Source organism: Agrobacterium tumefaciens (assembly GCF_013337285.1).
In the GTDB taxonomy this organism is placed as follows: Bacteria; Pseudomonadota; Alphaproteobacteria; order Rhizobiales; family Rhizobiaceae; genus Agrobacterium; species Agrobacterium burrii.
In genome coordinates, this window is the sequence record NZ_SUPW01000001.1 from 1 (window position 1) to 56617 (window position 56617).

54 protein-coding genes, 1 tRNA gene and 1 riboswitch (1 of these 56 cut by a window edge) are annotated in these 56617 nt (G+C 59.6%); of the genes, 28 read left to right on the forward strand and 27 right to left on the reverse strand.

All coding sequences use genetic code 11. From position 1 onward, the window contains the following. The first annotated feature begins 109 nt into the window (after window positions 1-109). From nagZ to FCH38_RS00050, 10 genes are all read left to right on the forward strand, one after another. Window positions 110-1126: a beta-N-acetylhexosaminidase gene (gene nagZ, locus FCH38_RS00005; protein ID WP_174372482.1), complete on the forward strand. Its 1017-nt coding sequence runs from the start codon at window positions 110-112 to the stop codon at window positions 1124-1126. Window positions 1127-1184: 58 nt separating this feature from the next. Next, complete coding sequence (locus tag FCH38_RS00010; RefSeq protein ID WP_153513856.1) at window positions 1185-2033, forward strand: segregation and condensation protein A; 849 nt, start codon at window positions 1185-1187, stop codon at window positions 2031-2033. Continuing rightward, a complete protein-coding gene (gene scpB / locus FCH38_RS00015; protein WP_149897463.1) occupies window positions 2023-2757 on the forward strand; it encodes an SMC-Scp complex subunit ScpB in 735 nt (244 codons plus the stop codon). The genes FCH38_RS00010 and scpB overlap by 11 nt, the downstream gene beginning before the upstream one ends. A gap of 129 nt (window positions 2758-2886) precedes the next feature. Beyond that, window positions 2887-3105, forward strand: a complete 219-nt coding sequence (locus FCH38_RS00020; protein WP_149897464.1) for a twin-arginine translocase TatA/TatE family subunit — start codon at window positions 2887-2889, stop codon at window positions 3103-3105. A 54-nt stretch (window positions 3106-3159) separates the two neighbouring features. Further along, the gene (gene tatB / locus FCH38_RS00025; protein WP_174372483.1) at window positions 3160-3900 is read left to right on the forward strand and encodes a Sec-independent protein translocase protein TatB; all 741 of its coding nucleotides are present in this window, start codon (window positions 3160-3162) and stop codon (window positions 3898-3900) included. Next, window positions 3897-4700 carry a twin-arginine translocase subunit TatC gene (gene tatC, locus FCH38_RS00030; protein WP_149897466.1) on the forward strand — a complete coding sequence of 268 codons (804 nt, stop codon included), beginning with the start codon at window positions 3897-3899 and terminating at the stop codon, window positions 4698-4700. Before tatB ends, tatC begins: the two co-directional genes overlap by 4 nt. Before the next feature lie 96 nt (window positions 4701-4796). Beyond that, a complete protein-coding gene (serS, locus tag FCH38_RS00035; protein WP_174372484.1) occupies window positions 4797-6080 on the forward strand; it encodes a serine--tRNA ligase in 1284 nt (427 codons plus the stop codon). A 174-nt stretch (window positions 6081-6254) separates the two neighbouring features. Next, the gene (gene surE, locus FCH38_RS00040) at window positions 6255-7025 is read left to right on the forward strand and encodes a 5'/3'-nucleotidase SurE (RefSeq protein ID WP_149897468.1); all 771 of its coding nucleotides are present in this window, start codon (window positions 6255-6257) and stop codon (window positions 7023-7025) included. Further along, window positions 7022-7675: a protein-L-isoaspartate(D-aspartate) O-methyltransferase gene (locus tag FCH38_RS00045; RefSeq protein WP_174372485.1), complete on the forward strand. Its 654-nt coding sequence runs from the start codon at window positions 7022-7024 to the stop codon at window positions 7673-7675. The genes surE and FCH38_RS00045 overlap by 4 nt, the downstream gene beginning before the upstream one ends. A 345-nt stretch (window positions 7676-8020) precedes the next feature. Next, window positions 8021-9589, forward strand: a complete 1569-nt coding sequence (locus tag FCH38_RS00050; RefSeq protein WP_174372486.1) for a peptidoglycan DD-metalloendopeptidase family protein — start codon at window positions 8021-8023, stop codon at window positions 9587-9589. Between the two features lie 200 nt (window positions 9590-9789). On the opposite strand, the gene mobB is transcribed toward FCH38_RS00050, so the two are convergent. The 5 genes from mobB to moaA all read right to left on the reverse strand — a co-directional run bounded on the left by mobB (window position 9790) and on the right by moaA (window position 14352). After that, window positions 9790-10305: a molybdopterin-guanine dinucleotide biosynthesis protein B gene (mobB, locus tag FCH38_RS00055; RefSeq protein WP_174372487.1), complete on the reverse strand. Its 516-nt coding sequence runs from the start codon at window positions 10303-10305 to the stop codon at window positions 9790-9792. A 36-nt stretch (window positions 10306-10341) separates the two neighbouring features. Continuing rightward, window positions 10342-10974 carry a molybdenum cofactor guanylyltransferase MobA gene (gene mobA, locus FCH38_RS00060; protein ID WP_174372488.1) on the reverse strand — a complete coding sequence of 211 codons (633 nt, stop codon included), beginning with the start codon at window positions 10972-10974 and terminating at the stop codon, window positions 10342-10344. After that, window positions 10971-12170, reverse strand: coding sequence for a multidrug effflux MFS transporter (locus FCH38_RS00065; protein WP_153513850.1), 1200 nt, complete (start codon window positions 12168-12170; stop codon window positions 10971-10973). Before FCH38_RS00065 ends, mobA begins: the two co-directional genes overlap by 4 nt. Before the next feature lies 1 nt (window position 12171). Further along, window positions 12172-13140, reverse strand: coding sequence for a DMT family transporter (locus FCH38_RS00070; RefSeq protein ID WP_174372489.1), 969 nt, complete (start codon window positions 13138-13140; stop codon window positions 12172-12174). Window positions 13141-13302: 162 nt separating this feature from the next. Then, window positions 13303-14352 (reverse strand): GTP 3',8-cyclase MoaA, encoded by a 1050-nt coding sequence (moaA, locus tag FCH38_RS00075; protein WP_174372490.1) that lies wholly within the window; start codon window positions 14350-14352, stop codon window positions 13303-13305. 107 nt (window positions 14353-14459) lie between these two features. Between moaA and FCH38_RS00080 the strand changes: the two genes are divergently transcribed. From FCH38_RS00080 to FCH38_RS00090, 3 genes are read left to right on the forward strand one after another with little or no spacing between them, the layout of a single operon-like run. Beyond that, window positions 14460-14828 (forward strand): gamma-butyrobetaine hydroxylase-like domain-containing protein, encoded by a 369-nt coding sequence (locus FCH38_RS00080; protein WP_174372491.1) that lies wholly within the window; start codon window positions 14460-14462, stop codon window positions 14826-14828. Window positions 14829-14879: 51 nt separating this feature from the next. Next, entirely contained in the window at window positions 14880-16691 is a 1812-nt protein-coding gene (locus FCH38_RS00085) for a monovalent cation:proton antiporter-2 (CPA2) family protein (protein WP_174372492.1), read from the forward strand. Window positions 16692-16733: 42 nt separating this feature from the next. Continuing rightward, complete coding sequence (locus FCH38_RS00090; protein ID WP_149897477.1) at window positions 16734-17342, forward strand: pyridoxamine 5'-phosphate oxidase family protein; 609 nt, start codon at window positions 16734-16736, stop codon at window positions 17340-17342. 226 nt (window positions 17343-17568) lie between these two features. On the opposite strand, the gene FCH38_RS00095 is transcribed toward FCH38_RS00090, so the two are convergent. From FCH38_RS00095 to FCH38_RS00125, 8 genes are all read right to left on the reverse strand, one after another. Then, window positions 17569-18639: a GGDEF domain-containing protein gene (locus FCH38_RS00095; RefSeq protein ID WP_149897478.1), complete on the reverse strand. Its 1071-nt coding sequence runs from the start codon at window positions 18637-18639 to the stop codon at window positions 17569-17571. Window positions 18640-19128: 489 nt separating this feature from the next. Further along, complete coding sequence (gene glp, locus FCH38_RS00100) at window positions 19129-20346, reverse strand: gephyrin-like molybdotransferase Glp (protein WP_174372493.1); 1218 nt, start codon at window positions 20344-20346, stop codon at window positions 19129-19131. Next, complete coding sequence (gene moaC / locus FCH38_RS00105; protein ID WP_153513845.1) at window positions 20347-20838, reverse strand: cyclic pyranopterin monophosphate synthase MoaC; 492 nt, start codon at window positions 20836-20838, stop codon at window positions 20347-20349. Window positions 20839-20845: 7 nt separating this feature from the next. Continuing rightward, the gene (gene trpC, locus FCH38_RS00110) at window positions 20846-21661 is read right to left on the reverse strand and encodes an indole-3-glycerol phosphate synthase TrpC (RefSeq protein ID WP_174372494.1); all 816 of its coding nucleotides are present in this window, start codon (window positions 21659-21661) and stop codon (window positions 20846-20848) included. Between the two features lie 10 nt (window positions 21662-21671). Then, window positions 21672-22715 (reverse strand): anthranilate phosphoribosyltransferase, encoded by a 1044-nt coding sequence (gene trpD / locus FCH38_RS00115; RefSeq protein ID WP_174372495.1) that lies wholly within the window; start codon window positions 22713-22715, stop codon window positions 21672-21674. Between the two features lie 16 nt (window positions 22716-22731). Next, window positions 22732-24624, reverse strand: coding sequence for a peptidyl-prolyl cis-trans isomerase (locus FCH38_RS00120; protein ID WP_153513842.1), 1893 nt, complete (start codon window positions 24622-24624; stop codon window positions 22732-22734). A gap of 271 nt (window positions 24625-24895) precedes the next feature. Next, entirely contained in the window at window positions 24896-25030 is a 135-nt protein-coding gene (locus tag FCH38_RS23530; protein ID WP_256367998.1) for a hypothetical protein, read from the reverse strand. Window positions 25031-25070: 40 nt separating this feature from the next. Then, window positions 25071-25250, reverse strand: coding sequence for a hypothetical protein (locus FCH38_RS00125; RefSeq protein ID WP_046798466.1), 180 nt, complete (start codon window positions 25248-25250; stop codon window positions 25071-25073). 435 nt (window positions 25251-25685) lie between these two features. Between FCH38_RS00125 and coaD the strand changes: the two genes are divergently transcribed. The 6 genes from coaD to FCH38_RS00155 all read left to right on the forward strand — a co-directional run bounded on the left by coaD (window position 25686) and on the right by FCH38_RS00155 (window position 30984). Next, window positions 25686-26180: a pantetheine-phosphate adenylyltransferase gene (gene coaD, locus FCH38_RS00130; protein WP_142839995.1), complete on the forward strand. Its 495-nt coding sequence runs from the start codon at window positions 25686-25688 to the stop codon at window positions 26178-26180. 29 nt (window positions 26181-26209) lie between these two features. After that, window positions 26210-26779 carry a peptidylprolyl isomerase gene (locus FCH38_RS00135; protein WP_174372496.1) on the forward strand — a complete coding sequence of 190 codons (570 nt, stop codon included), beginning with the start codon at window positions 26210-26212 and terminating at the stop codon, window positions 26777-26779. A 36-nt stretch (window positions 26780-26815) separates the two neighbouring features. Beyond that, a complete protein-coding gene (locus FCH38_RS00140) occupies window positions 26816-27325 on the forward strand; it encodes a peptidylprolyl isomerase (RefSeq protein ID WP_149897486.1) in 510 nt (169 codons plus the stop codon). A gap of 252 nt (window positions 27326-27577) precedes the next feature. Further along, window positions 27578-28660 carry a tRNA preQ1(34) S-adenosylmethionine ribosyltransferase-isomerase QueA gene (queA, locus tag FCH38_RS00145; protein ID WP_174372497.1) on the forward strand — a complete coding sequence of 361 codons (1083 nt, stop codon included), beginning with the start codon at window positions 27578-27580 and terminating at the stop codon, window positions 28658-28660. Continuing rightward, entirely contained in the window at window positions 28660-29790 is a 1131-nt protein-coding gene (tgt, locus tag FCH38_RS00150; RefSeq protein ID WP_153513838.1) for a tRNA guanosine(34) transglycosylase Tgt, read from the forward strand. The genes queA and tgt overlap by 1 nt, the downstream gene beginning before the upstream one ends. Before the next feature lie 36 nt (window positions 29791-29826). Continuing rightward, window positions 29827-30984: an aminodeoxychorismate synthase component I gene (locus FCH38_RS00155; protein ID WP_174372498.1), complete on the forward strand. Its 1158-nt coding sequence runs from the start codon at window positions 29827-29829 to the stop codon at window positions 30982-30984. On the opposite strand, the gene FCH38_RS00160 is transcribed toward FCH38_RS00155, so the two are convergent. From FCH38_RS00160 to FCH38_RS00180, 5 genes are all read right to left on the reverse strand, one after another. Beyond that, a complete protein-coding gene (locus FCH38_RS00160) occupies window positions 30985-32262 on the reverse strand; it encodes a type III PLP-dependent enzyme (RefSeq protein WP_174372499.1) in 1278 nt (425 codons plus the stop codon). It abuts the gene before it with no gap. Then, window positions 32246-33775, reverse strand: coding sequence for an AMP-binding protein (locus FCH38_RS00165; protein WP_174372500.1), 1530 nt, complete (start codon window positions 33773-33775; stop codon window positions 32246-32248). The genes FCH38_RS00160 and FCH38_RS00165 overlap by 17 nt, the downstream gene beginning before the upstream one ends. Further along, window positions 33772-34032 carry an acyl carrier protein gene (locus FCH38_RS00170; RefSeq protein ID WP_149897491.1) on the reverse strand — a complete coding sequence of 87 codons (261 nt, stop codon included), beginning with the start codon at window positions 34030-34032 and terminating at the stop codon, window positions 33772-33774. Before FCH38_RS00170 ends, FCH38_RS00165 begins: the two co-directional genes overlap by 4 nt. Window positions 34033-34139: 107 nt before the next feature. Next, the gene (locus tag FCH38_RS00175) at window positions 34140-34880 is read right to left on the reverse strand and encodes a hypothetical protein (protein ID WP_174373099.1); all 741 of its coding nucleotides are present in this window, start codon (window positions 34878-34880) and stop codon (window positions 34140-34142) included. Between the two features lie 286 nt (window positions 34881-35166). Continuing rightward, on the reverse strand, window positions 35167-36294 hold the full coding sequence (locus FCH38_RS00180) for an S-(hydroxymethyl)glutathione dehydrogenase/class III alcohol dehydrogenase (protein WP_174372501.1): 1128 nt from the start codon (window positions 36292-36294) through the stop codon (window positions 35167-35169). A gap of 432 nt (window positions 36295-36726) precedes the next feature. On the opposite strand from FCH38_RS00180, the gene FCH38_RS00185 reads away from it, so the two are divergent. From FCH38_RS00185 to FCH38_RS00195, 3 genes are read left to right on the forward strand one after another with little or no spacing between them, the layout of a single operon-like run. After that, on the forward strand, window positions 36727-38094 hold the full coding sequence (locus FCH38_RS00185; RefSeq protein WP_336510783.1) for a TadE/TadG family type IV pilus assembly protein: 1368 nt from the start codon (window positions 36727-36729) through the stop codon (window positions 38092-38094). Beyond that, on the forward strand, window positions 38075-38617 hold the full coding sequence (locus tag FCH38_RS00190) for a TadE family protein (RefSeq protein WP_174372502.1): 543 nt from the start codon (window positions 38075-38077) through the stop codon (window positions 38615-38617). The genes FCH38_RS00185 and FCH38_RS00190 overlap by 20 nt, the downstream gene beginning before the upstream one ends. After that, on the forward strand, window positions 38614-39192 hold the full coding sequence (locus FCH38_RS00195; protein WP_149897495.1) for a TadE/TadG family type IV pilus assembly protein: 579 nt from the start codon (window positions 38614-38616) through the stop codon (window positions 39190-39192). Before FCH38_RS00190 ends, FCH38_RS00195 begins: the two co-directional genes overlap by 4 nt. A gap of 39 nt (window positions 39193-39231) precedes the next feature. Here FCH38_RS00195 and trmFO read toward each other — a convergent pair whose 3' ends face one another. From trmFO to FCH38_RS00210, 3 genes are all read right to left on the reverse strand, one after another. After that, the gene (gene trmFO, locus FCH38_RS00200) at window positions 39232-40689 is read right to left on the reverse strand and encodes a methylenetetrahydrofolate--tRNA-(uracil(54)-C(5))-methyltransferase (FADH(2)-oxidizing) TrmFO (protein WP_174372503.1); all 1458 of its coding nucleotides are present in this window, start codon (window positions 40687-40689) and stop codon (window positions 39232-39234) included. A 535-nt stretch (window positions 40690-41224) separates the two neighbouring features. Then, entirely contained in the window at window positions 41225-41368 is a 144-nt protein-coding gene (locus FCH38_RS00205; RefSeq protein WP_003515516.1) for a DUF1127 domain-containing protein, read from the reverse strand. A gap of 474 nt (window positions 41369-41842) precedes the next feature. After that, window positions 41843-41989, reverse strand: coding sequence for a DUF1127 domain-containing protein (locus tag FCH38_RS00210; protein WP_013636249.1), 147 nt, complete (start codon window positions 41987-41989; stop codon window positions 41843-41845). A gap of 659 nt (window positions 41990-42648) precedes the next feature. Between FCH38_RS00210 and FCH38_RS00215 the strand changes: the two genes are divergently transcribed. Then, window positions 42649-42731 (forward strand) — tRNA-Leu (locus FCH38_RS00215). 240 nt (window positions 42732-42971) lie between these two features. Beyond that, complete coding sequence (gene tig, locus FCH38_RS00220; RefSeq protein ID WP_174372504.1) at window positions 42972-44450, forward strand: trigger factor; 1479 nt, start codon at window positions 42972-42974, stop codon at window positions 44448-44450. Window positions 44451-44587: 137 nt separating this feature from the next. On the opposite strand, the gene FCH38_RS00225 is transcribed toward tig, so the two are convergent. Continuing rightward, a complete protein-coding gene (locus FCH38_RS00225) occupies window positions 44588-45577 on the reverse strand; it encodes a carbon-nitrogen hydrolase family protein (protein WP_236776527.1) in 990 nt (329 codons plus the stop codon). 440 nt (window positions 45578-46017) lie between these two features. Here FCH38_RS00225 and FCH38_RS00230 point away from each other — a divergent pair, with 440 nt between their 5' ends. Next, window positions 46018-46662, forward strand: coding sequence for a hypothetical protein (locus FCH38_RS00230; RefSeq protein ID WP_149897499.1), 645 nt, complete (start codon window positions 46018-46020; stop codon window positions 46660-46662). Window positions 46663-46935: 273 nt separating this feature from the next. On the opposite strand, the gene sthA is transcribed toward FCH38_RS00230, so the two are convergent. The 3 genes from sthA to FCH38_RS00245 form a co-directional block, all read right to left on the reverse strand. Further along, entirely contained in the window at window positions 46936-48339 is a 1404-nt protein-coding gene (sthA, locus tag FCH38_RS00235) for a Si-specific NAD(P)(+) transhydrogenase (RefSeq protein ID WP_149897500.1), read from the reverse strand. Window positions 48340-49076: 737 nt separating this feature from the next. Then, window positions 49077-49610, reverse strand: a complete 534-nt coding sequence (locus FCH38_RS00240; protein WP_174372506.1) for a DUF1003 domain-containing protein — start codon at window positions 49608-49610, stop codon at window positions 49077-49079. A 116-nt stretch (window positions 49611-49726) separates the two neighbouring features. Further along, a complete protein-coding gene (locus tag FCH38_RS00245; protein ID WP_174372507.1) occupies window positions 49727-51667 on the reverse strand; it encodes an LTA synthase family protein in 1941 nt (646 codons plus the stop codon). 225 nt (window positions 51668-51892) lie between these two features. Between FCH38_RS00245 and FCH38_RS00250 the strand changes: the two genes are divergently transcribed. Next, entirely contained in the window at window positions 51893-53572 is a 1680-nt protein-coding gene (locus FCH38_RS00250; RefSeq protein ID WP_174372508.1) for an NAD+ synthase, read from the forward strand. Window positions 53573-53873: 301 nt separating this feature from the next. Here the strand turns inward: FCH38_RS00250 and FCH38_RS00255 are convergent, their stop codons facing one another. Beyond that, on the reverse strand, window positions 53874-54251 hold the full coding sequence (locus FCH38_RS00255) for a glyoxalase superfamily protein (protein ID WP_174372509.1): 378 nt from the start codon (window positions 54249-54251) through the stop codon (window positions 53874-53876). 191 nt (window positions 54252-54442) lie between these two features. Here FCH38_RS00255 and FCH38_RS00260 point away from each other — a divergent pair, with 191 nt between their 5' ends. Together FCH38_RS00260 and bluB are read left to right on the forward strand one after the other, a co-directional pair. Next, window positions 54443-55273: a TolB family protein gene (locus tag FCH38_RS00260; RefSeq protein WP_174372510.1), complete on the forward strand. Its 831-nt coding sequence runs from the start codon at window positions 54443-54445 to the stop codon at window positions 55271-55273. 121 nt (window positions 55274-55394) lie between these two features. Then, window positions 55395-55576, forward strand: a riboswitch (cobalamin riboswitch). A 97-nt stretch (window positions 55577-55673) separates the two neighbouring features. After that, entirely contained in the window at window positions 55674-56390 is a 717-nt protein-coding gene (gene bluB / locus FCH38_RS00265; protein WP_174372511.1) for a 5,6-dimethylbenzimidazole synthase, read from the forward strand. A 194-nt stretch (window positions 56391-56584) separates the two neighbouring features. On the opposite strand, the gene FCH38_RS00270 is transcribed toward bluB, so the two are convergent. Next, window positions 56585-56617, reverse strand: the 3' portion of a protein-coding gene (locus FCH38_RS00270; protein WP_174372512.1) for a DUF2865 domain-containing protein. Its footprint extends 1071 nt past the window's final position; only the last 33 of its 1104 coding nucleotides appear in the window; its start codon lies beyond the right edge, outside the window; it ends in the stop codon at window positions 56585-56587.

Below are 56617 nucleotides of genomic sequence, written 5' to 3' on the forward strand. Positions count from 1 at the left end.
TCGGGTCAAGCCCGAGGATGACGGCGGTGAGGTTGGCGGACCGTTGTCGTACGCCTGACGGCGCAGCCTCTTTTATCCTCCATCTCTTTCCCCTTGCGAGCGTGACACCATGACCGATTGCAAAGCTATGATCCTCGGATGCAGCGGGCTTTCGCTGACCGCCGACGAGATTGCCCTTTACCGTGACCAGCAGCCCTGGGGCTTCATCCTGTTCGGCCGCAACATCGGCGAACCGCAGCAGATCACCGATCTCGTCGCCTCGATGCGTGATGCCGTCGGGCGGCCGGAGGCTCCGGTGCTGATCGATCAGGAGGGCGGGCGCGTCCAGCGCATCAAGCCGCCGATCCTGCAAGCCTATCCGAATGCCCGCATTCTCGGCGAAATCTACGAGCGCGACCGCGAGGAAGGCCTGCGCGCCGCCTGGCTGATGTCGCGTCTGCATGCCTTTGACCTGATGAAATTCGGCATCAATGTCGATTGCCTGCCGGTGCTTGACGTGCCGGTGGAGGGCGCCAGCAACGTCATCGGCAACCGCGCCTATGGCTATTCGCCGACCATGGTTGCCGAGATGGGGCAGGCGGCGGCGGACGGCCTGAAAGCGGGCGGCATGTTGCCTGTCATGAAACACATGCCCGGCCACGGGCGCGGCATGGTGGATTCTCATCATGATCTACCGGTTGTCGATGTACCGCTCGACGAGCTGGACGCCCATGATTTCGTACCGTTCCGGGCGCTTAACCGCGAATTGATGGCGATGAGCGCACATCTGGTCTTCAACGCCGTCGACCGGGAGCAACCGGCGACCACGTCGCGAAAGGTGATCGGTGAGATCATTCGCGGCCGGATCGGCTTTGACGGGTTGCTGATGTCCGACGACAGCTCCATGAATGCGCTGAAGGGCACACTTGGCGAAAGGGCTGCGAATATTGTTGCGGGTGGTTGCGATATAGTCTTGCATTGCAATGGCGTGATGGGTGAAATGCTTGAGGTCGTGAAGGAAGTTCCCGTTCTTTCCGGCCGTTCGCTGGAGCGGGTGCGGGCCGTGGAGGCGGGTTTCCCCGCTGCCGACACCGCCGACGAAGCTGAACTGAGAGCTGAATTCAACGCCATGTGGGCCGTTTCCTGACGATCGGGCGGCGGTCGCCCACTCGGGATCACAGGCCGGACGCCCGGCGGATGGAACAATGGCCGCAGACAAGTCTCGCAATTTACCGCCGATGGACAAGCTCTGGCAGGATGTGACGCCGGAGCGGCTGACGGGCGAGGCCGGGCTGGTCATCGATGTTGCGGGTTTCGAAGGCCCGCTCGATCTTCTCCTGCACCTTGCCCGCACGCAGAAGGTCGATCTGTCGCGCATTTCGGTGCTGGCGCTTGCCGAGCAATATCTGCAATTCGTGGAAAGCGCACGCCGCGTGCGCATCGAGCTGGCCGCCGATTATCTGGTCATGGCGGCGTGGCTCGCCTTCCTCAAATCCAAGCTGCTCATTCCGCAACAGGCGAAGGATGACGGCCCCTCAGGTGAGGAAATGGCGGCAACGCTGGCCTTCCGCCTCAAACGCCTGGAAGCGATGCGCGAGGCGGCCGAAAGGCTGGTCAACCGCGCCCAGCTTGGCCGCGATGTTTTTGCCCGTGGGGCGCCGGAGCATATTCCGCATATCAACCGTTCGGCCTACGAGGCGAACCTCTACGATCTTCTGAGCGCCTATGCCAATCTGCGGCAGAGGCAGGCCATCACCCAGGTCACCATCGAAAAGCGGCAGGTCTGGTCGCTGGTGGAGGCGCGCGAGCTTCTCAACAGTCTCCTCGGCGATGTCGGCGAATGGACGGTGCTCGATCAATATCTGCTGCAATATGTGCCCGATCCCGCCATGCGGGTAACGGCCATCGCCAGCGCCTTTGCCGCCTCGCTGGAGCTGGTGCGCGAGGGATCGTTACAAATCCGGCAGGACGGTGCGTTTCAGCCGATCTATATGCGCAGGGGCGAAAGAGACGATCGCGCGGTGAATGCCGAAAGGACCAATGATGACGAATGATGACGAGGCCGGCGAGGTATTGATCGTGACAGATGGGGTGGAGCCCGAACCCACGATATTTTCCGAGCGTCAGCTGAAGGAGGCTGAGCGCATCACCGAGGCGCTGATTTTCGCCTCGGCCGAGCCGGTTTCCATCGGCTTCATCGCCGAGCGTCTGCCGCGCGGCATGGATGTCGTCACCATTCTGCACCAGCTGAAGGCCGCCTATGGCGACCGGGGTGTCAATCTCGTGCAGGTGGGCGGGCAATGGGCCTTCCGCACGGCGGGCGACCTTTCCTTCGTCATCCGCACAGAGGAGAAGGAACCGAAGAAGCTGTCGCGCGCGGCGCTGGAAGTTCTGGCGATCATAGCGTATCATCAGCCGGTGACACGCGCCGAAATCGAGGAAATCCGCGGCGTGCAGACCTCACGCGGTACGCTCGACGTGCTGATGGAGGCGGGCTGGGTGCGTTTCCGCGGTCGCAGGCGCACACCGGGCAGGCCGGTGACGATCGGCACCACGGTGGAGTTTCTCGATCATTTCGGCCTTGAGGAGCTACGGGATCTGCCGGGCCTTGAGGAGCTGAAAGGCGCGGGGCTGCTTTCCGGTCGTATCCCGTCCAATTTCGGCATTCCCCTGCCGATGATGAGCGACGAATTGCGTGAAGACGAAGACCCGATCACGCAGCTCGATCTGGAGGAGCTGGGCCTGCTTGCGCCGGGCGGCGGCGATGGTGATGATTGATATCGCCGTCAGCGGATGACAGGACGCAAAAACTTTATGCTCACACCTTGTTGACGCGACAATTTGTTGTTTGAAAAAGCCTTTCAAACGTCTTACATCGTCTGAAAGCGAAATTCAGGAGTTGCAGTTATGGGTTCTTTTAGTGTGTGGCATTGGCTCATCGTGCTGGTGATTGTTCTCGTCCTCTTCGGACGTGGCAAGATCCCGGAATTGATGGGTGATGTCGCGAAGGGCATCAAGAGCTTCAAGAAGGGCATTGCTGACGAAGACCAGACGCCGCCTCCGGCCGATGCAAACTCTCCTGCCAATGCGAAGACCGTCGACCACAAGGCTGACGAGATCAAGTAAGCGGCTTTGAAGCTGCTTGTTTTGAGACGGCGCTAGGGTCTCGGGAGCATATTGATGTTAGATATCGGCTGGAGTGAGCTTCTGGTGATTGCGGTCGTGTTGATCGTGGTTGTCGGGCCGAAAGACTTGCCGCCCATGATCCGCGCCTTCGGTAAAACGATGGCCGGCCTTCGCAAGATGGCGGGGGATTTCCGCACGCAGTTCGACGAGGCCTTGAAAGAGGCCGACATGGACGATGTGCGCCAGACCATTTCCGATGTCCGCAATCTCAACCCCACCAACTCGCTGCGCGATGCGATGAACCCGCTTCGCCAGCTGGGCAACGAGATCAAGTCCGATCTCCAGAAGGCGACGGCGGCGCCCGATGGCCTGTCGTCCACCCCGGCACCCGCGACGAGCGAGCCGGTTGCGCCGCTGGTCAGCGTGCCGGAACCGGAAATGAAACTTCCGGACACGCCGCCTTCAGTGGTTTCCACGCCTGCGGCCTCCGCGCCGGTTACTCCTGTTGCTGCTGCGGAGACGAAGCCGAAGCGCGCACGTGCGAAATCAATTGCGACGGTTGAGGCAGAGGCGGTTGCCGCCAAGCCGAAGCGTGCCGCCCGCAGCAAGGCGGACGCAGCACCGCAAGCCATTGCCTCTCCCGCAGCCGGCGAACCAGCCGTTTCGCAATCTTCCGTGAAGGCTGTCGCCAAAAAGGCAGCCGTCAAGAAAGCGGCAGCGGACAAGGCTGTTGTGGTGGCTGACGCCAAACCGGCAAGAACCAAGGCTGCAAAGCCGAAAAAGGATGAAGCATGAGCGGCGATACCGAAGATAAGCCACAGCCGCTTATCGAGCACCTCATGGAGTTGCGCACCCGGCTGATCTGGTCGCTCGGCGCATTCTTCATCGCCTTCATCGGCTGTTTTGCGGTGGCCAAGCACCTCTTCAACCTGCTTGTCATTCCCTATAAATGGGCAGTGCTCTGGGCCGGGCTCGATGTGACGAAATCGTCGCTGATCTATACCGCGCCGCAGGAATTTTTCTTCACGCAGATCAAGGTCGCCATGTTCGGCGCAATGGTCATCTCCTTTCCGGTGATCGCCTCGCAGCTTTATAAATTCGTCGCACCCGGTCTCTACAAGAACGAACGCGCCGCCTTCCTGCCGTTCCTCATCGCGTCGCCGATCCTTTTCCTCATCGGTGCTGCGCTCGTCTATTTCTTCTTCACGCCCATGGTCATGTGGTTCTTCCTCGCCATGCAGCAATTACCTGAAGATGGCGAGGTGGCGATTTCGCTGATGCCGAAGGTATCGGAATATCTGAGCCTCATCATGACGCTGGTGCTGTCTTTCGGTCTGGTGTTCCAGCTGCCGGTCGTCACCACGCTTCTGGCCCGCGTCGGCATTCTGACCAGCGACTGGCTGCGGGAAAAGCGCAAGTTCGCCATCGTGCTCGCCTTCGTGGTCGCCGCGGTGCTGACGCCGCCTGATCCCATGTCCCAGATCGGTCTTGCGCTGCCTGCGATCATTCTCTACGAGATTTCCATCTACATGGCTCGACTCGTGGAGAGGAAACGTGCGGCGGAATCCAAAAGCACGGAGCTGGAAGAGACCTGAGCCTTTGCGAAGGTTTCCCCCGCTCACAAATCTCTTCGCGCCGGGCCTTTGCCCGGCGTTTTGCTGAGGGCAATGCAACAACGGTCTGGAACGACGATGCACGACATTAAATGGATACGCGAAAACCCCGAAGCCTTCGATGCGGCTCTTGCACGCCGTGGCGTGGAGCCTGCCGCGAGCGGCCTGATCGCCCTTGATGAAAAGCGCCGTTCCGTTATCCAGTCCCTGCAGGACATGCAGTCCCGCCGCAATGCCGCCTCCAAGGAAATCGGTGCCGCCATGGCGCAGAAGAACATGGAGCTTGCGGAAAAACTGAAGGCAGAAGTCGCCGACATCAAGGAAAACATGCCGCGCGCCGAGGAGGAGGACCGCCAGGTCACCGCCGAGCTGAACGATGCTTTGTCGCGCCTGCCGAACATGCCTTTCGACGACGTGCCTGATGGCAAGGACGAGCACGACAATGTCGTTGCCCGCGTGGTCGGCCAGAAGCCCGGCTGGAACCATGCGGCGAAGGAGCATTTCGAGATCGGCGAAGCGCTCGGTTACATGGATTTCGAACGCGCCGCCAAGCTTTCTGGCTCGCGCTTCACCGTTCTGACCAGCCAGCTGGCGCGTCTGGAGCGGGCGCTTGGCCAGTTCATGATCGATCTGCACACCAGCGAACATGGCTATACCGAAGTATCCTCGCCGCTGATGGTGCGTGACGAGGCGATGTTCGGCACCGGCCAATTGCCGAAGTTTTCCGAGGACCTGTTCAAGACCACCGATGGCCGCTGGCTGATCCCAACGGCGGAAGTGACGCTGACCAACCTCGTGTCCGGCGAAATTCTCGATCAGGAAAAGCTGCCGCTGCGCTTCACCGCGCTGACCCCGTCCTTTCGTTCGGAAGCGGGTTCGGCCGGTCGCGACACGCGCGGCATGCTGCGCCAGCACCAGTTCTGGAAATGCGAGCTTGTCTCCATCACCGATGCGGAAAGTGCTGTCGCCGAGCACGAGCGCATGACGGCCTGCGCCGAAGAAGTGCTGAAGCGTCTCGGCTTACATTTCCGCACCATGACGCTGTGCACCGGCGACATGGGTTTTGGCGCACGCAAGACCTACGATCTGGAAGTGTGGCTGCCCGGCCAGAACACCTATCGTGAAATCTCGTCCTGCTCGGTCTGCGGCGATTTCCAGGGACGGCGCATGAATGCGCGTTATCGCGGCAAGGACGACAAGGCGACGAAGTTCGTGCACACGCTGAACGGCTCCGGTACGGCTGTCGGCCGCTGCCTCATCGCGGTTCTCGAAAATTATCTGAACGAGGACGGTTCCGTCACAATTCCAGACGTGCTGCTGCCCTATATGGGCGGTCTGACACGCATCGAGAAGGCGGCCTGAGTTCTGGTGTTTCCGTCATTCCGGCCCTGAACCGGAATCCAGCCAGCCCGAGTCCTTGGGCTGGAAGGGCTCTTCCCGAAGCGCGGACGCGCGTCGACTGGATGCCGGCTCAAGGCCGGGATGACGGTTGAGGGGGTGCTCTTACCTGAACCAAATGAATAGCGGAGAGAAAACATGCGGATTTTGCTGACGAATGACGACGGTATCCACGCCGAGGGTCTGGCCGTGCTGGAGCGTATCGCCCGCACGCTGTCCGACGATGTCTGGATCGTTGCGCCTGAGACCGACCAGAGCGGTCTTGCCCATTCGCTGACGCTTTCCGAACCGCTGCGTCTGCGCAAAATCTCCGACAAGCATTATGCGTTGCGCGGCACGCCGACCGATTGCGTCATCATGGGCATTCGCGAAGTTCTGCCGGAGAAGCCCGACCTCGTGCTGTCAGGCGTTAATGCCGGCGCCAACATGGCCGATGATGTGACCTATTCCGGCACCATTGCCGGCGCCATCGAAGGCACGCTACAGGGCGTGCGTTCCTTCGCGCTCAGCCAGGCCTTCAGCCATGCTGACGGCCGTGTCGTGCCCTGGGAAGTCGCCGAAACCTATGCGCCGGATCTTCTGCGCAAGCTGATGAATGTCGATCTGCCTGATGGCACCTTCCTCAATCTCAATTTCCCCAATTGCGCGCCCAAGGATGTGCAGGGCGTTTCCGTGACCGGGCAGGGCAAGCTCGATTTCGGCCTGACCGTGGAAGAACGACAGGACGGCCGCGGTTTCCCCTATTACTGGCTGCGCTTCGGCGAGCGCCTTGGTACCTTCCGCGAAGGCACCGATATCCATGCCCTGAAGCATGGCAAGATTTCGGTCACGCCGCTTAAGCTTGACCTGACGGATTACTCGGTGAAGGATCGGGTTGCGCAAGCACTTGGATTCGGAGTCGCCGATTGAAATCCGCCATGGTCGAAAAGGAAGGTTTTGCCGCTCTCGTTCTCCGCCTGCGGGGCGAGGGGATTTCCGACCTCGACCTGTTGACGGCGGTCGAGCAGACGCCACGTTCCAAATTCGTGCCGCCGCAATTTGCTGCTGACGCCTATTCCAGCCGCACGATCCCGATCGACTGCGGCGCCTTCATGGAAGGCGCCGACATGGCGGTGAAAATCCTTGCCCGCCTGCAGGTCAAGCCCGGCCAGCGGGTGCTGGAAATCGGCACCGGCAGCGGTTTCATGACGGCGATCATGGCCCGTCGGGTGGAGCGGGTGTTTTCGCTGGAGCGTTACAAGACGCTGGTGCAGCAGGCGCAGAACTGTCTGGACGATCTTTCCATCCGCAATGTCGTCATCCGTCAGGCGGATGGCAGCAATGGACTTGTGGGCGAAGGTACCTTCGACCGTATCGTCTCCACAGCCGCCTTCACCACCATGCCCCGTTTTTTCGCCGAACAGATCGTATCGGGCGGCATGATGATCGCGCCGATCATCGTTGAGGGTGATCGCTGCGTGATGACCCGCTTCTCCAAGACCGGCAGCCGCTTCGAAAAGGAAGAGCTGTTCGAGGCGCCTTATCTGCCGCTCAGCACCCATATTGCCCGGCATTTGTGACGAAATGAAAATTTTGAAGGCAATTCATTTTTGTCTTCTAATGTTCTGAATTGTCGCAACTATCTGATTTTCAATATCATTATTGTCTCAACATGAGGCATCCGGTTTTCGTCATGGTTATCGAAGTGTCAAAAAAGCACTGAGAGGCTTAACGTTTTAACGGCGTGGTAACACTAACGCGCTTTAATCATAAACATCGACGCATGGTTTTCCCCACCTCGGGAAATGGGCCTTGCAAGAAGTGAAATTTGTGCCGGATCGGTTTCGATGCGGCGGGTTGGCGTCAGTGTAGATCGAGTCATGCGTATGAGACATTCGTCTAAAATCGGAAAATCAGTCGCAAAAATGTTCGCAGCGGCATTGCTGGCAAGCGTCGCAACGGGCTGTAGCTCGGATGCAACGCGGTTCGGCGGCCTCTTTTCCAGTGGACCGGACAAGATGACCACGGCGTCAATTCCAGCCCGTCAGGGTGGTGGTGCTTATGCGCAGGCCCCGGTTCCGCAGGGCGACATGAACGGCGGTTATGCTTCCGCCGCGCCGCAGGGCGGTTACGCCAATCAGAACATGGCGGGCAATTCCTATCCGCAGTCCGGCGGTTACGGCGGCGGCGTCCAGCCGTCCACGGCCCGCTCGGCTTCGGCCTCTCCGGTGCAGCGCTCCGAACTGTCGGCACCGTCGGCAGTGGCAAGCCGCGATCCGGCGACGCGCAACGAAGCCATGGCTCAGCCTTTCCCGTCCGCACAGCGACAAGCCGCACCTTCTCTGGCAGCACCTGCCCGCCAGACAGCCGCGCCCGTCGCCGACAATCTGACAACCGCAACCGTCCGTTCCGACAAGAATGGCTGGCATACGGATGGCGCTTCCTCCGTGACCCTGCGTCCCGGCGAAAGCATCACCACCATTTCCAACCGCTACGGCGTCCCGGAAAAGGAACTGCTGCGGGTCAATGGCCTGAAGTCCGCGTCTTCGGCGCAGGCCGGACAGTCGATCCTCATTCCGAAATTCGGCCAGGTGCGCAACGCCGCCAAGGATGCGGCCGGCAATATCGCGCTGAACCGCAATGGCGACCAGCCGACCCCGCTGCGCAGCCCTGAGGGCAATGTTGCCGTGCTGCCGTCGCAGGCTGCCGCCCGTGACAAGATTTCCTCCGAGGCTGGCAAGCTGACGCCTCCCGGTGGCAAGCCACTGCCGCCGACCGGTGGTTACAAGGTTCAGCCGGGCGACAGCCTTGCGAAGATCGCCCGTGAAAACGGCGTCTCGGTTGCCGCGCTGAAGGCCGCCAACGGTCTTTCCAACGAAAGCATCCGTGTCGGCCAGACACTTTCCATGCCGGGCGCCGGCACTGACAACGTCAAGACAGCCTCGGTTCCCGCCAAGGAAGCGGCCAAGGCAGTCGAGACCGCATCCGCCAAGCCGGAACCCTACAAGGCCCCTGCCGCTGCTGCCGCGACTATTCCTGCCGCGCCGGCTGCCACGGCAAGTGTCAGCGACATCGAAAAGAAGTCCGACATGGCTTCTCTCGCTCCGGAATCCACCGGCATCGGCAAATATCGCTGGCCGGTTCGCGGCGCGGTCATCAACAATTTCGGTGACAATGTCGAAGGCAGCCGCAATGACGGCATCAACATCTCGGTTCCCGAGGGTACGCCGATCAAGGCCGCTGAAAACGGTGTGGTCATCTATGCCGGCAACGGTCTGAAGCAGCTCGGCAACACGGTGCTGGTGCGCCATGACGACGGCAAGGTCACTGTCTACGGCAACGCCGCCAATCTCGATGTCCAGCGCGGCCAGAAGGTCCAGCGTGGCCAGACCATCGCCACCTCAGGCATGACCGGCAGCGCCAAGCGTCCGCAGGTTCACTTCGAAGTTCGCAAGGATGCGACACCGGTGAACCCATCAGGTTTCCTTGAATAGGTATTGCGTCTCAAGGAATGATGAAGCCGGGTGAAGAGCCCGGCTTTTTCATTTTTGGGGTGATGCAAACGTCTCCACATATTCGACGTCATCTTCGGGCTCGACCCGAGGATCCATGGTGTGCGGGGTTCTGGATCCTCGGGTCAAGTCCGAGGAGAGAGTGCGGTCGAGCCTGAAACAGCCCCGTTTCCAACGCCGGCTTACCCTCTCACCAACCCGACCGTCTTCTCGATGAAATCTGCAATCGTTGCGGTATCGTCGAGATCGAAAACCGGTAGAGCCGTGTCCGCTACCTCATGATCGGCGGCAATTGCGATGATATGCGGATCGAGCGGCGCAAGCGGTTCGGTTTTCATCGCTTCCAGCCGGCGCGCCTCGATCTTCGGCACCGGCTCGTATTTATAACCTTCGATCAGCACGAGATCGCAGGGGGCGAGGCGGGAGAGGATGGCCTCGAAGGACGGCTCGGGTTCGCCGCGCAATTCATGCATGATGGCGAAACGGGTGCCGGAAACGATGGTGACCTCATGCGCGCCGGCCTGCCGGTGACGCCAGCTATCGGCACCCACCTTGTCGATATCGAAATCATGATGGGCGTGCTTGATGGTGGAGACGCGGTAGCCGCGCGCTGTCAACTCGGTGACGATGCGCACCGCAAGGCCGGTCTTACCCGAATTTTTCCAGCCGGCAATGCCAAAGACCTTTTGTGCCGTCATGGTTGCAGCTCCATCTCTTTGTTTCAACGCATTATCCTACTGGAAATGCTCTAGATGGCTACGCGCCAGCGCCAGCTCATCCGGGGTGTTGATGTTGAAGAATGGATCGAGGCTGCCCTTTGCCGTTTCCACCGGCGGGAAGGCCACACCGATGGTGACATGCCGGGCAAGATAAGCCCGGATACGGCGGTTCGCATCCTTCTTCAGCCACTCCTCGAGATCGTCGGCAAGCGCCACCGGCCACAGCGCGAAGACGGGATGAAGCTGGCCGCTCGAGGCAGCGATGACGATCGTATTGTCCGATATGTGTTCGCACAGCCGGGCGACGAGATCGTCGGGGAAAAACGGGCTGTCGGCAGGCGCGGTCAGGAAATGGCTGCCGGTGGCCTCGCGATTGCGGAAATGCCGCATGCCGGCCAGAACACCGGCGAGTGGCCCGGCATGGCCGTTCAGCGTATCGGGCAACAGCGGCAGGCCGAAAGTTTCCGCCCAGTCGCCCTTGTCTTTGATGGCGGCATTGATGGTGACATCAGAGACCTGTGGCGCAATGCGGCGCACGACGTGGGAAAGCAACGGCGCATCGCCCAGCATCACCATCGCCTTGTTGGTGCCCATGCGCCGCGACAGGCCACCGGCGAGCACGAGACCGGGTATCTGAAGGGCGCTCATTGCCGCTGTTCCTGCAGCCTTACGACATAGGTGGTGAGAAGGGCGACAAGGCCGGTCGCCAGCATCACCATGAGGAGCGGCCAGGTTCCATCTTCTTTTGAGAGGACCGATGAGGCAAGCACGGAAAGGGCGGCACCGCCGCCGATGGTCATCGCACCGCCAAGACCGGAGGCGGAACCGGCCAGATGCGGCTGGACGCTGACCATGCCGGCATTGGCGCTAGGCAGTGTCACGCCGTTGCCGACGCCGATCAGGGCAAGCGGCACGAAGAACGCATAGGCGCTTTCCGCCCCGCCGGTAATCAGTATGATAGTCGTGACGATGCCGGCAATGGCGATGACATTGCCCGACAGCATCATGCGGGTGATGCCGATCTGGCTGGCATAACGGCCGGAGACGAAATTGCCGAGCATGTAACCGCTGGCCATGAAGAAGAACTGCAGGCCGAGCATGGCCGGGGCAAGCCCATAAAGCACGCTGCCGACAAAGGGTGCGCCGCCGAGGAATGAAAAGAACATGCCCGACGAGAAGGTCGAGGTCAGCGCATAACCCCAGAACAGCGGCGAGCGCAGAAGTTCCGGCCAGGCGTGGAACTGCTGTGAAAAACTCGCCGATTTATTGTGGTTGGTTTCGCCGAGATCGAACCATGCGAGCGCCAGAATGCCGACGCCAAGCAGGGCAAGGAGTGCGAAGCTCGACTGCCAGCCGGAAATGTCGTTGAGCAACCCGCCGACAGTTGGGCCAACCATCGGCACCACCGACATGCCCATGGTTACATAGCCGATCATTGAGGCGGCCTGTTCCATTGGCACCATGTCGCGCACGATGGCGCGGGCCAGCACGAAGCCGGAAACGACGGCCGCCTGTGCGACGCGCCCGATCATGAAGACGGTGATATTCGGCGCCAGCATGCAGACCAGCGTGGCGGCGATCATGATCGCGATGCTGGCAAGCATGACCGGCCGGCGGCCGAAGAGATCGGAAAGCGGGCCGATGAGAAGTTGCAGACAGGCGGTGGCGGCAAGATATCCCGAAACCGCAAATTGCATCACCGCGTAATCGGTCTCGAAATAGAGCGCCATGGCCGCAAGCGAGGGTAGGAACACATTCATGCACAGCGCCGCGACGCCGGCGATGACGACCAGCGTGATGATGTGGGGTGGGGTGGTTCGATCGAGAAAACGGCCGCTTTTCATGTCATTCTCCCGCCTCTTCCGTAACGGCAGTTTTCGTTACGGAAGCCGGTCGCACCGTGGTCGCGGCCGTCGGTGTCGCGGCCGCGCGCTTGGCCATCTGCGAACGTTTACGCAGGCTTTCACGATAGAAAGTGTAGAGACCCGAACCGATGACGATCATCGCGCCGACGATCGTGAAAGTGTCGATTTTTTCGTTGAAGAAGAACACGCCAATCATGAAACCCCAGAGCAGGCCGGTATAACGGAAGGGCGCGACGAAGGAGATTTCGCCTGATCGCATGGCGAGAATGATCGCCTGATAACCGACCAGCACCAGAATGGCCGAAGCGGCCAGATGCGAGACGATCGTGACATTCATCGGCTGCCAGCCGCCGAAAGGCACGATCAGCAGGCCGCCCACCGCCATGTTGACGGTGGCGGTGATGACGGTAATCGCAAGCGAGGGCACATCGGCATACATTTTCCGGGTCAGGAGATCACGTGCGGCGGTGACGGCGAGCGATGCGACGACCAGCAGCGCGCCGGGGGTAAAACCTTCCGGGCCGGGCCGGATAATGACGAGCACGCCGATGAAACCGACGATGATGGCCACCCAGCGCCGCCAGCCGACCGGTTCGCGCAGGAACAATGCGGCCCCCAGCGTCACCACCAGCGGCAGGGACTGCAATATGGCCGATGCGTTGGAAAATTCGATGAGGCCCAGCGCGGTCAGATAAAGCACCGCGGCAGTCACTTCGCAGAGACAGCGCAGGATGATGATGGGCCGCAGCAGGGTTTTCAGTGGTCTCAGCGCGCCGAAATGCCGGGCGGCGATATAAATCAGCACCACGGTCATGATGCCGCGCACGAACATGATCTGGCCGGTGTTGATGTAGGGTGTGACGGATTTCGTCAGGGCGTCGTTGGCCGTGAAGCTTGCCATGGCGAGCGCCATGAAAAGCGCGCCGCGCGTATTGTCCGTCAATGCCATTCCATACGATCCCAGACCATGCGCAGTTTTACCCGGACCGACCTTTCAGACGGTTTCGGGCGGCCTCGCGGGCGCGACGACGCATTCCTCCATGTAAAGAGACGTGACACGGCCAAGCCGGCAATTCAACCGCTTATATAGATAGGTGACAAAGAAAGCGGCTCAGCCGCCCGTCACGCTCATATGGCGGGCGACGGCGGGGCGTTTGTGGGTGCGGTCGATGATGAAATCATGCCCCTTCGGCTTTCGCAGAAGGGCTTCATCGATGGCGCTGGACAGATAGACGTCGCTGTCGGAAGCGCGCAGCGCCGTGCGCAGATCGGCCGTATCGTCCTGGCCCAGACACATATAAAGCGTGCCGGTGCAGGTCAGGCGGACACGGTTGCAGCTTTCGCAGAAATTATGGGTCATCGGCGTAATGAAGCCGAGCCGGCCGCCGGTTTCCTCCACCGTTACGTAACGGGCGGGGCCGCCGGTCTGGTAATCGCTGTCGATGAGCGTGAAGCTCTTTTCCAGATCGGCGCGCAACTGCGACAGCGGCAGATAGCGGTCGGTGCGGTCTTCCTCGATCTCACCCATCGGCATGGTTTCGATGACAGTCAGGTCCATGCCGCGACCATGGGCAAAACGCATGATTTCAGGCATTTCGGTGTCGTTGAAATCCTTCAGCGCCACGGCGTTGAGCTTGACCTTGATGCCGGCGGCCTGCGCGGCATCCAGCCCTTCCATGACACGGTCGATATCACCCCAGCGGGTGATCTGGCGGAATTTATCGCGGTCGAGCGTGTCGAGCGAGACGTTGATGCGCTTGACACCGCAATCGGCCAGCTCATCGGCATATTTGGCAAGCTGCGAGCCATTGGTGGTCAGCGTCAGTTCGTCCAATGTGCCGTTGCGCACATGGCGGCCGAGATTCCGAACCAGCGACATGATGTTCTTGCGCACCAGCGGCTCGCCGCCGGTGAGCCTGAGCTTGCGCACGCCGCGCGTTATGAAGACGGAACAGAGCCGGTCGAGTTCTTCCAGCGTCAGAAGGTCCTTCTTCGGCAAGAAGGTCATGTGCTCGGACATGCAATAGGTGCAGCGGAAATCGCAGCGGTCGGTGACTGAAACGCGCAGATAGGTAATGGCGCGGCCGAAGGGATCCACCATCGGTGCGTTGTTTTCCGTCAGGAATTGCGCTTTTTCAAGCGATCCGGGGAAACTGTTCACGTCTCCATCCTCATTGCGCGATGCGCCTTTCAAATGATGTAGTGGCTTGCCTATCGTGAGGCAAGTCCGTAATTTTGACGCATATGATGAGCTTACGGAAGTGAAAAATGAGTGATGTCTGGCCGACCGAGCTGCTGGTGTCGAAAGACCGGCGGGAATTGACGGTTTCCTTTGACGATGGAAGCGTTTATCGGCTTCCCGCCGAGATGTTGCGGGTGCTTTCACCCTCGGCGGAAGTGCAGGGTCACGGGCCGGGACAAAAGGTCACGGTACCCGGCAAACGCAATGTCACCATCCGCTCGATGGTCGCGACCGGCAATTATGCGGTTCGCATCGTTTTCGACGACGGCCATGACAGCGGTATCTACACCTGGAAATATCTGAGGGAACTGGGCGAAACCGGCGACGCACTGTTTGACGATTATCAACGGCAGCTTGCTGAAAAGGGCTTGAGCAGGGAGCCGCTATCCCGGTAGAAAAAGACGGGGGACGAAGCCCTCGTCCTATCAATTGCAACGGGGTGACGTGTGGCTGTCGAAGCGAACGGAAATGATCTGGCCCAGGTGGTCGTGCTTTTGGCGGCAGGTGTCGTCGCCGCGCCGATTTTCAAGCGTATCGGCCTCGGTTCGGTGCTGGGTTATCTGGCTGCCGGCCTGGTGATCGGTCCTTACGGGTTTGGTTTTTTCTCAGATTCGCAGGCCATTCTCCATATTGCCGAACTGGGCGTAGTGATGTTCCTGTTCATCATCGGCCTTGAAATGCAGCCGTCGCGGCTGTGGTCGATGCGGCAGGATATTTTCGGGCTGGGCGCGCTGCAGGTGCTGGTGTGCATGGCGGGCCTGACGTTGATCGGTGTCGGTCTTGGCTTTCCGGTCATCATGTCCTTCGTCGCTGGCACGGGTTTCGTGCTGACCTCGACGGCGATCGTCATGCAGATGCTGCAGGAACGCAACAGCATGTCCAGCCTCAAGGGCCAGCGCATCATCGCCATCCTGCTGTTTGAGGATCTGGCCATCGTGCCGCTTCTGGCGCTTGTCGCCTTTCTCGGTTCGGGCGGCGAACATGTGACGCCCTCGGAGCGCTGGATTTCCGTGGGCATTGCGCTTGCCGCCGTTGGTGCGCTCATTCTTGCCGGGCGTTATCTGCTTAACCCGTTCTTCCGGCTGCTCGCCGCCTCCGGTGCGCGGGAGGTGATGACGGCTGCTGCGCTTCTCGTGGTGCTGGGATCTGCGCTGCTGATGCAGGTCAGCGGACTTTCCATGGCCATGGGCGCGTTTCTCGCCGGCGTGCTTTTGTCGGAATCTTCCTTCCGGCATCAGCTGGAAGCGGATATCGAGCCGTTTCGCGGTATTCTGCTCGGCCTGTTCTTCCTCGGCGTCGGCATGGCGATCGACCTTGCCGTCATCGGCTCCAACTGGCAGCTGGTGGTCGTCAGTGTGGCGGGCTACATGCTGCTCAAGGGTTTTCTGATCTATGGTGTGGCGCGGGCGCTCGGCACCACGCGCCGTGAGAGCCTGGAGCGGGCGGTGCTGATGGCGCAGGGCGGCGAATTCGCCTTCGTGCTTTATTCCGCCGCCGTTAGCGCCGGCATTCTCGACCGGGAGGCGAACGCCATCCTGACCGCGACCATCATCATCTCGATGGTGTTGACGCCGCTGATGGTCATTCTGCATGACCGGCTGGTGCCGGCGGCAGTTCCCAATACCGACGATCTCGACGTGCCTGAGAATGTCGAGGGCAGCATTCTCTTGATCGGCTTCGGGCGTTTCGGGCAGATCGTCAGCCAGCCGCTTCTGGCGCGTGGCTACACCCTGTCTCTCATCGACAAGGATGCCGACTTCGTGCGTGACGCGGCGGAGTTCGGTTTCAAGGTCTATTATGGCGACGGATCGCGGGCGGAAATCCTGCATGCAGCCGGCGCCAGCACGGCGCGCGCGGTGCTCATCTGCGTCGATGACAAGGATGCGGCGGTGCGGATCGCGGAGATCGTCAAGCACGAGTTCCCGCTGGTTCCGGTTCTTGCCCGCGCCTATGACCGTGGCCACGCCATCGATCTTCTGAAGGCGGGCGTCGATTACCAGATCCGTGAGACGCTGGAATCGGCGCTGAATTTCAGTGAGGAAGTGCTGGGCGCCATGGGCGAGGAGCGTGAGGACGCCGCCCGTCTGGTGGAGGAATTCCGCGACCGTGACGAGGAACGTTTCGCCATGGAGGTCGTCGGCGGCATCTATGCCGGCCGTTCGCTGATCCGCGGCAATGCTCAGCCGGCCGACCTCGTCGCCGCACGCACTGCACGCGAGCGGGCGGAGCGGGAAAAGGCGGAAGCGGCGGAAGAATAGGCGTAGTCCCGATATACCGGTTTTAACAGGGTTGGAATTGACATGACGATCATTCACACGGTTGAGGAATTGAAGGCCATCTATGACGGAACCAGCGAAGCGTCGATCGCCAAGGTAACGGCCACGCTGACGGCCGAATACCGGCTGATGATTGAGGCGTCACCCTTTCTGGCGCTGGCGACTGTGGGGCCGGAAGGCATGGACTGTTCGCCGCGTGGTGACAGGGGCGGTGTCGTGCGGGTAGCGGATGACAAGACAGTGCTGCTGCCGGACTGGCGCGGCAACAACCGTGTCGACTCCCTTTTGAATATCGTGCGTGACCCGCGGGTGGCGCTGATGTTCCTGATCCCCGGTTCGAATACCACGATGCGCATCAACGGCCGGGCCGTGGTCTCCGTCGATCCGGAGCTGCTGCAAAGCTTCGAGATGGATGGCAAACATCCGCGCACCGTCATCGTGATGACGATTGATGAGGTCTATTTCCAGTGTGCCAGGGCGCTGATGCGCTCGGAACTGTGGAACCCGGAACACTTCGTCGAACCGGCGTCGCTACCCACGCCGGGTGTGCTGCTGAAAGCCGCGAAAGCGGAGTTCGATCAGGAAACCTATGACCGCGAATGGGCGGCCCGGGCAGCGGCTACGATGTGGTGAGGGGCTTGTCGCGAAGAGTACCTCATAGCGATGCAACGATAGGCCGACGTCTTTCCTATTTCCTCATTCCTGTGCTCGTTACAGGAATCCAGTCGACGCGCGTCTGCGCGGCGGAGAGAGTTTTACAGCCCAAGGACCTGGGCTGGCCAGATTTCTGTGACAGGCACAGGAATGAGGGTAGGGGAAGTAGCGTGGTTTTAGCGCACCCAAACTGGCGCGATACGCGTCACGTCCGGTAAATGAGCCAGTTCTTGCCGGTATAGTTCTTCTGCATGCCATCCTCGTAAAAGATGGAGCGGTTTCTGCCGGTTTCCTTGGCGTGGTAGAGCGCCGTATCGGCATGGCCATAAAGCTCGCCCGGATTGTTGGCCTGCGAAGCGGAAGCGAAACCGATGGAGATCGTCACCGTGCCATAGTCGGCGCCCGATCTTGAATTGCGGAACGGTGTGCTTTCCAGCGACAGGCGGATGCGCTCGCACATCACCATGACTTCCTCCGGCGTATTGCCGTCGAGAATGATGGCGAATTCCTCGCCGCCGCTTCTGGCGACGAAGCCGTCCTTGCGGACATTGGCGCGGATGACCGAGGCGACGGTCGCCAAAATCTTGTCGCCGACCGGATGGCCGAACGTGTCATTGATCCGCTTGAAATGGTCGATATCGAGCAGGACCAGCGACGTATATTGCAGGCCGATGGAGCTGTCATAGACGCAGGCCAGCCGGTCGTCGAAAGCCCGGCGGTTGGAAAGGCGCGTCAGCGAGTCGGTATTGGCGATGCGCTTATATTCATCCAGTTCCAGACGGACCTGATGCATTTCCTCGGCATGGCGATTGACGTCGTTAAACGCCTTCTCGCCATCGATGATCTTCGTGCCCGTGGCTTCGGCCAGCAACAGGATCGCATTCTTCAGAATATTGGTGCTGGAGGCGTTCTTGTCATCGATGCGCTGGCGCGTTTCGCCAAGGATCCTGTTGTAGTTTTCGATGGAGGATTGTTCCCGCCGCAATGTGCCCAGCAACGCTTCCAGTTCGCGCCTGAGCTTTTCATGCGCGTCGTCGATGGCCCTGACCGGATTGCTTTCGCCGTGGCGCGTGGAGAGTTCGTCCAGATCTTCCTGCGTGGCCCGGCTTCCAAGCGCCGCCAGATCTTTCGTCAGCGCCGGGTTCGAGCCGATATAGGCTTCGTAGAAAAGGCTGTAATTACGCGGGATCGGCGAAACACCCATGCTCCGCATGGCGTAGGCAATCTGTCCGGCAATGTCGGGTCCCGTTGTTTTGGGCGTGGATGCCGTGTTCATCAAGAAACTCCAGTGAGTCTGCTTATAGACAATGATTATTATTATGTAGGCTGTTTTGGAAAGCTTAATTTATAGAAAACTAATTTTTGTTCCCGGAAATCCTGTTTTTGTTGATTTTTATCTTATTTAATTGATAATTATAAGTAATTTTCATTTTTATAGATTTCCGGAGTTTTTTACCTCTACTATTCGCCTTGGTGACAGCATCGTATTTATTCTGTCAATCCCGATAACGCTTTTCGAGTGATTTATTTTGGCACAGCAATACAGGGTGCCGGGATAGGAAATGTCGGGGCAGTGCATTTTTCAATTCCGCAAGACATGGCCTATAGGCGGCGAACTTCGTCGCTTATGTCTAAACGCAAGAATCTTACAGTTTTTATTTGATGCTCTCAACGCCAAACGGCGCGGTTAGCGCCGGTATAGGGATGATATTTGTCAAGCTTTTGAAACAGTATGCCGTTTCGATCCGGTGGCTCTCAGACGGCGTCAGGTCCGGAGCTTTATAACCGGGCATTCCGTGCCTGCGGGCGCTTCCGGCGCATGCGGCGGACGTATGATCAGGACGTCGGAATGGGCAAGGATGTTCATCATCGATGAATCCTGCTTGGCATAGGCTTCCGCTACGCGTCCACCATTTTCGTCGGTGCGGAGACGGGCGCGAAGATAATCCTGCCGATGGTCATTTTCTTTCAGCGGCGTCGCGGTCCTTACGGTTGCTGCGCGTTCCGGAGGTGCGCGGCGGGCGATCCGGCGGATCAGCGGCTCGAGAAACAACAGGCTGCAGACGAGACTGGCGACCGGATTTCCGGGCAGGCCGAGAACCTGCATCGTGCCGATCGCCCCCACCATCAGCGGCTTTCCGGGACGCATGGCGATGCGCCAGAAATCCAGCTGCATGCCTTCCGCCTTCAGTGCCGCCTGCACCAGATCGTGGTCGCCGACGGATGCGCCGCCCAACGTCACCAGCACATCCACCTTGGCTGCGACAGCCTTGCCGATGGCGGCGCGGATCAGCGTATCGTCATCGGCAATGATGCCGAGGTCGAGGACGTCTGCGCCCGCCTGACGGGCGAGGGCTGTGACGCCGAAGGTGTTGGAGGCAATGATCTGGGCCGGGTTCGGTGTGCTGCCCGGTGGCAGCAATTCGTCGCCGGTGGCAAGGATGGCGATGCGCGGCTTTCGGTAGACGGTAAGTGCTGCGTGGTTCATGGCTGCCGCCAGCGTCAGGTCGGTGAAGCCGAGTTCGCGCCCGGCTTGCAGAATGGTTTCGCCCTGTGCAAAATCCTGCCCGCGCGGGCGAATGTGTCTCCCGGCGGTGACTTTGAAGGTGGTACGGATCTTGCCGCCTTCCAGCACTTCCGCATCCTCCTGAATGAGGATGGTATCGGCTCCCTCAGGCACGGGCGCGCCAGTGAAGATGCGCACTGCTTTGCCTTCACCCACTGTGCCGGTAAAAGCATGGCCGGCAGCAGCCTGGCCGATGACGGTGAGGACCGAGCCGATCTCTGGCGTATCGGTGCTGCGCAGCGCGTAGCCATCCATGGCCGAGGCGTCAAAAGGCGGCTGGGTGAGGAGCGCCGCGAGATCGGCCGAGAGGACACGGCCATCACATTCGGCCAGCGGCAGGGTTTCGCTATCGGTTACCGGAACCGCCGCTTCCAGAAGGCGCCGTGTGGCATCATCTACGGGCAGCAGCGGTTTCATTCAGCTCTCCTGCCGGCGAAAATCACCGGATTTGCCGCCGCTCTTTTCGAGCAGGCGGATATTGACGATTTCCATCGCCTTGTCGGCGGCCTTGGCCATGTCATAGATCGTCAGGCAGGCGATTGAGACGGCGGTCAGCGCTTCCATTTCCACGCCGGTCTTGCCTGACAGTTTCACCATGGCCTCGACGCGCAGGCCGGGCAGGGTGGTATCTTCGGTAATGTCCACCGCAACCTTTGTCAGCATCAGCGGATGGCAGAGCGGGATGAGATTGGCCGTCTGCTTGGCGGCCATGATGCCGGCCAGCCGCGCGGTGCCGATGACGTCGCCCTTTTTGGCGTTGCCATCGCGGATGAGCGCCAGCGTTTCCGGTTTCATTTTTACGAAACCTTCGGCGACGGCGACACGGATCGTCTCAGTCTTATCGCCGACATCGACCATATGCGCCTCGCCGCTGGCATCGATATGGGTGAGCTTCTGGCTATCGCTCATCGGGAATTTACTCCGCTGCCAGAATGCCGGACTGGCCCGTCAGCAGCGCTTTGGTGGCCGCCGTCACATCGTCCTTGCGCATCAGGCTTTCGCCGACGAGGAAGGTGCTGATTCCGCTCTTTTCGAGGCGCTGGCAATCCTCGAAGGTGAAGATACCGCTTTCGCCGACCAGCAGCTTTTCGGCCGGCACGAGGCCCGCCAGCTTCTCGCTGGTTTCGAGACCGACTTCGAAGGTGCGCAGGTTGCGGTTATTGATGCCGAGAAGCGGCGAGGCGAGTTTCAGCGCCCGTTCGGTCTCTTCGGTGTCATGGACCTCAACCAGCACATCCATGCCGAGCGCGAAAGCCTCGTCTTCAAGGCGTTTGGCTTCATCGTCGGAGAGCGAGGCCATGATGATGAGAATGCAGTCCGCACCCCAGGCGCGGGCCTCATGCACCTGGTAGGTGTCGAACATGAAATCCTTGCGCAGCGCCGGCAAAGCACATGCATTGCGGGCGGCGGTCAGGAATTCCGGCGCGCCCTGAAAGCTTGGGCTATCCGTCAGTACCGAAAGGCAGGCAGCGCCGCCCGCCTCATAGGCGGCAGCCAGGGCCGGCGGATCGAAATCCGGGCGGATGAGGCCCTTCGACGGGCTGGCCTTCTTGATCTCGGCGATCAGGCCGAATTTGCCCTCGGCCTGCTTTGCCCGGAGCGCCTTGTAGAAACCGCGCGGCGCGCTCTGGTCGGCGGCCATGGCCTTCAGATCGGCCAATGAGACCGTGGTCTTGGCAGCGGCGATTTCCTCGCGCTTGTAGATTTCGATCTTTTTCAGAATGTCGCTCATGGTCTCGCTTTCATTCCTGCTTGTGGTCGGCCTGCGCGGCATCTGCTTCGTTGGAGACGGCGACCAGACGGTCGAGTGCGGCAGCCGCCGCACCGCTGTCGAGCGCCTCGCTGACGATCGCCATCGCCTGACCCAGTGTTTCCGCCTTGCCGGCGATGACAAGGGCCGCCGCCGCGTTGCAGAGGGATATGTCACGATAGGCATTGCGTTTGCCCGACAGGACGTCGCGCAACGCTGCGGCATTGGCAATGCCGTCGCCGCCTTTCAGATCGGCCATCGCCGCGATGTCGACGCCGAAATCTTTCGGGGTCAGATCGAAGGTGCGGATTTTGCCGTTCTCCAGCGCCGCCACATGGGTGACGCCGGTGGTGGTGACTTCATCCATGCCGTCGCCATGTACGACCCAGATGCTTTCCGAACCCAGATCGCGCAGCACTTCGGCAAGCGGCGTGAGCCAGCGCGGCGAAAACACGCCGAGCAATTGGCGCTTTGCGCCCGCCGGGTTGGAGAGCGGGCCGAGCAGGTTGAAGATCGTTCGTGTGCCGAGTTCGACGCGGCTCGGGCCGACATGGCGCATGGCGGAATGGTGCATCTGCGCGAACATGAAACCGAGCCCAGCCTCTGCGATGCAGCGGGCGATGAGATCGGGACCTATATCCAGCTTGACACCAAGCGCGGACAACGCATCCGCCGTGCCGGATTTGGAGCTGAGCGCCCGGTTGCCGTGCTTGGCGACGGGCAGGCCCGTGCCTGCGACGATGATCGAAGCCAGCGTCGAGATATTATAGGTGCCGATACCGTCACCGCCGGTCCCGACGATGTCGATGGCGTTGGCGGGAGCCGAAACCGGCAGCATGCGGGCACGCATGGAGGAGACGGCGCCGACGATTTCGTCCACCGTTTCCCCGCGCACGCGCAGCGCCATCAGAAAACCGCCGATCTGCGACGGGGTGGCTTCGCCCGACATCAGAATGTCGAAAGCCGCCCGCGCATCCTCGCGGTTCAGGCTTTCTCCGTTCGCGACCCTGGCGATCAGCGGCTTCAGTTCGGCCATCGTTCCCGTCCCCCGGTTAGAAGCCGACCATCGCCTGATCGGCGAGGGCCTGATTGATGGTCACACCATAATCATTCTGCAAACGGTTGACCATCTGATCGAGCATGTCGTCGCCAGCCGCGCGGGCAATGGCGGTGAACTGCTGGTCGTCATTGGCAAGCGCGTCGGCGGGCGCATTGGTATCGACCGAAGTAACCTTGAAGAGAATGCGGCTGGAACCTTCGGCATCTGCCGCCGTGCCAACCACGCCTTCAGCGCCGGAGAACACCGCCGCGATTGTCTGGCGACCGAAAATCGCGTCTTCGCTGGTGCGGCGCAGGCCGGATTTCTGCTCGACGGCGAGGCTGAGTTCGCCGGCGACAGCCTCAAGCGTCTCGCCCTTTTCAACGCGGGCCTTCAACTCGTCAGCCTTGGCGGCAAGTGCGGTGCGCTGCTGGTCGGCCGTCCAGTCGGCCACGACATCGTCGCGCACTTCGGCAAGCGTCCGATCGCGGGCGGGAATGATCTGCTCGACATCGAACCAGATGTAACCTTCGCGGCCGAGATTGATCGGCAGGGCTTCGGTGCCGGGTTCGGTCTTGAAGACTTCCTGCGCCAGTTGCGGGGAGGGCAGGCCCTCAATGGCGTCGCCCTTTTCATCGAGGCCGGCGGCATCGATTGCGGCGATGGTGACGGGCTTGAGGTTCAACTGCTTGGCCGCATCGGCAAGCGAGGAGCCGCCGGCGCGCAGATCTTCGTAACGGTCATGCACATTGGTGACTTCTTCGGCCGCTGCAGCGGTGGCGAGATCCTTGCGGATATCTTCCTTGGCTTCATCGAGCGTGCGGGTGGTTTCCGGCTTGATGCCGGTGACGCGCAGGATGACCGGGCCGAAGGAACCTTCGACGACCGCAGACACGCCGCCATCCTTCTGGATGCCGAAGGCCGCGTCGGCAATCGACGGGTCGGGCATGGTGTCCTTGGTGAATTCGCCGAGCGTTACGTCCGACGCAGTCTTGCCCTGGTCTTTCACGACCTGATCATAGGTGGTGTTGCCAAGCCGGATCTGCTCGGCAGCGGCGGCAGCCATTTCCTTGTCCGGGAAGGTCAGCTGTTCCACCGTGCGGCGGCCGGCGGTGCGGAAGTTGTCCTTGCGGCTGTTGTAATAATCGGCGATCTGCGCGTCCGTCACCGAAGCCTGATCGGCAATGTCTGACGGTTCCAGCTTCACATAGGTGAATTTGCGGAATTCCGGGGCGCGGTATTTCGTCTTGTTGGTTTCGAACCACGGCGCAAGCACGTCGTCGCCCGGCGCCTTGACCGGCGGGATGACGGCGTTGGAAAGAATGACGTAATCGACCGAGCGCTGCTCGTTGCGATATTGCTTCAACGCGTCCACCAGCACCTGCGGTGCGGCAAAACCATCCGAGACGGCTTCGACGATCTGGCTTCTGACGGCAACCTTGCTGCGTTCCTTGATATAGTCGTCTTCGCGGAAGCCGGAATTGCGCAGGCGTTCGCTGAACAGATTGCGGTCAAACTGGCCGTTGACCGACTTGAAGGCCGGGTCCTCGGCAATGAGCTTGGCAAGGCGATCTTCCGAAAGGCCGAGATTCATCTTCGAGGCCAGCTCGTCCAGAGATGCTCCTGCCGCAAGCTGGCTGAACACCTGCCGGTCGATGCCGAAGGCCTTGGCCTGCTCGGTCGTCAGCCGGGTGCCGAACTGGCGGCTGAGATCGGAAACCTGGCGCTGATAGGCGAGCCGGAATTCCTGCGGGCTGACCGTCTGATCGCCCACCGTCATGACGGCATGCGAATTGGCGGTGACCAGCGATGCGGAGACGCCCCAGACGCCAAACGAAACAACAAGCAAGAGAAGCAGCAGCTTGGCTGCCATGGTTCGAGAAGCATTTCTCAGGGAATCGAGCATCGTTATGCAAACCTCACAGGAACGTCATTGCGGTCGCCGGCTGTCCGGCCCGCGACGTATTGGCGTTCCTTAAATCAATCCAAACGGAAATTGAAGGGAATTTGCCTTGGAAAAACGGGGTTTTGAAAACGCTTGTGTGATTGGGGTGCTGTTTTTCCACCCGGATCTTCGCTGCATTGCCCTTGTGAGGCGGCAAAATAAAACCGCCCGGAGCGTCCAGGCGGTTGCAAAGAATCGTTTTTTAAGGCGGCGGTAGGCCGGTCTGTCGCGCTCAGAAGGCGCGGTCGCGCCGTATCGTCGCCTTGAATTCCTCGTCTTCACGCCGCATCTCGGCGATGACGGAAATCATCGATGTCACGAACATTACGCTGATCAGGGCAAGAAGCATTGTCAGAAATGTAAACATGATATCGTCTCCGGGAGTTTCGAGGAAATTCTCCCCGCTATCAATAGTAGTTCATATACTGATAACGGGCGGTCAGCTGCGGATAGTCCGGTCCCTGGGCTTCAGGCTTTTGCTCATAAAGGCTAAACGTCGTTGCTACCATTGCGATAACCAGTACTGTCCAGGCAGTGCTGATGACGCTGATTTTCGCAGAAGTAGACTGTTTTTCTCTTACAAACATCTGTCTGTTCCTTTGGTTTGGTTATAACGCACCATGTCTGATCATGTTCCGCGTCAACCTTAAAAATCGATTAGCATCGCGCCGGTGAAACTTCCTTGAATGGCTCGTTCATCTGGCGTTCAGGAAACTGGCTAAGGGCGTCATTCGAGAAAAAGATACTCGGCAGCGAATGATGCTATGACCGAAAGGACGATCATGAAGGCCAGCATTTTCAATTCTCCGGATGCTTAACGGGTGAAAGGCGTTTCGGTTTCCCGATGGTGTGCATTTATAGAAAATAGCCCTGAAACCGCACTGAACGGCCCATTCATCCGAGGTTCAGGCCGCTCTGGCCGCATGCGTGGGTGGTAAAAGTCTTGCGCCGAGCGTCTCTCCATGACAAAAGGCGGCACATATGCGGAAAGCATCGAAGCGCGCCCACCATCTGAGAGCGATATGACGATTGCCTTTTATCCAGGATCATTCGATCCGATGACCAACGGACATCTGGATGTGCTTATCCAGGCGCTGAACGTGGCGTCGAAAGTCATCGTTGCCGTCGGCATTCATCCCGGAAAAGCGCCGCTGTTCAGCTTCGACGAGCGGGCGGCGCTGATAAAGCAGGCGCTTGCCGAACAGCTGCCCACCGAGGCGGCGCGCATGGAGGTTGTCTCCTTCGACAATCTGGTGGTGGATGCCGCCCGTCAGCACGGCGCGCGCCTTTTGCTGCGCGGCCTGCGCGATGGCACCGATCTCGATTATGAAATGCAGATGGCCGGCATGAACCGCCAGATGGCGCCGGACATTCAGACCGTGTTCCTGCCCGCCGGAACGTCGTCGCGACCCATTACAGCCACATTGGTCCGGCAGATCGCCGCCATGGGCGGCAATGTCGATGCCTTCGTGCCCAAAGCCGTGCTTGAAGCCCTCAACGCCAAGCTGAAGCGCTGACTTCAGCCCCACATTCTGGAGCCAATCCGATGAAACTCGTTCGATTTGCCTTTGCCGGCGCCATGTTTGCAGGCGCGCTTGCCGCCAGCACCATTGCTTCGGCCGCCGAACTTCTCACCGTGCAGCTGAAGGACGGCCCTGTCGTCATCGAGCTGATGCCGGAAGTCGCGCCCAAGCACGTGGCGCAGATCGAGGCGCTGGCCAAGAAGGGCGCTTATGACAATGTCGCCTTCCACCGCGTCATCGACGGTTTCATGGCGCAGACCGGCGACGTGCAGTATGGCAACATGGAAAAGAGCTTTAACGCCCAGCGTGCGGGCACGGGCGGCTCCGACCTGCCGGATATCCCGGCTGAATTCTCCAAGACGCCGTTCACGCGCGGCGTGGTCGGCATGGCCCGCTCGCAGGATCCGAATTCCGCCAATTCGCAGTTCTTCATCATGTTTGCCGACGGCCCGTTCCTGAACGGCCAATATACCGTGGTCGGCAAGGTCGTGTCCGGCATGGAAGCCGTGGACAAGATCAAGCGCGGCGCCGGCGGCAATGGCGAAGTTTCCAACCCCGACCGGATGATCAAGGTCACCGTCGGCAAGAAGTAAGGTAGGGCAATAGAGCCCGAACAGAGGAGAATAATCATGGCTGAGATCAAGGATCCGGAAAACACCATCATCATGGAAACGACGACCGGCAAGGTCGTCATCCAGCTGCTTCCGGAAGTTGCTCCGGGCCACGTTGCCCGCATCAAGGAACTGGTATCGGAAGGCGCCTATGACGGCGTCGTGTTCCACCGCGTCATCCAGGACTTCATGGCCCAGACCGGCGACGTGAAGTTCGGCAAGAAGGGTTCGGAAAGCTTCAACCCGGCTCGCGCCGGCATGGGCGGTTCTGAAAAGGAAGACCTGAAGGCCGAATTCTCCGCCATTCCGCACGTGCGCGGCACCTGCTCCATGGCCCGTTCGCAGAGCCCGAACTCCGCCAACTCGCAGTTCTTCATCTGCTTCACGGACTCTCCGTGGCTGAACAAGCAGTACACCGTCTGGGGCCAGGTCATCGAAGGCATGGAAGCCATCGACAAGGTCAAGCGCGGCGAGCCTGTGAAGGATCCCGATTCGATCGTTTCCATCAAGCTTGCTTCGGCGGCTTGAAGGTAGCGTATAAAGCGTTTACCCGCTCCGCAGGCGACTGCGGGGCGGTTTCACATTGATGACGAGGGTGCCAGTTTCTCCGTCGTCATCCTCGGGCTTGTCCCGAGGATCTGATCACGTTGACGTTGTGGATCGTTAGATCCTCGGGACAAGCCCGAGGATGACGTTGAATGTACTAGGAAGCCTTGTCACCACCTTCCACCCGCCCCACGCAATGCAGGGCGGGTTTTGATATTTTCGAGAGCCCTTGCAATGCGTGTAGACCTGTTCGATTTCGATCTGCCCGAGGAGAATATCGCGCTTCGCCCGGCGAACCCGCGCGACAGCGCGCGCCTGCTGGTGGTCGATCCGAATGCGGACCGCATTGAAGACCACCGCGTTTTCGATCTGCCGTCTTTCCTGCGGCCCGGCGATGCGCTTGTCTTCAACGACACCCGCGTCATCCCTGCCCAGCTTGAAGGCGTGAGATTGCGCGAAGGCGCGCCGGAGACGGCGGTTTCGGCCACGCTGCACATGCGTGCCGACCAGTCGCGCTGGAAGGCATTCGCACGGCCCGGCAAGCGCATTAAAGAGGGCGACCGCATCCGTTTCGGTTATGAACGCGGCAATGCCTGCGGCCTTGCCCATCTGGAAGCCACCGTCGAGGAAAAGGGCGAGGATGGCGAGATAACGCTGCTGTTCGACGTTTCCGGCCCTGTTCTGGACGAGGCGATTGCGTCGGTTGGCCATATTCCACTGCCGCCTTACATCGCCGCCAAGCGGCCGGAAGATGTGCAGGACCAGACGGACTATCAGACCATTTATGCCCGCGAAAAGGGCGCTGTCGCTGCCCCCACCGCCGGGCTGCATTTCACGCCTGACCTGTTTGCGGCGCTGGACAAGGCCGGTATCGAGCGGCATTTCGTGACGCTTCACGTCGGGGCAGGCACTTTCCTTCCGGTAAAGTCCGACGATACCGACGATCACAAGATGCATTTCGAGATCGGCCATGTTTCGCAGGAAACAGCCGACCGTTTGAATGCGGTGAAGGCGCGGGGCGGGCGCATCATCTGCGTCGGCACCACTTCGCTGCGATTGATCGAAAGCGCCGCGGCCGAGAACGGTATCATTCACCCGTGGTCAGGGGCGACCGGCATCTTCATCACGCCCGGTTACCGCTTTCGCGCGGTCGATATGTTGATGACCAATTTCCACCTGCCGAAATCGACGCTGTTCATGCTGGTTTCGGCTTTCTGCGGTCTCGAAACGATGCGTGACGTTTATAAGCACGCTATCGAAACCGGATACCGTTTTTATTCCTATGGCGATTCCAGCCTGTTGTTCCGGAAGAACTGATGCACGACACATTCACCTTCACCCTGAAAGCCACGAGCGGTGGCGCCCGCCTTGGCGAAGTCGCCATGCCGCGCGGCGTCATCCGCACGCCTGCCTTCATGCCGGTTGGCACTGTCGGCACCGTCAAGGCCATGTATCTCGATCAGGTGCGTGAATTGGGGGCCGATATCATTCTCGGCAATACCTATCACCTGATGCTGCGGCCCGGCCCGGAGCGTGTCGCGCGTCTCGGCGGTCTGCATGAGCTGATCCGCTGGCCGCATCCGATCCTCACCGACAGCGGCGGTTTTCAGGTCATGTCGCTTTCCGGTCTGCGCAAGCTCGACGAGAAGGGCGTGACCTTCAAGAGCCATGTGGACGGTTCGCTGCACCATATGTCGCCGGAACGCTCGATTGAAATTCAGGGCATGCTCGATTCCGATATCCAGATGCAGCTCGATGAATGCATCGCCCTGCCGGCCGAACGCAAGGAAATCGAGCGCGCCATGGAGATGTCGCTGCGCTGGGCGGAACGCTGCCGTGTCGCCTTTGGCGAGCAGCCCGGCAAGGCCATGTTCGGCATCGTGCAGGGCGGCGACCAGCCGGATCTGCGCATCCGTTCCGCCGAAGGGCTGAAGCAGCTCGATCTGAAGGGCTACGCCGTTGGCGGTCTTGCCGTCGGCGAGCCGCAGGATGTGATGCTCGGCATGCTCGATATCACCCTGCCGGTCCTGCCCACGGAAAAGCCGCGTTACCTGATGGGCGTCGGCACGCCTGACGATATCCTGAAATCCGTGGCGCGCGGAATCGACATGTTCGACTGCGTGATGCCGACCCGCTCGGGCCGTCATGGGCTTGCCTTCACCCGTCGCGGCAGGGTCAATATCCGCAATGCCCGCCATGCCGAAGATATGCGCCCGCTGGACGAGCAGTCCAACTGCCCGGCCTCGCGCGATTATTCCCGCGCCTATCTGCATCATCTCACCCGCTCCAACGAGGCGCTGGGCGGCATGCTGCTCTCGTGGCACAATCTTGCCTATTATCAGGAGCTGATGCAGGGTATCCGCAAGTCGATCGAGGAAGGCCGTTTCGCCGATTTTTATGCGGAAACCATAGAGATGTGGGCAAAGGGCGACATAGACCCGATCTGATCTTTCCCGACCTTTCTCCTGTTTCGGACGCTTTCCGTGGCACATGCGCCTTACGTTCTTTTCCGGGATGATACGACCGGCACGGTGACAGCCTTCACCGAGCCGGAAGAGATTATCGTGGCGGATGAGCCGGAAGCGTTTTTTGCAGCACTCAAACGCATGGAAGAGTTGCGCCGCGCCGGGAAATACCTTGCCGGCTATATGTCCTACGAGGCGGGTTTCCTGTTCGAGCCGAAGCTTGCGCCATTTGCCGAAGAGCCCCGCAATGTGCCGTTTCTGCGCTTTGGCGTCTTTTCCGGCCCGCAGCCGGATGCGGGCCGGTTCGCGCGTCCCGACGATATGCCGGATGCGGATGCGTTTCTTTCCGATCCCGTGCCGGCATGGACACTCCAAGAATACCAGCAGCGCTTTGCGCGACTGCACGATCATCTGCGTCGTGGCGACTGTTATCAGGGCAATCTGACCATGCCCGTTCAAGCCCGCTGGAGCGGCGATCCGCTCACCGCCTTCTGGTCGCTGATCGAACGGCAGCCGGTTAAATACGGCGCGCTGGTCGATCTTGGCGGCCCGGTCATCCTGTCGCGCTCGCCGGAACTGTTTTTCTCGGTCGATGGCGAGGGGTTCATCGAAACCCATCCAATGAAGGGCACCACACCGCGCGGGGCGGATGCGGAGGAGGACAGGGCAATCATTACGGCGATGCTGGCGGATGAAAAGACGCTGGCCGAAAATCGCATGATCGTCGATCTGCTGCGCAACGATATTTCCCGTATCACCGAGGTCGGCAGCCTTCATGTGCCGCGACTGTTCGATATCGAAACCTATCCGACCGTGCACCAGATGGTCAGCCATGTGCGGGCGAAGCTTCTGCCTGACGTGACGGTGGAAGACATCTTCGCCGCGCTGTTTCCCTGCGGTTCTGTGACGGGCGCACCAAAAATGTGGGCGATGAAAATCCTGCGGGAGCTGGAAGCTGGCCCACGCGACGCCTATTGCGGCGCAATCGGCTTCATGTCTCCCCGTGGTGATATGCGGTTCTCAGTGGCGATCCGCACGCTCAGCCTGTTTGACGACGGCCGCGCCGTCTTCAATGTTGGCGGCGGCATCGTCTTCGATTCCGATGCAGAAGCCGAATATGACGAGTGCCTGCTGAAATCGAAATTCGCGGTGGGGGACAGGTTGTTGCGGCGGTGATCACCGCCCGATCACCTCGAACGTTCCATCCTCCACCAGCACTTCTTTCGCCGCCGCGTGGCTGAGAAAACCCGAAGGACTGGCGCTTGCGCCATAAGCGCCCGATTGCAGGATGGCAACGAGATCGCCGGCCTTCAGTTTCGGCAGCACGGCATTGCGGGCAAGCGTGTCGAGCGGGGTGCAGAGCGGGCCGACGATGGTGGCGGTCTCGTCATGGTCCGCCTGCATCAGGGCCGGCGCGACGATGGGGTAATTGCGTTTGACGATCTGGCCGAGATTGCCGGATGCGGCGAGATGATGGTGCATGCCGCCATCCGTCACCACGAAAGTGGTGCCGCGCGAGGTTTTTACCGAATTGACTTCCGCCACATAGATGCCGCCGGGGCCGGCGAGGAAGCGGCCGGGTTCGACGATGATATGGGCGTCGGTTATCAAAGGATGCGCTTTCACAAGCGCCTTGAGGTCGGGAATGGCGGCGCTGACCGTTGCAAGATCGAGCGGCGTTTCCCCGGCGAAATAGGGAATGCCGAGGCCGCCGCCGAGATCGATGGTCTCGAGCGGCCTGCCCAGCATTTCCGCCATGCGCGCGGCAAGGGAAATGGCGTGTCGCCATTGGGAGACAAGCATATCGGCGTCGAGAATCTGCGTGCCGCCATAGATGTGCACGCCGACGAGATCGATATGTCTGGCGTCCTTGAAGAGCGGCAGGACGTTTTCCAGTTCTTCTTCATCAAAACCGAAGGCGGTGGCCTTGCCGCCCATGCGCATGGCGCCCGCCTGCGCATCCGGCACCGGGTTGATGCGGATCGAGGCTTTGACCGGCCTGCCGATCTCTTCGATACGGGCGATTTCCTCAGCGCTTTCGATGTGGATTTCGCCGATGCCGCTGTCGATCACCTCACGCAATTCGACCATGCCTTTGCCGGGGCCGGCGAAGATGATGTTCTCAGGTGCGACACCCGCCTTGATGGCGGCGCGATATTCGCCGACGGAGGCGATTTCAGCGCCGGCACCTTGCTGCCGGAAAAGCGCGATAATGGCGGGCAGGGGATTGGCCTTCACCGAATAATAGATATCGGCAAAGCCCGATAGCGCCGTTTCAAGGTTCTGATAAGCGCTACGCATGACGCTTGCATCATAGAGGAAACACGGTGTTCCGGTTTGGGCGACGATATCGCGTACCGCAAGTCCGCCGATGACAAGATCATTGTCAGTGACCGCAAATTGCGCAGCCGCAAGCGCTGGGCCGTGGCTCTGGGTTTTATCCGTGGGCGACATTGTCCGTCCGTTCGCGCACCAGCGCGCGGTAATCCACCTTGCCATTGGCGGTGACCGGAAGCCGGTCGACCAGTTCGATGGCGCGCGGGATCATGAAAGGAGCGAGCATTTCGGCGGCTTTCCTGAGTGCTGCCGAAACGTCGATATTTTCGTTGGCGGCGGTTGCCACCGCATGCACCTTTTCACCGGCGAAGGCGTCCGGCAGGCCGATGACGGCGACCTGCTGGAACAGCCCGGTCGACATCAGGCTTTCCTCAACTTCGGTCGGGCTGATGCGATAGCCTGACGATTTGATCATCGCATCGTTGCGGGCAACGAAGCTGAAGAAACCATCCTCGTCTTCCACGGCCAAGTCACCGGAATAGCAGACGGTTTCTCCGCCCAGTGCCGCCGGAATGAAGGGATGAGGCCGCAGAACTTTTGCCGTGTCGTCCGGCCGGTTCCAGTAACCGAGCGATACCGTCGGGCCGCGGTGGACGAGAATGCCTGGCTCGCCCGGTTTTGCCCGCTGTCCCTTATCGGTGACGATGAAGATTTCGCATTCCGGAATGGCCTTGCCGATGGAAGTCGGGCGGTGGTCGATCTCTTCCGGTGGCAGGAAGGTGGAGCGGAAGGCCTCGGTCAGGCCATACATCAGGTAAATCTTGGTGTCCGGCAGTTTTTCGCGCAGCGCTTTTACGGTTTCCTGCGGCACACGCCCGCCGGAATTGGTGATGTAGCGCAGATGCGGCAGCGGCGTCTTTGCGAGCGACGGGGCCGCTCTCGTCAGGATCGCCCAGACGGTCGGCACGCCGGCGAGACCGGTTACGGCATGATTGCGCAAATCGCGGACGATATCGTCGCCCAGCCGGAAGGTGGAGATGATTGTGGTCGCGCCCTGTTCCACCGCCGTCAGCAGCTGGTTCAGGCCGTAATCGAAGCTGAAGGGCAGGAGGGAAAGAATGCGGTCGCTGGCCGTAATCTCCAGATAGGTGCGCACGATGCGCGCGCCGGCCAGAAGATTGCGGTGCGACAGCATGACGCCCTTGGGTGAGCCGGTGGAGCCGGATGTGTAAAGGATCGCCGCGAGGTCCTCGCCGATTGCCGCCGAAGGGCGGGCAGGCGCTACGCGTGTCGCGATTTCTTCCGCCAGCATCACCGTGACATGGGGAAGGTCTTCCAGCGCCGCCTTCAGCTCATCCATCATAACCGCGCTGCTGATGACGATTTTCGCGCCGCAATCCGTGATGATATGGCGGATCTGCTGTGATTTCAGCAGCGCATTGACCGGCACGAAAACGCCGCTGGCCATGCTCACCCCGAAGATTGACCAGCATTCCTCGATGCCGCGCGGCAGGAAAATGACGACGCGGTCGCCGCGTTCTGCGCCGGCCTGCTGCAGGGCCGCTGCGCAACGGTTCGCCGCTTGCGCGAATTCCTGGTAGCTCAACGCTATATCTTTGTGGACAAGCGCCTGATCGTCGCTTGCCGCGCGAGCAGTGAGCAGGTGATGCAGCAGGAAATGGGGTGTCATTTCCGTTCCCTGAGGACGAAGGCGATGAGATCGGCGGGCGTGCCGAGATTTTCCGGCGTGAAATGTTCGTCATCAAGCACGATGCCAAAACTCTCGCTGAGGAAGACCATCAATTCCAGGAAGCCGAGCGAATCGATCGCGCCGCCTTCTAGAAGCAATGTATCGTTGGTAAAAGGCGCGTAGGCGGGAAAGCGGTCCGAGAGATAGGCGTAGATAGTATCAGCAACGTTGGTTTCGCTTTTCTTCGCCGCAAGCATGCTTGTTCTCCGATGTCCCGTCTGTTTCCCATAAAACCCGCCCCGGAATGACACTTTATCTGTAAAGGTCGAGATTCTGTCAGGTCCACCAGGATTCACTAAAATACCTAGGGTGGCAATAACACCAACTCTGAGTATGTTTCGTTAATAAAATGTGGGTTCCATGCGCCTTTTACTTGTATAGGCGCGAATTTATGTGCCGCAAACCCGCCGGCATTGTGCTCACCGTCAAGTGCCGCCATGGTCAGGGCAAGCCTGCCCCGGCCTAGAAGATGGCGGGCGATTGCAGAAATATGCCTTTGCGCGAGTTCTCTGTCTTCGCAATAGATCAAGCGGGCGGACGGCAGCTTCTTGGTCGTGGTTTTCAAGAACACCAGCGGATAGTGACGGCCATCCGCCTGCATTATGGCGACGATGCAACCGAGCCGCAGGTGATCTTCCAGCATCTCGCGCATGGCGGCCGACAGGGTATCCGGCCGCACGGCGGCAAGCGGATTGAGCCGCGTGCCGGAAGGACGCAGCGCCTTGAGCGGCAGGGGATAGAAAAGCGTGCGATCCGTCACCATCTGAAAACCCAGCCTCTCATTCAGCCTGCAGGCTTCGGGAGACGGGGTAAGGTCGGTGAACAGTTCTTCCTCGGATGAGGAGGCGATTTGCAGCATGCGTGGTGCAAACCACCGGCACGAAGGCTCGACATACCAGCTGGACAGGTTGACAACGATCCTGCCGGTTTCAGGCAGACGGCTTTTGATCGTCAACAGAACGCCCGCCGCGTTCTCACCCTTCATCAGCAATTGCCCGATCGGACCAAGCTCCCGCCGCTCATGATGATCGCTGATGAGCGACAGCCCGCGGGACCAGAAGGCCTTGCTTTTTTCGGGGAAACCTTTCGCCAAAAGGGCAACGGCGGCGGCGCGGTTTCCGTTGTCGATCGGTACGATTTTCACGGGGCGCTCTCCGCTGTCTGGCGTTAACTGGCCGGGGAAAGAGATTTTTCAACTTCGCCGCGTAGTATTGGCTTACGATGATAGATTTACTGTCCCGTTAATCGCCAGGGCTGCAAGGCGGCGGAGCCGATCACGTTTGCATGAAAGGCAGGCGCGCCGAACGCGCCCGCCTCCTGTCATCGGCCGATCAATAGACCACGACGCCGCGAATGCTCTCGCCCCTGTGCATCAACTCGAAGCCCTTGTTGATGTCTTCCAGCGGCATCGTATGGGTGATCATCGGATCGATCTGGATCTTGCCCTCCATGTACCAGTCGACGATCTTCGGCACATCGGTGCGGCCGCGCGCGCCGCCAAAAGCGGTACCCATCCAGTTGCGGCCGGTGACCAGCTGGAACGGACGTGTCGAGATTTCCTGACCGGCGCCGGCAACGCCGATGATGACCGACTTGCCCCAGCCGCGATGCGAGGCTTCCAGCGCCTGACGCATGACCTTGGTGTTGCCCGTGCAGTCAAAGGTATAATCCGCGCCGCCGATCAGGTCGCCGTTACGCTTCGTCATGTTGACGAGATAAGGCACGATGTCGTCGCCGACTTCTTTCGGGTTGACGAAGTGGGTCATGCCGAATTTTTCGCCCCAGGCCTTGCGGTCGTTGTTGATGTCCACACCGATGATCATGTCCGCACCGGCAAGACGCAGGCCCTGCAGCACGTTCAAACCGATGCCGCCGAGACCGAAGACGATGGCGGTGGCGCCAATCTCGACCTTGGCGGTGTTGATGACCGCGCCGATGCCGGTCGTCACGCCGCAGCCGATGTAGCAGACCTTGTCGAAGGGAGCGTCGGGATTGATCTTGGCCAGCGCGATTTCCGGCAGGACGGTGAAGTTCGAGAAGGTCGAGCAGCCCATATAATGATGGATCTTGTCCTTGCCGATCGAGAAGCGCGAGGTGCCGTCCGGCATCACGCCCTGTCCCTGGGTGGCGCGGATGGAGGTGCACAGATTGGTCTTGCGCGAGGTGCAGGAATAACATTCGCGGCATTCCGGCGTGTAGAGCGGAATGACATGATCGCCTTTCTTGACAGAGGTGACACCGGGGCCGACATCAACGACGATGCCAGCACCCTCATGGCCGAGAATGGCCGGAAACAGGCCTTCCGGATCGGCACCTGACAGGGTGAAATCGTCGGTATGGCAGATGCCGGTCGCCTTGACCTCAACAAGCACTTCGCCGGCGCGGGGACCTTCAAGCTGGACGGTCATGACCTCAAGCGGTTTTCCTGCCTGAATGGCAACAGCGGCGCGTACGTCCATTTTCGATCTCCTGGCGTTGTCTCATGATTGGATAGGGCTGTTTTGCCCGAGCTTGGCGGCAGGGACAAGGGGCAAAAGCGACCTTGGCGTCTCAGTTGCGACCAAAAAATGAAGCCGTCTCCGTGTTGGACAGGAAGAGCGAGCATCGGGAAAATTGTATCCGCAATCGAGTATCCAATTGGCGTATTCAATTTAATATTTCGACTATAATAAATTATGAATATCTGATTTAAATATATGATTTTACATACTATTTTTGATATTCGGGTGATCTTTAATTTACGAATCTGGTGTTTAATCCGCCATATAGAATGACGAATGAAATTGGGCTGTCATCAATCGGTGGTTCCGGAAAATACCTTTATCTCGCGAGTGCAACTGGCCCTCGCCAATTGTGTCGCGCCGCCATGATCGCGGCGAGCATCAGCGGTTTTGCTGAGTTTGTATCCTGTGGCCCGGGGCTTTCGCCCGGCTGCAGTCTTTGTGTGTCCGGCTGGGGAGGAGAGCCGGGACGATCCGTGGCGGTTGGACGAAAAGCGATTATTGCAGATGTTTCATATTGAAAGAATGTTGAACGCGTTGGCGCGTCATTTCCACCTGCTTCTCAGGGATCGGCGGGCAAATTTTGCGATTATCACGGCATTGCTGATGCCGGTTTTTCTTTTCACTTTCGGACTGCTGTTCGAAGGCGGCCGCGCGCTGGCCTATTACAGCCAGTCAAAGCGGGTGATCGCGCAGGCCTGCGAGCGCTCGACGAAACCGACCCGGACGAATGTGCCTATCGATGAAGTGCGACGCAAAAATGTGCTTGATACCTTCGACGCGCTCATCACTTCCACCAAACAGGAGGTGGTGAGCCGGGATGTGAAAATCGACTGGCTGACCACCGATATAGACGCGAAATTCACCTATAAGACGGTGTTGGGCGGCATGTTCAATGTCGAAAAAATGGATTACGCGCTGACTTACCGTTGCGACGGTATTCCTCCCTATCCGTATGACGGCGAGGTGATCGTCAACAACACATTCGACCGGCTGAACGGTAAAGACCGCATTCTCAAAAACGGTAAAGGCCCCAACACCATGAATGGTTGCTGGGGTGTCGTCAGCTATGAGGAGCTTGGATGGAACGGTGGCACAGGTCCGGGCATCGAGCTTCAGGACTGGAGCAATGCGGAGTGCCGTAAGAAATTCGGCTGGCAGGGTTATGAGGAGCCGAAGAAGGATGCCGGACCTGTTTGCGCCAGCGTCTCGCAACAGGACGTCGCACCGACTGACGAAAAAGATCCGAAAAACAACAACAAACTGAAAGAGCTCGATAAGGACGCGTCGCAATCCTCAGCAGCCAAGCCATGTCCGCCCGAATCGGACGAATTGGAAAAACCTTCCCTGTTGAAAGCCGAAAATGGCGGGATACCGCCGACCAAATATGTGGTGGAACTGGACAGCCATTGGGATGGGCAGAATAGAAAAGATGCCAACAGTTCGATTTTCAAGATTGTGGAAATGCACCCCGGAAAATATGAGGTTTCGGTCTGGTATAATGGCCGCAACGACGCCTATGGCGGCACCAACGACATCGACATCTTCCTGCAGCTCCAGCGTCCGCAATTAGGTCCCGAAAAGAAGATCATCGAAATGGCGCAGAAGGGCAAGGTCTTCTGGGAGCGCCGCAGTTACTCGATCACGGTCGATACCTATTCCGTCTACAAGCTGACGATTGCCGCAGGCGGGAAAAGCGACAGTCTTGGCGGCATCATCACGGCTTTTGAGGTGAAGTATGTCGACTCACCTAAATAATGGGCTCTTTCGCCGTTGCTGCGGTCGTTTCAGCTTTTATACGCTCGACATCCGGGCAGCCACCGCCGTCGAATTCGGCCTGCTCATGCCGGTCTATTTTCTGCTGGTCTTCGGTATTTTTGAAGTCGGTCTGGCGCTGCTGCTCACTCTCAATCTGGCAACCGCGGCCAATGCCGGCGCGGAATTGCTGCGCAAGGCGGCGGCAAGTCAGACGGTGGTTACCGAAATCGAATTCAGACGTGTCATCGACTCGAATTTCGTGCTCGGTACGACCGAAAGCGACATGAAGATAACGCTCGTCCCGATCCCGGATGCGGATTTCACCGCCGTGCCGCTGACATTTCCGGTCGAGAACAAGTTTCAGGCGCCGGATAAAAAAGCCGGGCAATATCTTCTGGCGCTTGGTTACAATTGGCAATTCATTATGCCCACGACGCGTTTGCTGATCCCGAGTGGCGGCGGCACGCAGCCGCAATTACAGAATGTGTCTCTGGCGATCACCGCCGTTCGGGTGACGGAATGATGGTGTTTCGGCTGAAACCCGTCCTTGCCGCCATGGTGCGGTCGCGCTCCGGCGTGGCCGCGGTGGAATTCTCCCTGCTATTGCCAATGCTCATCATCTTTCTGGCGGTGATGATCGAGACCGGTCGTGGCTGGCTGAGTTACGACCGTTTCGTCACGGTCGTCGACAATACAGCCCGCTGGTCCGCCCGCTTCCCGGAATTCGAAGAACGGGTGAGGACAGGGGTGAAAACCTTTGTCATCGAAGCCGGGCAGCCTCTCAACCCGGAGGAACTCGATCTGACCTTGCGGAGCGCCAAGCTGGTGGGCGGCGTCGCAACTGTCGAATTTGCGCCTTACAACTTCTTCGGATCCGCAGAAGCCGTTACCTGGGACAAGATGCTGAAGGCGGGAAACTTCAAGGACGAAGAGGCTGTCATCGTGATTTCGGGGCGCTATAAATATAGTCCGTTATTCTCGTTCCTGCGCCCCACCACCATCGAGTTCGAATATGTCGCGACGGTCAATCCGTATTTCTCGCGGCACTACAAATATCAGAAGGGCAAGTCGGACTGGTCCTTCTGGAATGTTCGTTGACGGCTTGGCTACGGAAGCTCCGTAGCCAATATTTCGGCATCAATGATCCTGCACGACGCCGGCTTCTGTCTTCGTTTCATCCATCTCCAGCCACGCCGCACAATCCTTCAGCGCCCGCGCTGCAACCAGCTGGCGCTTCATGACCGTCTTGTCCTTGCCGCGAAAGCGCTTCACACCTTCCGGCTTGACGATGGAACCCGGCTCAAGTTCAGGGAACAGGCCGAAATTGATGTTCATCGGCTGGAAGGAACGTTTGCCCGGCTCATCGTTTGAGGAAAGGTGGCCGCCGGTGATGTGGTTGAGCAGCGAACCGAGCGCCGTGGTGGCCGGCGGCAGGCTAGGGCTCTCGCCTTTCCGTTCTGCTGCGGCGAAGCGGCCGGCCAGAAGCCCGACGGAGGCGCTTTCCACATAACCTTCGCAACCGGTGATCTGGCCGGCAAAACGCAGGTCGGGCCGCGATTTCAGCCTTAGCGTCGGATCGAGCAGGATGGGGGAATCGATATAGGTGTTGCGGTGCAGGCCGCCGAGGCGGGCGAATTCCGCATTTTCAAGGCCGGGAATCATGCGGAACACATCCGCCTGCACGCCGTATTTCAGTTTGGTCTGGAAACCGACCATGTTGTAAAGCGTGCCGAGCGCATTGTCTTGGCGCAGCTGGACCACGGCATAGGCCTTGACGGTGGGATTGTGGGCATTGGTTAGCCCCATCGGCTTCATCGGGCCGTGGCGCAGCGTCTGGCGGCCGCGCTCGGCCATGATCTCGATCGGCAGGCAGCCGTCGAAATAGGGCGTGCCTTCCCATTCCTTGAAACCCACCGTGTCGCCGGCGATCAGCGCGTCGATGAAGGCGTTATATTGTTCCTCGTCCATCGGGCAGTTGATGTAATCCTTGCCCGTGCCGCCGGGGCCGACCTTGTCGTAGCGCGACTGATACCAGCAGATATCCATATTGATGCTGTCGCGGTGCAGGATGGGGGCGATGGCGTCGAAAAAGGCCAGCGCATCCTCACCCGTCTCTGCCTGAACCGCCGCCGCCAGATCCGGCGAGGTGAGCGGGCCGGTGGCGATGATGGTGCTGCCCCATTCCTTCGGCGGCAGGCCGGAAACCTCTTCACGCACGATCGTCACCAATGGGTGACTTTCCAGCATTTCGGTGACGGCGAGCGAAAAACCGTCGCGATCGACGGCAAGCGCTCCGCCGGCCGGCACCTGATGTTTGTCGGCGCAGGCGATGATCAGCGAGCCGGCAAGCCGCATTTCGGCATGGATGACGCCGACCGCATTGGCGGTCGCATCGTCGGAGCGAAATGAGTTGGAACAGACCAGTTCGGCCAGCGTATCGCCCTTGTGGGCATCCGTGCCGCGCACGCCGCGCATTTCATGCAGGATGACGGGAACGCCGCTCTGTGCGATCTGCCAGGCGGCTTCCGAACCGGCCAGTCCGCCGCCCACGACGTGAATGGGAGAAATGGTCTTGTCTTGCATGCTGGCATCCATGAGCCGCGCGGCTGCCAAAGGCTTCCGTCTGGCGGCTGTCTTTCGAGTGAGTGTTCCGCGCGGGTCCTAAAAGGACGCGGCATTGTTTGCGGATGCACTACCATGCATGGCGGGGGCAGCCAAATGTTTTTGGGATGGGCCGGGTGAGGAAGAGACGCGGGGTATGGTGAAACGAGTGGGTGCCGCCTGTTTCTTCTCCCCGAGGGGCAGAAGGTCGCGGCAACGGGATGAGTGGGCGAGGGTGGAGATATTCGGAGAGCTTGCCCCCTCATCCGACCCTTCGGGCCACCTTCTCCCCGGCGGGGAGAAGAAACGAGCGGCGCCGCATTGCCTGTCAGATTGCACCGCACGTTGCTGGAAGCGCTTTTGCAGGCGGCGCGCAGGGCAGGGACGAACCGCTGATATGTTCGCAGGGGTGCCAAGCGCTCAGCCGACTGCCAGAATCAAAAACGGCGCACAAGGCGCCGTTTTTTTTAAGAACCGTCGCTCGATCGTCGCGCCCTGGAGGTCGGGCAGCGGGACGATCGTTTACGCCTTAGCGGAACGAACGGGAAGCAACGTTACGGATGTCGTAACGTGTCAGGCCGATGTCGCTCAGGGCCTGGTTGGACAGGCTGCCAAGTTCGTTGATCGTGCGGCGGTAGGAGATCCAGTTCTTTGCGATACGGATAGGGTTCATGGTCGTTTCCTCAATCTTTCTTTGTGAATTCGTCTGCCGGCTCAGCGTTTCTCTGTGCTCTCGGCTGTTGAGGTTTATATATAGAGATTAAGCCATGTTGTGCAGTGCAGAATTTAGGCTACTGCCATGCATTTGTGCACTATGTCGGCTAATTTTACGGCTTTGAGTACTGCATGAGCAAAATATGAGCGGAAATGCCTGCCTTTCGGGCGTTCCTGACGGCTTTCATGGTGTTTGGTGACGATTGGAGCGACTTTTTGGGGTGTTGAAGGGTGGGAAGGGCGTTGGCTTGCTCAAACGTCGCGCGGGCGGGCGGAAGAGAGATGCTTTTTTCATCTCTCGCGGCCTGCGGATGTGCGGGAACCGATGGTGACGCCGTCAGAACCCCCAAACGAAAAAAAGGCCAGAGGCGGGAGCCTCAGGCCTTTTTGGGTAGGTCGTCTCGCATCCGCCGCAATGAAGCGGCGAAGCGTATTAGATGCCGACGGCGGTGCGGGCGACGCGACGGATGTCCTGACGGCCAATGCCGAGGTCGCTCAGTTCGCGGTCGGTCATACGGCCGAGTTCAGTTACGGTCTGACGATACTTGCGCCAGTTGGTCAGCGAGCGGGTGATGTTCATGGTCATTTTCCTCTTCGTGCTGTTCAGTCCACGCGGCCAGTCTTGGGAGGCTTTGGGTCCGGGGCTGAACTGATCTCTGTATGACCATGAATATAATCGGTTTAATCAAAACAAAAACAGACAAAGCAAGATGTCACCTATGCATACAATGCACGGCAATCCGGTAAATGAGCCTGATTGCGGCGGTTCGTGCATAATTTGTGACCAATTTATGTGCTTTTGGTGACGCCAGATGGTTGAAGGTTGGGCAGCCGTGCGGCTCGGCCGTGTGCGGCGGCGGGCAGGGGTGAAAGCCCGAACGATGAACCTGATCGGTCGATGGCAATCCGGCTATGTAGCTTGCGGGTCGTGCTATATATAATGTCAATGTAGCCGCATAAATGTCGTGCGATTTTGCCGGCAGTGTTCCGTGCGGATGCGCAAGGCTGGGCGGGTTGGCTGAGGCGGGAGACGTAAGCGCGGGCCAGCCGTTTTCGGTTGAGGATCGCCTCTGTCTTGGCTGCCATAGCATCATCCCCTGTTGTTGGTGGCAAACAGCCAAAGAGGCGCGGTCTCCTTCACTATCGGAGCGGGGCCAAGAAAAGTCCGGGCGAAACCAAAGGCAGGGGAACGGCGTGCTTGACCCTTTCTGAACATTGTGACATACCGCCGCCCAACGTGCGGGTATGGCGGAATTGGTAGACGCATTGGTTTTAGGTACCAACGCTTCGGCGTGGGAGTTCGAGTCTCTCTACCCGCACCACAAGCAAAGCATGGCTGTGCCACGCTTGCGCCAGAGTGCACCTTCAATGGTGCAGGGGGCTTAGGGGCTATTTGCCCCTGGTTGCTCTTCGTCTCCGGTGCGGGCGTATTTCGTCCGGGCAGGCGCTTTGTGTGAAGAAATAATGGAAGCCACGGCCGGGCAGCGATGTTTCCGGCGCAGTGCTCGAAAGTAAACCAACGGCTGTCTGAGCACCGCCGCCATGATGTGAAGGTTTGAAAAATGCAGGTTATCGAAACGCTCGCTGAAGGGCTGAAGCGCGAACTCAAGATCGTTATCCCGGCTGCCGACATGAAGGCCCGTCTGGACGAGCGCCTGGTTGACGCCAAGGACAAGGTTCGCATCAACGGTTTCCGTCCCGGCAAAGTGCCGATGGGCCACCTGAAGAAGATGTACGGCAAGTCCATCATGGCCGACCTCGTCAACGAGCTGGTTCGTGAAAAGCCGACCGAAATCCTCTCCAGCCGCGGCGAGAAGTCTGCAACGCAGCCGGCGATCTCCATGACCGAAGACGAGCAGGAAGCTGAAAAGATCCTGTCGGCCGAATCGGATTTCGAATTCACCGTTGCTTACGAAATCATTCCGGCCATCGAACTGAAGGCCAATGACGGCATCAAGGTTACCCGCGAAGTTGTTGAAGTCTCCGAAGACGAAATCAACGAGCAGATCCTCAAGATCGCCGAAAGCGCCCGCACCTTTGAAGCCAAGAAGGGCAAGGCCGCCGATGGCGACCGCGTCACCATGAACTACCTCGGCAAGGTTGATGGCGTTGCCTTCGACGGCGGCGCTGCCGAAGATGCCGAACTGGTTCTCGGTTCCGGCCGCTTCATTCCCGGCTTCGAAGACCAGCTGGTCGGCGTCAAGGCTGGCGATGAAAAGACCATCACCGTGACCTTCCCGGCCGACTACCCGGCTGCGAACCTGGCCGGCAAGGACGCCACCTTCGACGTTACCGTCAAGGAAGTTGCTGCCGCTGCCGCCGTTGAAATCAACGACGAACTGGCTGAAAAGCTCGGTCTCGAATCGGCTGAAAAGCTGAAGGAAATCGTCAAGGGTCAGATCGAAAGCCAGTACGGCAACATCACCCGCCAGAAGGTCAAGCGTCAGATCCTCGACCAGCTGGACGAGATGTACAAGTTCGACACGCCGGCTGGCCTCGTCGATGCCGAGTTCGACAATATCTGGCGCCAGATCAACACCGATCTCGCCCAGTCCGGCAAGACCTTTGCTGACGAAGACACGACCGAAGAAGAAGCCCGCGAAGAATATCGCAAGCTTGCTGAACGCCGCGTCCGTCTCGGCCTCGTTCTCTCTGAAATCGGCGAAAAGGCCGGCGTCGAAGTGACCGAAGACGAAATGCAGCGCGCGCTGTTCCAGCAGCTGCAGCAGTTCCCCGGCCAGCAGAAGGAAATCCTCGATTTCTTCCGCAACACGCCCGGCGCTTCCGCTTCGCTGCGCGCTCCGATCTTCGAAGAGAAGGTCATCGACAAGCTGCTCACCGAAATCTCGGTAACGGACAAGACCGTTTCCAAGGAAGAGCTTCTGGCTGACGACGGCGAAGAAGAAACGGAAACCAAGAAGAAGGCTCCGGCCAAGAAAAAGGCTGCTGCCAAGGCTGACGACGCCGCTGAAGCCGAAGAAGCCGCTCCGAAGAAGAAGGCTCCGGCCAAGAAGAAGGCCACTGAGGCCGACGCTGAATAATCTTCTTCGATCGAAGCTGATTGAATGGAAGGGCCGTGGCGAAAGCTGCGGCCTTTTTCTGTTTGGAAGTGCAATCTGCTATTAGGTTGCGCGCGGTGCCAGCGGCGTAAATCAACGCCACTGGCCAATGTTGACCGTTAGAACTTGCTCCTGCCATCGCTTCTCGGATCGTTGTTCACGTGATGAGATTTATAAAGGTCGCCACGAGCTTTTCGACGCCAGGGTCGCGCAGGATTTTCCTGATCGATGATGATGTCCGTTACCGAAATAGCCGGTAAACCATTCATCGGGCACTGTGCCGCCCATTGACCATCTGGTGTGGCTATACCCGAAGGAGCGGCGTGGCTTTGAGGGGCAAGTGTTGAATAGCTCGCCCAATAGGCGTTGCTTGATGCATGCCCCAATATTTCCGTGGCAGATGCCAACGCATTGGAAGGGCCATCGCCCGCCGTCGAAAACAGCATGCAATCGACGTTCAGCTTTTCATATTCCATGAATATTTCCGGATAGTGCACTTCCATGCCAAGTGCGCAGCCGAAGCGGACGCCATCGACTTCAAACGTCACTGGGACACTTCCCGGCGAGTACATGAACGAGATTTTGGTGTTCGATAGCAGACGCTCGTCGTAGCGCGTTACAAGCTTCCCACGATCGGAGACGACATACAGGCTGTTATATGGCCGGTGCGGCGGCGTCAGTTGGTGGACGGCACCAAAAACCACCCAAAGTTTCAGCTTCTGCGCCAGTTTTCTGGTCGCTTCCAGTTCTTGGCGCAGAGTTTCCCATTCGAAGCGCGTCCAGTCTGAAGGGCCGATTTCCCCCGGACCGATCGCTGACATGATCCGTTTACCTGGCCAGCATGTTGCGCCTTCAGGAAAATGGATGAGGCGAGCGCCGGCTTTATGGGCATCAATCATGAGGCGGCGCATTTCCTGTCCGCCTGTCTTCAATGCGGAAACGTCACGAGGATCGTTAAACAGCGATGTTTGCGCGACAGCCATTCGGATTGAGCTGCTTACATGGGCATCCGGCATTTTTCGAATATGCTGAAGAGCAGCTGTATAAGATTCGCCGGTTTTGGCTGCGCGAGCTCTTACACGACGTTTCAGATTGCTATTTTGCGTCATTGTCAGGCCTTTCACATCCCGGACGCAGTTCCCCAGCAACCCGTCCGAAACGATCGGACCAAGATAGTGGCCTGAGACAACAGTCCCTTTGCCTCCGTTGAAGACCATGCTGGGGAAGGTCGGGGAGGTTAGGCGCAGGCTACGCCGTGACAAATATCGATGGGAAAACGCCGATTCGTCAAGCGGCTGTGGTACCGGTCGGGTGAAGCTTCGCGATCACAATGCAGTGCAGCATGATTTTTTGCTGCATCTGCTCTTGTTCATCTCCCGTTCATCTGGCACCCTGCGCAGCATGATTTGCCTCGATCGCCTCCGGTGGTCGTCCGAGCATCATGTGCCGCCAGTGTGCGGCCATCATCGCTGCCAAACCATTGGCCTTAAGCTTTTACCGTGCCTGCCGGGTTCTTCCGGCACGCCCTTAATTTGCCAGGGGACAAAATATGTCGCCACGAATGGGCTCTGCCCTTTTGCTGTTCACCGTGCTCGCAACCGCCGCCCATGCCGATGATGCCGGGTTGATCTGGAAGCCGGTGAAAAATTCCGATCGGTCCTACACGGCACGCATCGGTGCGAAGCTGCCGGTCGATACGCCGATCCGGGCGGGGTTGGAGATGGGCATGAATGCCTCTAAGACCGGGCAGGTGGTGGATACGCCGGTGCGGGTGTGGGGCAATGTCACCTTGCTTGCCGAACAGTTGCCCGGCGTTTCACTTGCCCGGGATGTCGGCGTCCTCTTCAACGCGCTGACGGGGTCAAGCAGCGTTTCCATGACCTCGCAGCAGAAGCGCATCGTCACGCCGGAACTGGATATCGAGGCCAACCGCAATTTCACCGTTCGTTATGACGGCACGGCGCAGCAATGGAACGGGCTGGATGTGTCGCAATCGCTGCGCCTCTCCCGGTCGGAAACCGGCACCGCCTTTGTGCTGACGGGGGCGAGCCGCAACAGCTTCAACGAGTTCAGCAGCGGCGTGGCGGTGGAGCAGAAGATTGGCGATAATCTGACGGTGCGGGGCACGCTGGATCAGGGCTATGCCGATCATTTTCGGCCGGGGTTTAGTGCGCGGTATAGTATTCGGTGGTGAGAGTGTACGCCACCGGTCCCGTCGCGTGAATATCCTCAAAGTGATAACAAGCGCTTCCGCACGCGACTTCATCCTTGGGCTTGTCCCAGTGCTGTCCGGTTTGAATTTCCGTGCAGGCTGCATTCCCCTTTAAGTCGGTGGTGAAGGGTGGTCATTCACTCAACGTCGTCCTCGGCCCTGTGCCGAGGATCTAACCACGTCGAATAAAATCAATACGTTGGCAGATCCTCGGGACAGGCCCGAGGATAACGTCGAAGTGCCTGTCAGCGCCGCTCAATCCTTCTTCATCTCACCCATGCGGTTCCACGCATCCAGACCTGCGATCTTGTAGGCCTCAGCCAGCGTCGGATAGTTGAACGTATTCTCGACGAAATATTCCACCGTGCCTTTGAGGTTCAGCACCGCCTGGCCGATATGCACCAGTTCGGTTGCGCCTTCGCCGACGATGTGGACGCCGAGCAGGCGGCGGGTTTTCAGCGAGAAGATCATTTTCAACAAGCCGCTGTCGAGACCCATGATGTGACCGCGCGAGGTCTCGCGGAAATGGGCGATGCCGCATTCATAGGGAATGTTGCGTTCGATGACTTCTTCTTCCGTCAGGCCGCAGGTGGAGATTTCCGGCACGGCATAGATGCCATAGGGGAAGAATTGCGGCGGTTCGCCGGCCGGTGCGCCGACGGCATGGCGGGCGGCGATGCGGCCCTGTTCCATGGAGGTGGAGGCAAGGCTCGGGAAGCCGATGATGTCGCCGGCGGCGTAGATATTCGGCACCGAGGTCTGGAAGGTTTCGGGATCGACTTTGAGGCGCCCGCGGCTGTCTGCCTCCAGCCCGCAGGCCGACAGGTTGAGCGTATCGGTGGCGCCGACACGGCCGGCGGCAAACAGCACTGTCTCGGTTTTGAGGACGCGGCCATTGCCGAGCGAAACGAGGCATTTGCCGCTCTCGTCGCGCTCCACCTTTTCCGCCTTCTGGCCGAAGATCAGCTTCATGTTGCGGTCGCGCAGCTGATAGGTGAAATCCTCGACGATTTCCTTGTCGATGAATTCCAGCATGGTCTCGCGCGGTTCCACCACCGTCACCTGCGTGTCGAGCGCGCTGAAAATCGTCGCATATTCAATCCCGATGACGCCGGCGCCGACCACGACCATGGAGCGCGGCAGTTCCTTGATTTCGAGAATCTCATCCGAATCGAGCACCGCCTGGCCATCGAAGGGGATATGCGGCGGCCGGTAGGGGCGGGTGCCTATGGTCAGCAGGATGGAAGTGCCGGTGACATTCATGATCTCGCCGTCGTTTTTCACCACTTTCATGGTGTTGGCGTCGACGAAGCTTGCTGTGCCGCGAATGTGCTGCACGCGGTTGCGGGCAAACTGGTGCTCCAGCACCTCGACCTCGTGGTCCAGCGTGATCAGCAGGCGGCGGCGCAGGTCGTCGGCGTCGATTTCCTGCTTCACCCGGTAGGAGCGGCCATAAAACCCGCGCTCGCGCCAACCGGTCAGGTTGAGCGCGGTTTCGCGCAGGGTTTTGGAAGGAATGGTGCCGGTGTGCACGGAAACGCCGCCGACGCGGCTGCCTTTCTCGATGACCAGAACCTTCTTTTCGAGCTTGGCGGCCTGAATGGCGGCCCGTCTTCCCGCCGGACCGCTGCCGACAACAATCAGATCGAACTGGTGCATGAAAAACCCCGGAATAGAATGCATTGCGATAACCGGATGTCACATCCGGCGTGGCGTCGTCGCGAAATGGTTGTGATGCCATTTTGACGAGGGGGAGTGATTCCCCCGTCAGCCTTACCCCGCCAAGAGTGCAATGCAACAAACGCCTGCGTCAATCTGTAGCGTAATAATCTGACGGATTCGTAACTGTGGGGAATTTTAAGCGGAACCAAGGTGGTTGGGGCTTACCCCCCTCTGCCCTGCCGGGCATCTCCCCCACAAGGAGGGAGATCGGCAAGACGCTCTCTCACCATTTATACTCTTCGTCGAGATGGGCGAAACCTCGCCGCAGATCGATCTCCCCCCTTGTGGGGGAGATGCCCGGCAGGGCGGAGGGGGTGAGCCCCACGCTCTTCTGCCCGCTGTCAATGGAAATGCTCCAAAAACCCAACAGCTTCATCCCGCACGGCGCTGCCGAGCGGGGATGGACGGACATGGGCGATTGCCCGGCTGCGCTTTCATTGAGGTTGGTGTTGGTCGGATGCGTTGCGCAACCGGGCCTCTCGCCAGTCTGCCGTATTTCGCAAAGGGCCGTGCACCGCCTCCCTGCGAAATGGTCCTGTCGTCACGAACGCGCCACCGTCCCCATCAGAACCGTCCCTCGGTTTCAACCACGTCTGGCATCCACCCGGCAGGACTGGATACAAGATAGCAGCGTGCGGCAGGACGGGGAAAAGCGGGGATGAATTTGCCTGACGTCAGTCGCCCTTGCGGGTGACGTGGTGGTGGAGCGCGGCGAGGTCCTGTCTGAGCGCCGCCAGTTCGGCCAGCACCTTCACGTCGATCTTTTCATGCAGCGACAGCACTTCCAGTTCCGACTTCAGGTTCACCTCGTAATCCTTGGCGGCCTCGAAACGGTCGCGGGCGGCCTGGCGGTTCTGTGACATCATGATGATCGGCGCCTGAATGGCGGCCAGCATGGAGAGCAGCAGGTTGAGGAAGATGAAGGGGTAGGGATCAAAGGCGCCTGTCGTCAGCACAATGGTGTTGATGATGGCCCAGACCACCAGGAAAAAGCAGAAACTGAGGATGAAACCCCAGGAGCCGCCGATCTTGGCGATGTTGTCGGCGAACCTGTCGCCAAGGCTGGCGCCGGCGGAAAATTCCGCATTGGTGTCGCGCGAGATCAGTTTTTTCTGGTGCGACAGTTCCAGAATGCGTCGCTCCACGTCGCCGATCTCGCGGGAGGAGCGTTTGAAATGCGAAGTGATGTAGTCGGAGATGTCTGACACGGTGTGTCTCCGGTTGCTGATGAGGTGCTTGCGCTCTGTGCGAGATAAACCCGCATGGCGGCGGAATTCAAACGATTTCCACCGCCATGCGGTTCAGCCGTTCCCGCTAAAAACCATCAGACGGCCGGCGTGCCCTGGTGTAGCCAGTTGAAGCCGGGGAAGAAGCGCTCGCGGCCATATTGCTCGCCGAACATCATGTCGAATTGCAGCAGGCGATAATCGCGCACCACGTCGGGAATGGAATTCGGGGCGATCGACCAGTCGGGCAGGGCCTTGCCGTCTGTCTTCACCAGCATATGCCGGTCGATGACGGAAAAGGCCTGCTGAACCTCGCCCAGCGTGCCGGTATAGAAGGGATCGGAGAAACCGGCGGTCTTCAGCACGTGGTAGGGCAAAAGCGCCGGGCTGATGGTGCCGATATTCTTGCGCACTCCCTTCTTGGAGGACCAGACGACGAGCGGCGTTTCATGCTCCTTTTTCATCACCTCCAGCGGTGCGCGGCGGCTGGCCACCATGCCCGGCATATAGCCGCTTTCCACATAGGTCTGGCCGAGCGGCGGCAGGTGATCGCCGAAGAGAACGATGATGGTTTCGCGGTCGCGTTTCTTGGCCCAGCGCATCAGTTTCAAAAGCGCATCGTCAGCCTCGGCCACGCCCTGCGAATAGGTAGCCAGCGCCTGCGATGCGGAAGGCGAAAGATCGCCCTCGACGCCGATGGTATCGGCAGCGTAACGGCCCGCCTCGTAGGGGCCGTGTCCCTGCAGGGTGACGGCGAAGAGGAACAGCGGGTTGCGCGCGCCGTCGGCCGCCGCCATGATTTCGTCCATCAATGCATCATCGGAGGCGAAGTTGCCGCGCTTTTCCATGGGCGGCAAAGTTTCTTCCGAGCGGAATTCCTCGAAGCCGAAATTTTTGTAGACCTCCTTGCGGTTCCAGAACCATTCCTGAAACGGGTGCATGGCGATGGCGGAATAACCTTCGCCGCGGAAGAAGCTGGCGAGCGAAGGCACCGGGCGGCGGATATATTGCTGGTACGGAATGCTGCCATAGGGGAGGAAGGCGTTGGAAAAGCCGGTCAGCGCCTCGAATTCCACATTCGCCGTCATGCCGCCGAACTCGGGTGAAAAGACGTTGCCGGATTGTTTGGCGCGGATGATCGGCATCGGATCGGCCGAGAGCTTCACGTTTTCAAGGCGGGTCGGATCCCACAGCGATTCGCTCATCAGCATGATGACATCAGGGTAATCGCCCTTGTTGGCGGCGAAGGCGGCTGGCTCAGAGGTTAGATCGGCGATGCTGTTTTCACTATATCCCTGCGGTGCCGAGACATTGGCCATGGGAATGTTGAAGGCGAAGGCCATCAGGAAGCCGTTATGGCGGTAGTTTTCCTGCTGATCCCACATCATGGGTATGATGTTGAGGCGATCACGCGCCCATGAATAATGCGAATAGTCCATCAGCGAGGCAAGGCCGGCAAGAAGCGGCAGCGCCAGTGTGAGCCCCGCAGCGCGTTCACGCCAGCTCAATGACGGGGAATGGCGGCGCGCCAGCAGCCAGAGCGTCACGAGAGCCGTAATGGCTGCGCAGATGCCGAGGCCGACCAGCACTGCCGTCAGCGGTTGCGCCTTCAGCATGGTTGGCAGAAGCTCGAAAATCTGGCGGCCGAACAGCAGGTCCGAGGGATAAAGCGGATCGGAGAGATAGGTCTGTTTCTGCGCCGAAATCAGGCCCGTGAGTGCGCAGAGCGGCGCAACGGCGATGAGGGACAGGTAACGCCGGCCAAGGATCGCATCCAGCGCTACGAGCACGGTGAGCACAGCGGCGACGGTGGTTATGCCCGGACGGGCCGACGAGGTGAGGAAAGCACCGACATCATGGAGCGAACCGCGGGCGATCCACTCCAGCGCAACGACCAGCACGATGGATGCGAACGTCAGATTGGCAAGCGTATAGGCCGTGCCAGAAAGCTTCGAAAGGCTCCTTGTCCATGCAGGCGAAAAGACGAAACCAGCCTTTTCGGAAGCCGTTGTTTTTGGCGCCGAATCTCTCAAACTCATACTCCGGTATTTCAGGCAGCCGCCCAATCCGGGGAGGTGAATCGGGCGTCGCAAAAGTGTCATGTAACTGTCACATAAGCGCGATGAACGCGACATGAACTTTGGCGAAACTGGCGGGGAGCGCGATAACCTTAGCGTGAGCGTTATTCCGTTAGGTAAGGGCAGGGTGCTGCCGCATGCAATTGCCGCGTTGCGGAGCGGACACGGGCGCGGTATTGAAATGGCATGAGCGACAGACACGATATCCAGAACCATCTCCGGATTGCCGTCGGGCAGTTCAATCCGATCGTTGGCGACGTGGCGGGCAATCTCGCCAGGGCGCGTGAGGCAAGGGCCGATGCGGCAACGCAGGGCGCCGATCTCCTGCTTTTGACCGAGCTGTTCATTTCAGGCTATCCGCCTGAGGATCTGGTGCTGAAGCCGGCTTTCCTGAAGGCCTGCCTGAAGGCGGTGGAAGAACTGGCAGCCGAAACCGCCGATGGCGGGCCGGGCGTCGTCATCGGCTTTCCGCGCCAGGGCGAGACGGGTCGGCACAATTCGGTGGCGCTGCTGGATGGCGGCAAGATCGTTGCGCTGCGCGACAAGATCGACCTGCCGAATTACGGCGAGTTCGACGAGAAGCGTGTTTTCGCCGAGGGTTCGATTTCCGGTCCGTATAATTTCCGCGGGGTCCGGATCGGCATTCCGATCTGCGAGGAAATCTGGAACGAGATGGGCGTGTGCGAGACGCTGGCCGAAAGCGGGGCGGAAATCCTGCTGGTGCCGAACGGTTCGCCCTATTATCGCGGCAAGCTGGATGTGCGCCATCAGGTGGCGCTGAAACAGGTGATCGAGAGCGGTCTGCCGCTGGTTTTCGCCAACCAGCTGGGTGGGCAGGACGAGCTGGTATTCGATGGCGCAAGTTTCGGCTTCAATTCCGACAAGACGCTTGCCTTCCAGATGAGCCAGTTCGAGGCCACACTTGCCGTCACCGACTGGAAACGCACGGCGGAAGGCTGGCATTGCGAAAGCGGACCATTCTCGAAAATACCAGAGGGTGAGGAGGCGGATTACCGTGCCTGCATGCTGGGCTTTCGCGACTACGTGAACAAGAACGGTTTCAAGAGCGTGGTTCTCGGCCTTTCCGGCGGCATCGATTCGGCGATCTGCGCGGCCCTTGCCGTCGATGCGCTGGGCGAGGAGCGGGTGCGCTGCATCATGCTGCCTTATCGCTACACATCGGAAGAATCGCTGAAGGACGCCGCTGACTGCGCCAAGGCGCTCGGCTGCCGTTACGATATCGTGCCGATTGTTGAGCCGGTGGAAGGTTTCCTCTCGGCACTGTCAGATCTCTTCGAAGGTACGGAAGAGGGCATTACCGAGGAAAACCTGCAGAGCCGCACACGCGGCACCATTTTGATGGCCGTGTCCAACAAGTTCGGCTCGATGGTGGTGACAACAGGCAACAAGTCGGAAATGTCGGTGGGTTATGCCACCCTCTACGGCGACATGAATGGCGGTTTCAACCCTATCAAGGACCTCTACAAGATGCAGGTCTATGCCATTTCCGCCTGGCGCAACACCCATGTGCCGCCGGGTGCGCTTGGCCCTTCCGGCGAGGTCATTCCCGCCAATATCATCGCCAAAGCGCCATCCGCCGAATTGCGCCCCAACCAGACCGACCAGGATTCGCTGCCGCCCTATCCGGTGCTGGATGATATTCTGGAGTGCCTTGTCGAGAAGGAAATGTCGGTCGAGGAAATTCTGGCGCGAGGTCATGACGCGGCAACGGTGCACCGGGTTGAGCATCTGCTCTATCTCGCCGAATACAAACGCCGGCAATCGGCTCCGGGTGTGAAGATCACCAAGAAGAATTTTGGGCGTGACCGGCGTTATCCGATCACCAACCGGTTCCGGGATCGGTGATGGATGAAGCGGGTAGGGGCTGCGCTCTCAGGTGAGGCGGCGATCCCTTCCCTTGCGAGGCTGATTGTTTCGCCCGGCGCTGCGGCTGGTTTCTTCTCCCCGCCGGGGAGAAGGTGGCCCGAAGGGTCGGATGAGGGGGCACCGTTGCCGAATATCTCGACCCTCGCCCCCTCAACCCGCTGCCGCGACCTTCTCCCCGGCGGGGAGAAGAAACAAGCGGCACGCGCTCGATCCACGATGAGGTTTTGTGTCTTTTATAGGGGAACGGCGCGGAGAAACCCCGCGCCACTCTTCACTCACCTCAAATAACCTGCCCCACATCGATGCGGTTGCCATCAGGGTCTTCAAAGACAAAGGCCCGCAGGCCATAATCCTTGTCCTGCAGGGCCTTGATGATGCGCAACCCATGGTTCTTGCAAACCGCATGCAGCGCATCGACATCGCTTACCATCATATGCGCCACATTGAAGGGCGCTGCCTTATAGGTGGGCTGCAATGTCAGGTGCAGCTCGGCATTCCCCTGTTTGAGGATCATGAAGCCGACGGGATTGCCGTTTTCGAAGGTTTTTGTGAAGCCCAGCACGCCGACATAAAAATCATGGGCCTTTTCGATATTCCTGACAGGAAGCATTGCGGCGATCCGGCCGAAGCGGATGCCGTGATCGGCGATGGTATTCATCGCGGAACCTCGGATCTGGGAGAAACGGGGAGGGTTACGGGCGGTGCCGGAACGCTGGCGTTTTTTCCGATTTGAATTTGCAGGACGGTGCCTGCGGCCATAGGATCATAATCACCATGGTGGCGAAAGCAAACGGAATGTCTGCGTCCGCCAAAGGTCCGATCCAGACTATCGACAGCCCGGGAGGCAGCATGCGCAGTTCGATCGAAATCTTTAATATACGCACCCGGCAGATGCGGGTGGTGTGGCAGACGCCGGAACTGTTCGAAGCGCCGAACTGGTCGCCGGATGGCAAATATCTGTTGCTGAACAGCGAAGGGTTGCTCTACCGCCTGTCCCCATCCGGTGATGCTTCGCCGGAGAAGGTCGATACCGGTTTTGCCACGCAGTGCAATAACGACCACGGCATTTCGCCGGATGGATCGCTTTATGCCATTTCCGACAAGGTCGAGTTCGACAAGAGTGCGATCTATCTTCTGCCATCGGCGGGCGGTGCGCCAAAGCTGATGACGAAAAACCTTCCCTCCTACTGGCACGGCTGGTCGCCGGAAGGCAAAGGTTTCGCCTATTGCGGTATTCGCGATCAGGTCTTCGACATCTATTCCATGGATATTGACAGCGGTGCCGAAACACGCCTGACGCATGGCGAAGGCCGCAATGACGGGCCGGATTATTCGCCGGATGGTGCGTGGATCTATTTCAATTCCAGCCGTACCGGGCAGATGCAGATCTGGCGGGTGCGGGTGGATGGCTCCACTGTGGAGCGCATCACCGACAGTTCCTATGGCGACTGGTTCCCGCATCCGTCTCCTGGGGGTGACAAGGTGGTGTTCGTTTCTTACGACGCGGATGTCTTCGACCATCCGCGCGATCTCGATGTGCGGGTGCGGCTGATGGATATGGATGGCGGCAATGTCGAAACGCTGTTCGAGCTTTTCGGCGGGCAGGGCACGATGAATTCTCCCAACTGGTCACCTGACGGGGACGAGTTCGCTTATGTGCGTTATTTCCCCGTAGCCTGATGCAATCGGGAAGCCTGTTACCGTCATCCCGGCTCGCGGCCGGCATGACGCAGGGGGAGGGACGCTACGGGCAGATTGCCGCACAGGCTTGCAAGACCCTTGCATTCGCAAGCATTCTTGCCCATAGCTTCCTCAGTCAGGTGCCCGCCCTTGCGGCGGGAGAATCGGGAATCCGGTGAGAAACCGGAACGTGCCCAGCGCTGTGAGGCGGATGCCCTTTTCATAAGCCACTGAAGTTATTCGGGAAGGCGAAAAGGGCGGATGAAGCCGAGTCAGAAGACCGGCCTGGCAGGATAGACCGAACCGCGCGGACGGCGGCAGGTTGCTGAAGATGCGCGTCGTGCATGCGGGAGCCGGTATGGTTTTGGCACCGGCGCGCCCGCATTGTTGGGGTTAAACGATGCCGACCGATCCGTCCGCTGGTAATTCATTGCAAGCCGATCCATTCGATCATGCGCTTTCGCCCGCCCGCCCGTTTTCGGGTGCGGAGCGCGAGGCGATTTACCGCGCCATTGAGACGCGCCGCGATGTGCGCGACCAGTTCCTGCCTGATCCGCTGCCGGACGCGCTGGTGGAGCGCCTCTTGAAGGCGGCGCATTCCGCGCCCTCGGTGGGCTTCATGCAGCCGTGGAATTTCACGCTCGTCACTGATGGTGCTGTCCGTCAGGCGGCCTTTGTGGCCTTCAGCCGCGCCAATGAAGAAGCGGCGGCGATGTTTGCGGGCGAGCAACAGGCGCTTTATCGCAGTCTCAAGCTTGAGGGCATCCGCAAGGCGCCGCTCAGCATCTGCGTCACCTGCGATCCCACACGCGGTGGTAAAGTGGTGCTGGGCCGCACCCACAATCCGCGCACGGATGTCTATTCCACCGTTTGTGCCATCCAGAACCTCTGGCTTGCCGCCCGCGCCGAAGGCATCGGCGTCGGCTGGGTCAGCATCTTTCATGACAGCGACATTCGCACCATTCTTGATATCCCCGACCATATCGAAATCGTCGCCTGGCTATGCCTCGGCCGCGTCGATGCGCTTTACACGGAACCGGAACTGGCGGTGAAGGGCTGGCGGCAGCGCGTGCCGCTGGAGGAACTGGTGTTTCGCAACCGCTGGGGTGGGCGGTAAGATGAGATGCGCATAGCGTCGCCTCTCGTTTCTTCTCCCCGACGGGGAGAAGGTGGCCCGAAGGGTCGGATGAGGGGGCTAGCTCTCCGGATATCTCTACGCTTGCCCCCTCATCCCGCTGCCGCGGACTTCTCCCCGGCGGGGAGAAGAAACAAGTGGCATCCGCTTGCTCTATTACGGGCAAATAACAGGGGTCATTGCTGCGGCTGGATGCCCTTCAGCGCCGG

Excerpts from the sequence above, each read along its gene's own strand:
- FCH38_RS00210 (WP_013636249.1), bottom strand. The coding sequence starts at position 41,989 with ATGAACATCACCCGCTCGCTGACCAACTGGCGCAAGTATCGTCAGACC.
- FCH38_RS00095 (WP_149897478.1), bottom strand. The coding sequence starts at position 18,639 with ATGAACACGGCATCCACGCCCAAAACAACGGGACCCGACATTGCCGGA.
- coaD (WP_142839995.1), top strand. The coding sequence starts at position 25,686 with ATGACGATTGCCTTTTATCCAGGATCATTCGATCCGATGACCAACGGA.
- trmFO (WP_174372503.1), bottom strand. The coding sequence starts at position 40,689 with ATGGATGCCAGCATGCAAGACAAGACCATTTCTCCCATTCACGTCGTG.
- trpC (WP_174372494.1), bottom strand. The coding sequence starts at position 21,661 with ATGAGCGACATTCTGAAAAAGATCGAAATCTACAAGCGCGAGGAAATC.
- moaC (WP_153513845.1), bottom strand. The coding sequence starts at position 20,838 with ATGAGCGATAGCCAGAAGCTCACCCATATCGATGCCAGCGGCGAGGCG.
- bluB (WP_174372511.1), top strand. The coding sequence starts at position 55,674 with ATGCCGACCGATCCGTCCGCTGGTAATTCATTGCAAGCCGATCCATTC.
- queA (WP_174372497.1), top strand. The coding sequence starts at position 27,578 with ATGCGTGTAGACCTGTTCGATTTCGATCTGCCCGAGGAGAATATCGCG.
- FCH38_RS00090 (WP_149897477.1), top strand. The coding sequence starts at position 16,734 with ATGACGATCATTCACACGGTTGAGGAATTGAAGGCCATCTATGACGGA.
- FCH38_RS00120 (WP_153513842.1), bottom strand. The coding sequence starts at position 24,624 with ATGCTCGATTCCCTGAGAAATGCTTCTCGAACCATGGCAGCCAAGCTG.
- FCH38_RS00190 (WP_174372502.1), top strand. The coding sequence starts at position 38,075 with ATGTCGACTCACCTAAATAATGGGCTCTTTCGCCGTTGCTGCGGTCGT.
- tatB (WP_174372483.1), top strand. The coding sequence starts at position 3,160 with ATGTTAGATATCGGCTGGAGTGAGCTTCTGGTGATTGCGGTCGTGTTG.
- surE (WP_149897468.1), top strand. The coding sequence starts at position 6,255 with ATGCGGATTTTGCTGACGAATGACGACGGTATCCACGCCGAGGGTCTG.
- FCH38_RS00080 (WP_174372491.1), top strand. The coding sequence starts at position 14,460 with ATGAGTGATGTCTGGCCGACCGAGCTGCTGGTGTCGAAAGACCGGCGG.
- FCH38_RS00010 (WP_153513856.1), top strand. The coding sequence starts at position 1,185 with ATGGCCGCAGACAAGTCTCGCAATTTACCGCCGATGGACAAGCTCTGG.
- FCH38_RS00070 (WP_174372489.1), bottom strand. The coding sequence starts at position 13,140 with ATGGCATTGACGGACAATACGCGCGGCGCGCTTTTCATGGCGCTCGCC.
- FCH38_RS00125 (WP_046798466.1), bottom strand. The coding sequence starts at position 25,250 with ATGTTTGTAAGAGAAAAACAGTCTACTTCTGCGAAAATCAGCGTCATC.
- FCH38_RS00195 (WP_149897495.1), top strand. The coding sequence starts at position 38,614 with ATGATGGTGTTTCGGCTGAAACCCGTCCTTGCCGCCATGGTGCGGTCG.
- FCH38_RS00170 (WP_149897491.1), bottom strand. The coding sequence starts at position 34,032 with ATGCTTGCGGCGAAGAAAAGCGAAACCAACGTTGCTGATACTATCTAC.
- FCH38_RS00065 (WP_153513850.1), bottom strand. The coding sequence starts at position 12,170 with ATGAAAAGCGGCCGTTTTCTCGATCGAACCACCCCACCCCACATCATC.
- mobB (WP_174372487.1), bottom strand. The coding sequence starts at position 10,305 with ATGACGGCACAAAAGGTCTTTGGCATTGCCGGCTGGAAAAATTCGGGT.
- FCH38_RS00050 (WP_174372486.1), top strand. The coding sequence starts at position 8,021 with ATGTTCGCAGCGGCATTGCTGGCAAGCGTCGCAACGGGCTGTAGCTCG.
- FCH38_RS00225 (WP_236776527.1), bottom strand. The coding sequence starts at position 45,577 with ATGACGCAAAATAGCAATCTGAAACGTCGTGTAAGAGCTCGCGCAGCC.
- mobA (WP_174372488.1), bottom strand. The coding sequence starts at position 10,974 with ATGAGCGCCCTTCAGATACCCGGTCTCGTGCTCGCCGGTGGCCTGTCG.
- FCH38_RS00245 (WP_174372507.1), bottom strand. The coding sequence starts at position 51,667 with ATGAGTTTGAGAGATTCGGCGCCAAAAACAACGGCTTCCGAAAAGGCT.
- serS (WP_174372484.1), top strand. The coding sequence starts at position 4,797 with ATGCACGACATTAAATGGATACGCGAAAACCCCGAAGCCTTCGATGCG.
- FCH38_RS00250 (WP_174372508.1), top strand. The coding sequence starts at position 51,893 with ATGAGCGACAGACACGATATCCAGAACCATCTCCGGATTGCCGTCGGG.
- nagZ (WP_174372482.1), top strand. The coding sequence starts at position 110 with ATGACCGATTGCAAAGCTATGATCCTCGGATGCAGCGGGCTTTCGCTG.
- tig (WP_174372504.1), top strand. The coding sequence starts at position 42,972 with ATGCAGGTTATCGAAACGCTCGCTGAAGGGCTGAAGCGCGAACTCAAG.
- FCH38_RS00180 (WP_174372501.1), bottom strand. The coding sequence starts at position 36,294 with ATGGACGTACGCGCCGCTGTTGCCATTCAGGCAGGAAAACCGCTTGAG.
- glp (WP_174372493.1), bottom strand. The coding sequence starts at position 20,346 with ATGAAACCGCTGCTGCCCGTAGATGATGCCACACGGCGCCTTCTGGAA.
- FCH38_RS00140 (WP_149897486.1), top strand. The coding sequence starts at position 26,816 with ATGGCTGAGATCAAGGATCCGGAAAACACCATCATCATGGAAACGACG.
- FCH38_RS00205 (WP_003515516.1), bottom strand. The coding sequence starts at position 41,368 with ATGAACCCTATCCGTATCGCAAAGAACTGGATCTCCTACCGCCGCACG.
- FCH38_RS00260 (WP_174372510.1), top strand. The coding sequence starts at position 54,443 with ATGCGCAGTTCGATCGAAATCTTTAATATACGCACCCGGCAGATGCGG.
- trpD (WP_174372495.1), bottom strand. The coding sequence starts at position 22,715 with ATGGCCGAACTGAAGCCGCTGATCGCCAGGGTCGCGAACGGAGAAAGC.
- FCH38_RS00230 (WP_149897499.1), top strand. The coding sequence starts at position 46,018 with ATGTCGCCACGAATGGGCTCTGCCCTTTTGCTGTTCACCGTGCTCGCA.
- sthA (WP_149897500.1), bottom strand. The coding sequence starts at position 48,339 with ATGCACCAGTTCGATCTGATTGTTGTCGGCAGCGGTCCGGCGGGAAGA.
- FCH38_RS00255 (WP_174372509.1), bottom strand. The coding sequence starts at position 54,251 with ATGAATACCATCGCCGATCACGGCATCCGCTTCGGCCGGATCGCCGCA.
- FCH38_RS00160 (WP_174372499.1), bottom strand. The coding sequence starts at position 32,262 with ATGTCGCCCACGGATAAAACCCAGAGCCACGGCCCAGCGCTTGCGGCT.
- FCH38_RS00165 (WP_174372500.1), bottom strand. The coding sequence starts at position 33,775 with ATGACACCCCATTTCCTGCTGCATCACCTGCTCACTGCTCGCGCGGCA.
- scpB (WP_149897463.1), top strand. The coding sequence starts at position 2,023 with ATGACGAATGATGACGAGGCCGGCGAGGTATTGATCGTGACAGATGGG.
- FCH38_RS00135 (WP_174372496.1), top strand. The coding sequence starts at position 26,210 with ATGAAACTCGTTCGATTTGCCTTTGCCGGCGCCATGTTTGCAGGCGCG.
- FCH38_RS23530 (WP_256367998.1), bottom strand. The coding sequence starts at position 25,030 with ATGTTTACATTTCTGACAATGCTTCTTGCCCTGATCAGCGTAATGTTC.
- tgt (WP_153513838.1), top strand. The coding sequence starts at position 28,660 with ATGCACGACACATTCACCTTCACCCTGAAAGCCACGAGCGGTGGCGCC.
- FCH38_RS00020 (WP_149897464.1), top strand. The coding sequence starts at position 2,887 with ATGGGTTCTTTTAGTGTGTGGCATTGGCTCATCGTGCTGGTGATTGTT.
- tatC (WP_149897466.1), top strand. The coding sequence starts at position 3,897 with ATGAGCGGCGATACCGAAGATAAGCCACAGCCGCTTATCGAGCACCTC.